Consider the following 54,044-nt stretch of genomic DNA (forward strand, 5'->3'; position numbering starts at 1 on the left):
AGCATGGAAATGTTGGGAAAAATCCGGCGGATGTACTTCCGCGACAAGCTCTCGCTGCATCAGATAGCCAAGCGTACCGGGCTGTCGAGAAACACCATCCGAAAATGGGTCAGAGCGCCCGAAGCCAATCAACCGGCGTACCAACGGTGCGCATCCTTCAATAAGCTCAACCCTTTTCACGAGACCTTAGAGCAGGCGCTCAAGGCTGATTCGTTCCGGCCAAAACACAACCGTAGGAGCGCCAAGGCACTTTTTGAGCAGATCAAGGCCGAGGGTTATGACGGCGGTTACAGCCAGCTCACGGCGTTTGTCCGCTCTTGGCGGTGCGAGCAAGGCAAGTCTGTACGCGCTTTTGTACCGCTGACTTTTGCCCTCGGTGAGGCCTTTCAGTTTGACTGGAGCGAAGAAGGCCTGCTGATCGGTGGCCTGTTTCGACGTATCCAGGTCTCCCATATGAAGCTGTGCGCAAGTCGCGCGTTCTGGTTGGTTGCGTACCCCAGTCAAGGCCACGAGATGCTGTTTGATGCCCATACACGTTCGTTTGGAGCGTTGGGTGGCGTGCCACGTCGCGGCATCTACGACAACATGAAAACGGCTGTCGACAAGGTTAACAAAGGCAAAGGCCGCACGGTCAATGCCCGGTTTTCCGTGATGTGCGCGCACTATCTGTTCGATCCGGACTTCTGCAACGTGGCCTCTGGCTGGGAGAAAGGCATCGTCGAAAAGAACGTGCAAGACAGCCGGAGGCGAATCTGGCTCGATGCTCAAAATTGCATGTTCCATACCTTCGAGGAGCTGAACGTCTGGCTCGGCCAACGCTGTCGTACGCTCTGGGCTGAACTTGTACATCCGCAGTACAACGGTTTGACGGTGGCAGAAGCCCTGGAGCTGGAGCAGGCTGAAATGATGCCGATGCCGACGGCCTTTGATGGCTACGTGGAACGCACCGTCCGTGTCTCTAGCACCTGCCTGATCAGCGTGGCGCGCAATCGTTATTCGGTGCCTTGCGAGCGTGTGGATCAATGGGTCAGCAGCCGTTTGTACCCTTCGCGAATCGTGGTCATTGCCGACGAAACGGTGATCGCCAGTCACGAGCGCCTCTTTGATCGAGATCAGATCGGTTTTGACTGGCAGCACTACATCCCACTCATCGAACGCAAGCCTGGTGCACTGCGCAATGGCGCTCCATTTGCTGATCTGCCAAAACCGTTACAGCTTCTTAAACGCGGACTGAGGCGTCACACCAACGGTGATCGAATCATGATGCAGGTACTGGCTGCTGTGCCCATCGCCGGTCTCGAACCAGTGCTGGTGGCGGTGGAGCTGGTACTTGAATCGGGAAGTCTGAGCGCCGATCACATCCTCAATGTCGTTGCCCGCCTGACCTCCACCGCACCACCTCCCTGTGTAGAAACCAGCCTGCAACTCAAAGTGGCGCCGGTTGCCAATACAGCACGCTACGACCGGCTCCGTACGACCGATGAGGAGAATCGCAATGCGTGACCTAATGACTGAACTCAAAGAACTGCGCCTGCACGGCATGGCCAGTGCTTGGGAAGAACTGGTCTCTCAAGGAACAGCGTCGACGGCTTCATCGAAATGGCTGCTGGAACATCTGCTTCAGCAGGAACATGCGGATCGCGCGGTGCGCTCGGTGAATCATCAGATGAACATGGCAAAACTCCCCATGCACCGTGACTTAGCTGGCTTTGACTTCAGCGCTTCCAGCGCTGATGCCCGGCTGGTCAGCGATCTATCCAGCTTGGCGTTCACTGAAACCGCGCAGAATGTCGTGTTCATCGGCGGCCCTGGCACCGGGAAAACACACCTGGCCAGTGCCTTGGCTGTATCCGGAATCACGGCCTACAACAAACGCGTGCGCTTCTTTTCCACGGTGGATCTGGTGAATCTGCTGGAGCGTGAGAAGTACGATGGCAAGGCAGGGCGAATCGCCCAGGCACTGCTGCGCACAGACCTGGTGATACTGGATGAACTCGGATATTTGCCCTTCAGCCAAAGCGGTGGCGCCCTGTTATTTCACCTGCTGTCCAAACTGTACGAACACACCAGCGTGGTCATCACCACCAACCTGAGCTTCTCGGAATGGTCGAGTGTGTTTGGCGACGCCAAGATGACCACCGCGTTGCTGGATCGGCTGACACACCACTGCCACATCGTCGAAACGGGCAACGAGTCCTACCGCCTACAACACAGCACATTGGCTGCCCAGACAAAGATCAAAACACGCGAACGAAAGCGAAAGGACGGAAATGATATCGAGGACGATGAGCCATTTTGATCCGCACCATAAATGCCCTGCTGCATGCGGTGGGGCTTGATGCGTCTTCAATCGGAACACTGCTGCTAAGCTTATCCACAATTGCTGGGGCAAAAATCAGCAATCCGTCCTGGGTCAATTTTCAATCGGCAGGGTGGGTCAGTTTTCAATCAGCGCCAACAGTGCCGGCACCAGGAGTCGAACCCGGGACCTACTGATTACAAGGAAGATGCTTTAAATATGTAAATCAACGGGTTAGAGGTTTTTGTATTACGTGGTGCCTCCCTGCATCCCGCCTAACGCTTGGCACATTCCCTCCTTGTTACGTGGGCTCCAAACTGAACCTGCGTGAACTGTTGAGCCAGTCCGCTTGGCTTTTGAGAACAAAACAAGCATGAAAATTCACTAAGCCGATATGCCATGCGCTAGGCTTATGCTGCCAATCCGACCTGCAAGGAATTACCTATGCAACTGCACGAAGTCGACGAAATCAAAGAGCTATTTATAGTGGACGAGGTAAATGAGGCTCTGCAGAAAGGCTGGAAGATTGTTGCTGTGGTGTCATCTGCGGAACCGCATGGTGGTGATTTACCTGTGGTCTGTTATGTCTTGGGTAAGAAGAAACTTACCGGGATAGCGGCCGCCATGGCAAACGCTCGTGGTGAGACCTCAAAGCCTAATCCCCGCCGGGAAGACGCTAAGGCACGCGCCAAGGAAGCTTTTATCGACCTCCCGTATTACTTCGCATAACGCGCCTTATGTTCAATCGTTCCCACAAAAAGCCTGCTCTTACGGGCTTTTTCGGCGTCTGCTGGACGCCAGAGGCACCGCTCGGCAAGTGATGGGCTGGGGCGCAAAAAATACTGCAGGTCCTAGGCTCTGTACGTAAAGTGGCTACGCATCGGTAATGCTGCGTTAAAAACAGGCTCGGAATGCTCATTTACAACCCGTAGACTTCGCTTCCTACCCCGTTTTTGCCTTGCCTGACCTTCGCCGGCGACTTTTCGTACAGAGCCTAGTTGCGTGGAAATATCGGGCATCACCCCTTTTTTGAAATACTGATTAGGGATCAATCGAAAGCGAAATAGCGGTATCTGATGCTTTTCAATTGTCGACTAAAAACGGTTGCACTTATCCGCGTAGCTATGTCCATAAATCAGGACGAAACCTACCGACTCAACACTAAGAAACTCTAAACTCGTTTACGCAGTATACGTCGTAATTCAAGTTGTTATAGTGATCGATCAAAGCTTTAAGCATCTGGGGGGCTTCACTACGGGATGATTGAAACTCACCAAGATTGGGATCGAACAATTTGAACCTAGTTCCTTCACAAGAACTAGCGATTGCGTGGCCTTGAACGCTTGCAAAGCGCAAGCTTAGCAAGTGCTTTCTACCTGCCTGAGCCAAATCGTTTGCCAATGTTTGGGCTAATTGCGTACTACCACCTGATGCATGAACAGTTTTAGGTTCTCTGCGTAATGAGAAACCTGCATTCTCGACGACAGCGGTGCTAGCAGTGAAAAACGGCGCTTCATCGTCATTTGAAAGTGCCGAGGATAAAGCATCGTCATAGACCTGATGCCTCTGTGCTCCGTTACTTTGCCCTTCTCCATTATAGTCAAGGTGGTCCATGCGCGACTCAGCGTCGCCGCTGTTGCTCATTACAAGCCACTCGGTGGAAAGACCTGCGCAGATGTTGTTTCGATTAACATCTCTTGACGCGACCGCAAAATCTTCTAAGTTAACTTGTGTAGTAGAATCATCTCCTAGACTTACACTTGAAGAAGATGCGCAGCCTTTGTCACCCAACATCAAGGCTAGAAACGGATGTATCCCGCGTGCCCTGGGCCTCAATGCTAAGTCCAGAGGCTGTTGCTCATTTGTTTGCCCATGCTCAGGTTGAGGCGCGCTTGCTGCCTGTGGAGCATGGTTTTCCTGATGATGCAAGATAGCTATCGATGGCGTTGCCATATTTATCTTCATACGTACCTCAGATTGTTTTCGACATGGCTCTTGGATCAAGGAGCTGGCTAGCTACCCTAAAATTGATAGGTGAGTGTCCAGATGAGCCATTCGGTTCCACGACATATGGGTGGGCGCTATTTCTCTCGACATTCCATCTTGCTCTGTCTCCACATATGCGTCAGCTGCTGATCACTCTCGCTCGATGCGAAGCAGGCGTGTGAGAAAATCCCTCTGTTACGTATCCATTAGATTTACGTCCGTGAGGCATTAACAAGTGGCAGGCTGAGATCGTAGACATCCATCATGGCCCCGTCCCGGTGACCGCTGGCCTCCTGTTTGTCCGCGCGGTTGCCGGCTGTGTCGGTAATCCCCCGCCGCTTGAGGTCATGCAGGCCAAACCGCTGCTCGACCGTTATGGTGGCCGTCCGCTACAAAGCGGTATTGGTCGTCGTACCAGTATTCATTGAGCCTCAGGCGATACTGTTCACGCAGTGCTTCAAGCAGTGCTTGAGCCTCTGCCTGGGGCAATTGAGCGGTGACGATCACGGCGTTGGCCATCGTTAAACCTCGAATTTAGGCGCAGCTCACCCATACCCACTGGAGTGGGGCAGGCAATGTTTGGGGGTGTTTAAGTGGCGGGGGAGACGGGTTTGCCGTGGCCGGCAGCGATCAGGTGTTCATAGATCAGATGAACAGGTACAGACCAAGCGAGTCCTCGAATGGGATCACTGATCACTACTGTCATTTCTGCGCTTGCCTGAAGGTCTATACGCTGGCGACCGATGACTGCCAGAACGTTGCTGTAGGCCTGGTGCACCAGATGGTTTGCAAAAGACTCTTTGACCTCAAAGCTTTCGACCAGGTGATCGGTCGTTCGACTGAGCAGTTGGCCCAGATCGCCCAAGTGCTCGCCCTGATGGCGCTCGATAAATGTCTGAGCTGCAGCGCGGATGGTCTCTTGATAATCCATATCAGCTGATACGTTGTTCATTTTTCAGTCCCTGATTTAGCGCGGTACAGATCGATAGCTGCCAACACTTCCGCATGACGTGCAGCCATGTGCAGGTTGTGTGCATTGAGAATGTGCTCGGCCTCGGCTGCGCTAATGCAGCCGTCGGCAAGAGCCTTAGGGAAGGTCTGAAGTAGGCAGACTTTTTAACCCTCCCGTTGCTTCAAAGTTTCAAAAAACGTCGTTTCAATCGAAAATCAGACCTTTGCCTCGCCCAACTCCTCTTTTTTCTTCGGACAAGCGCTTTTTAGCGTCAATTGTCCACATTACAGGCGCACCTCTCCTGTATTCAGCAGTCGTTTTCGCATCATCCACAGATTGGACAGAGCAAATAGCGTGGTCTGCTGCGCAGTGTTTTTCAGCAGGCCTCGGAAGCGTACTTTCGTATAACCAAACTGGCGTTTGATCACTCGAAACGGATGCTCAACCTTGGCGCGCAGTTGAGCTTTCGCGTATTCGATTTTGCGACGCATGCGCCCGATCAGACTTTCCTTTGCATGCTTTTTATAACTGCTGGGCCGCGCTGCAATCGACCATATCATTTGGCGATTTTGATGCTCGGGACGCTTTTCGACACCGGTGTAGCCCGCGTCGCCAGAGACGTAAGTTTCTTCTCCGTGCAGTAACTGGTCGACCTGAGTTACGTCAGCTACATTCGCCGCCGTGCCCACCACGCTATGCACCAAACCGGATTCGGCATCGACACCGATGTGCGCTTTCATCCCGAAGAAATATTGATTTCCTTTCTTCGTCTGGTGCATTTCAGGGTCACGTTTTCCGTCCTCGTTCTTGGTCGAACTCGCCGCATGGATGATCGTTGCATCGACCACGGTGCCCTGGCGCAGCAACAAACCACGGTCGCCCAAATAGCCATTGATGACCTGCAAAATCCCACCGGCCAGCTCATGTTTCTCCAGCAGTCGGCGGAAATTGAGGATCGTGGTTTCGTCCGGAATCCGATCCAGGTGCAGTCCTGCAAACTGTCGCAGAATTGTGGTTTCGTAGAGCGATTCTTCCATGGCCGGATCGCTGTAGCCGAACCAGTTTTGCATCAGATGAACCCGCAACATCGCCATCAACGGATAGGCAGGGCGACCACCTTCGCCCTTTGGATAGTGTGGCTCGATCAGTTTGACCAAGCCATTCCAGGGCACGACCTGATCCATCTCGATCAGGAAGCGTTCACGGCGGGTTTGTTTGCGTTTGCCAGCGTATTCGGCGTCAGCGAAGGACATCTGCTTCATCGGGACTCAACCGTTCAGTGCTTGGGACTGGCGTATTTCACCAGATTTGGAAGTCTTTTTCAGAGTTTCCTTAGAGATCTCCTGGTCGACGCATCCACGCTTTGCCGCCGCTTGAATGGAAAGGGCATACATCTCGACGTTGTCCAGCGAATCAGGATCAGCCACCGGAACGAAAAGACCTCCATACATGGACGCCACGTAGTTAGCCAAATACTGGGTACCGGCTTCTTGCTCCAGTTGGAACAGCTGCGCGTCACTGAGTGGCCTACTGTTGTTGTTCTCGTAAGCGTGGTTATCGAACTTCTTCAATGCCAAGCCGATACGAGCAGCTGCGCACTCCCGTCCACCTGGATAACTGCAGATGATCGCGCTGACTACTTCGCGGCGTGTCTTTAGAACTGGGCTTTTCATGTTCTGCTTTTCCCTGCTGCTGCGTGTCATTACTGTTCAATCACGCCGTCTTTAATCCCTAAAAGGACGGCGGCCCGATGTGCCTCCCCTCGGCGACCTTTTCTACGACCGTTTAGAAGGTCGCTGACCAAATTCTTGTTCAAGCTATGAAGACGACTAAATTGAGCGATGCTCATCCCCTGACGATCAAGCGCAGCGCGGGCTTGCTCAGGCGTAACTGGCGCGTGCATAGTGCGTTCACTCCTGTTTGTTTGGGTTGTTTCGTGTTCAGCGGTACTGATTATGCACGTTATTTTGGTCTTGTACAGAGGGATAGCTTGAAAATTTGTGCATCGAATTCAGGGAATGAAAAGTCTTCGGGTGAACGCCTGCGGGAGGAGCGCGAGCGTTTGGCGCTGAGCCAAGAGGATCTAGCCGAGGCGGGTGGCGTGAATCGTAATACGCAAGGAAGCTACGAGCGGGGCGCTCGAAACCCCGACACAGCTTATCTCGCAGCTGTTGCCACCCTTGGCGTCGATACGGTTTACGTACTCACGGGGGTTAAGCAGGTCCAAGGCCTCACAGCTGAAGAGGCTCAAATTGTTGAGCAGTACCGCCGAATCCCAGCGGGCGATCAGAAAGCGCTACGGCGATTTTTGAAAGCAATGGCGGATGACGTTGAATAAATTCGTTAGTAGCTCGGACACTATCTTTCCTTTGTCCCATAAAAAACATCAGCCTTAATCCGATAAAGCCTGCTCCTCAATGCATATCAAGGAGTTAAGGCATGTTGGATACAGCAGCTATGAGAAGTGAAATTTGCACTCTGATTGGGAGCCAGCGAGTTTCACTCTCCGACGCTGAGAATCAGCTGGTTGAGTATTTTCGCCAGATTACAGACCAAGAAAGAGGTCAGGTACTGCGCTTAATGGAAGCGTTGGCTCTGCATCCAGAGACTGAGTAAGCCGAAGTCTTGCCGCTGGTCAGTGATCGGCGGCCTCGCTCTTAGGCGACGGCCTGTCTACCCAGTTGCTCAAACAGTTCTTTTTGTTTGTCAGGTGTCAGATCCCGTAACCGATCAAAAAGCATCACGTCCAGCTGCTGCCCGGACGGTCTGAGCGTGTGCGAAAACGTCAGGTTTGCCACCCATGTATGGCCGCAACTGGCGTCCAAGCATTGGCAGTACAACTTCACATACGCCCTCGTCACTTCTTCCCGTGAGCTGATCCGTCCCTTGTGCCCGCATGTTGTGCAATAAATCCGCATGTTCCCTCCCCAGGGCCATCCCATGGCTACTATTTTGCCATATCTGTAATGGCATTATCTGTGCTTTCGGTCATATCAAGCCGTTACAGATATATCCGGCAATGGTTTCCAGGCGAACCGCCGCTCCTCTCGCAACGTCGCATTAGCCTGGTCAAACAGCTGACAGATCGGCCTGATCTCATTGCTGGTGTAAACGCGATCGATCTTCTCGATGTCACCGAATCCGCCACTGTTCTCCGGGATGATCCCGGCCAGCGCCGGGTTCATGCGCCAAGCCGCGATCACGTCATTGCGCGTGATGTTCTTCACTTTTTCCAGTTCGTCTTTGGCCTGGAAGTCACCCACCGGGATGATCTGAATGGCCTTCTCGGAACCGCCCGGAATGTTGACGAACATCGATCGGAAGTTGCCCACGCCCTTGCTGGCCGTGATCTGCGCACGTAGCTCGTTTTCGTCCTCTTCGGTCAGGTTCGGGTCGTTGGTGTAGAAGATGTATCCCGCATGCGCGCCGTTGCTGTAGTAACGCCGGCGAAACAGTGTTGCTGCCTCGTTGAGCAGCAGTGCCTGCAGACCGCCCAGGTACTCAGGCACGCCGTAAATGTTCTGTTCGACGTCGTAGTTGAGGACGTGCTCGATCTCTTCCGCGTCGAACTCCGTCTCTCGCCCGTTCTGCGCCAACTGGATGAACCCACCGTCGACCTTGACCCGCATGTTGATGGCCGGCAGGTGTCGCAGCTCCAGAGTCTGGCCCAGCAGGTTAGGCACCCGGTAGAAGTACGCTTCGCCAAACACCATGAAGTCCAGCGCAGCCCGACTCATATCGGCCACTGACAGGCCTGCTGAAGGTATGAACTCACGCAGCAGCAGATTGCGTTTGAACCCTGGTATCGCGCCGTGGTGTGCGTTGGCCTTGAGCAGCTTGGCCAGCCCCCTGCGTGATACTGGCGGCGTGAAGATGCGACCGTCGTCGCTGGCGAACACGCCCAGGTACTGCGCGATGTTGTCGGTCAGCACGGATTCCGGAGCACCGAACGTGAATGCATGCATGGGCCGTTGCGCCGGTTTTTCCTGCTGCAGGGTTTTGGGTTTTGCCATGGGAAGTTGATCCAGTGAGTGCGTAGCGACTGCGCCGCTTTTTGTCCGTGTTGAGGGGTTCGTACTGCAGGGCGTGCATGACCGCCCAGGCCACGTCCGCGTGACCGGTCGCGTCGGTTCGCGACGCGCTGTAGGTCACCTGGCCGCTGGCGGTTGTGCCGCGCTTGATTGTCAGGAAGGCCTGGGCGATATCGTTCCAGCCGGCGTCCCATTCGATGCGGCTGCCCTGGATGGTGTCCTGCGCCTTGAGTACCAATAGGTTCTTGGTTTCCAGGCTGTAGTGGATCGAGGTCGCACGCGGATAGAAGTCGCGCACCAGGTCGAAGACGCCGTAGCCGATGCCGGTCGTGTCGATCCCGATGTGCTGAACGTTGAAGCGCTCCGTCAGCTTCTTGACCTGCTCGGCCTGGTACTTGAATGACTGACCACGCCAGCCGACAAGGCCAAGCTGTACGCCAAGCAAGGCGACGTGCCGACCGAGAAAGAACGCATCGAAGACGCTCAGGTCATCGCGACCTACGGCGGTCTGCCAAGCTTCAGCGTGCCGTTCTTCCCGGTCAACGCCGTTGTGGTCACCAGCTTCGACAACCTGTCGATCTACTTCCAGGACTCCAGCTGGCGCAAGCAGACCGTTGATAACCCGAAGCGCTCCCGCGTCGAGGATTACAACAGCCGTAACGAAGGCTATGTGATCGAGCAGCTGGAAAAGTTCGCCATGACTGAAAACGTCGAATTGGTGAAGGCATGAGCCTGGCACTGGCGCACAAACGCCGCTTGATCGCAGAAGGCCCAGCGGCTGCGGTCGCCGGTGCACAGATGGCTTATTCGGCTGACACCGCGTTGTCCAGTCCTGCCAATGCACGCAAGCATTTGAAGCTGATGGAAGACGCCTTGGCGGGTGATCTGGAGCGCATCAGCGCGATCAACAGCCGCGAGCAGCGCCAGCTGCTCAAGCGTGACGAGCTGCTGCCCAAGTACCTGGATTACGTACAGCGGTACCGCGATTCGGAATTGAATTTCCAGAACTCGGTGCTGGTGTATGTCCTGATCTGGCTGTTCGACACCGAGCAGTTCACCCAGGGCCTGGAGCTGGCCGACTTCGCCATATCCCAGGGCCAGGCGCTGCCTGAGCGCTTCAACCGCGACATTCCGACCTTCGTTGCAGACGAGGTGATCGATTGGGCCGAGGCGGAATTCAAGGCCAGGCGCAGCCCTGAGCCCTACGTTTCCAACCTGCTGCCCCGTGTCGACGGCGAATGGCAGCTGTTCGAGCGGATCCCGGCTCGCTACCACAAGTTGCTGGGAATGATCGCGCTACACCGCAAGGACTGGCCTGTTGCAATTCACCACTTCGAACGGGCCGAACAGCTCTACGAAAGCATCGGCGTAGGGACACGCCTGTCTGACTGCCGCAAGGCGCTGGCCAAGGCGCAAGCCAAAGAAAACGCCGGCAACGGCACCGAATAACCGACTACCCCCCCGGCGAGAAACTGTGGATGTGAGCCAACCATTTATGGCCCTGACCCACTGAAACAGTTTTCCCGCCCCTATTTGAGCGGCCCGCAATGAGCTTTTCCGGGAAACCCACCACCTTTGTGGAACAGGCGATCGAGAACGACGGCTTTTGGCCTGATCTCTCTGTGACCGAGTTTCAGAAGGGTTACCGCCTGCCGGCGGAGTACCTGGTAGAGATGCTGGCCGCCGATCTGAACATGGCCATGGTCGAGGTCAATACCGACCTGGCCAAGTTAAAAGCGCGCTGGCAGGGCGCTGGCGTGTCCAACGTTGAATCCGCAGACACCACCATCCTGCCAGAGCGCACCTTTCAAGTGGCGACCTATAAGCGCGCCGTCTACAGCCGCGCCAAAGCCAGCCTGCTGACTCAGTTCGCCACGGTCAACCGCCGCGAAAGCGCCGAAAACGTAGGCAAGGAATTGCCAGAGCGGTCCGAAACCTTCCTCGCGTTCAGCCAGGCTGCTGTGCGGTCGCTGCAGGGCCGTGGTCGCATCACGGCGGCGCTGCTGTGATCAAGCTCAAGGCGTTGACCGCCTACCTGCTCGAGCGCCAATTGGTTGCACCTGAGCAGCTCGACAGCTGGACCGACCAGGTGCAGGTCGAGCTGGTCTGGAAACCTGACACCCAAGGCATGCACATGGGTGACATGAATTACGGTGCGACCATCTCGATCGAGCGTTTCGCGGATCACCCGGCGCGCCTGTTTGCGCTGGTAGGCAGCTGGCTGGAAACCCACGACCAGGACCGCGACGGTCTGCCAAACGTGGTGTTCGACGTGGTCATGCTCGACAACGACCTGGCCGACGTCGACATCAAGCTGATGTTCACCGAAGCGCAGTACCTGGCCGAGGATCCTGCCGGCGAGATCGAGGCGTTCGGCAATACCTGGTCGTTCGTGCCGTTCGAACTGTGGGTGGCTGAGAGCTGCGAGGTGACCGGGCATGGCCTTTGATCTGGACATTCGCGGCATGCTCGAAGCCCAGGACCTGCTCGCCTTGATGGAGCTTCCGACGCCCAAGCGCAGACGTCTGTTGAACAACGTTGCCAAGCGCGTGCGCAGTCTGAGCCGCCAGCGGATCCGCAATCAGCAGAACCTGAATGGAACGCCGTTCGCGGCCCGCAAGGACACGTCCAAGGGCAAGAAGAAGATGGAAACCGGCCTGGGCAAGCTGCTCGATGTCACTCGCCTGACCGGTACCGAAGCGGAGCTGGGCTGGCGTAACACGCTGACCCGTTGGGTTGCCTCGCAGCAGCACAACGGCGTGTCCGAACGGCGCACCGCCGCGCAGATGCGCCAGTGGAACAAGGTTCCGCCGGGCACCGCCGCTACCGAAAAACAGGCCAAGAGCCTGCGCCGTCTGGGTTTCAAGACCCGTCAGGAAGGCAAAAAGACCCTGACCCGCCCATCCGTGGCGTGGATCCAGCAACACCTGAACTACGCCAGAGCGGGATTGCTGATCCGCGTCCTGGACGACGAACGAGCCGAATCCACCGGTGCGCAAAGCTGGAACATCCAGCTGCCTGCGCGTCAGTTCCTCGGTGCCAGCGACAGCGAAACCAGCCAACTGGTGAACCTGGTGCTGCAACAAATCCTTAATTCACCCCGCTAACGAGGCACCGCTTTATGGCACTCGGCAAAGTCAGCGTTAACAATCTCAACCTCGGCCAGGGTGCCGTGAGCGAGATCGAACGCTATTTCCTATTCATCGGTCCCGCCGCCAAGAACGTCGGCAAGCTGGTCCCGTTGGACACCCAAAGTGATCTGGACGTCCAGCTGGGCGTTGCAGACAGCGACCTGAAAACCCAAATCCTGGCAGCACGCAGCAACGGCGGCGATCGCTGGGCATGCATCGCTGCTCCGATTGCAGGCGAAACCACTTGGCAACAGGCGCTTGAGAGCGCGACCCGCAGTTATTCCTTCGAAGCGGTGGTGATCGTCAACCCGGCAACCACTCAGGCCGAGCTGTCAGCGATGCACGTTGCAGCCAACGACCTGAGCAACAAGCTGGGCCGCCGCGTCTTCGTGATGGCCGCCACTGCCGGCATTGCACCGCAGCTGAGCTGGAGCGCTTACGTCGTCGAGCAGAAAGCCATCGTCGACGGCCTGGCTGCGCCTCGGGTTCTGCCGGTACCGCAACTGCACGGCAACAACCTGGGCGTGCTGGCCGGTCGGCTGGCCAATGCCGCCGTGAGCATTGCTGACACGCCGATGCGCGTGGCCAAGGGCGCAATCAATGGCCTGATCGAGATGGCCAACAAGATCCCCGGCATCAACATAGAAACCACGTTTGGTGATCTGCCAGAGCCGCCGAAGGTGCCAGATCTGCCCGGTCAGGTGGGAGCACCTGTACCGGGTCCACAACTGCCGGCAGCGGTCGCTCGATCTGCGCCGGCCCAGGGTGCTGCAGCGAGAGTCCAGGTGAAACCTGCACCGCCTATCCGCGACGGCGGCAACCATGGCCACGGCGACGATCTGCTGGCCATGGCCATGCCTGAAACTCTGCACGTGATCAGCGTCAAGGTCTGGCCGGTGGCGAACCTGACAGCGCTGCAGCTGCAGACGCTGCAGGCTGAGGTCGGGCTGTTCATCCGCGCCGCGTTCCGCGAAAGCACCCAGAGTGACTACGCGCCGACTCGGACATTTCCCCAGTCACGTTTCAGTTTCAGCCGCCTGACCGAAGAGCTGCACGTTCAGTTTCCGGATATCAGTTCGTTGCGGTTCGCCAACAGCGACATCGTCTCGGCCTTGGACATCCCGCGCATCAGCACCCTGGCGGTGGTCCTGCAATGATCAAGCTCAAGCTGCCGTTCTGGCTCGAAGGGCTGGAGCTGACCAAGCTGGTCACCACCGCCCAGCTCTGGTGGGAACAGGCCACCGAGTGGCTGCGCTGGCCGTACCTGCAGTTAGACGCGGACACGTGCCACCTGTCTATTTTGGAGCTGTGGGCCTGGCAGCGCGATGTCACGCGGTTTCCCGCCGAACCTGAAAGCCTGTTCCGTCTGCGGGTCAAGTACGCCTTTATCAACTCCGTGGACGCCGGCAGCACTGCCGGTTTGAAACGCATCCTGGAGCGCTTGGGCGTCGGCTATGTAGAGATTCAGGAACGCTTGCCCGAACGCGACTGGGACGTCGTGCTGCTCACCCTGAGCGATTCCCAATTGTCCGAGAACCCCGACCTGTTGCGCGTGCTGATCCGTCAGTACGGGCGCACCTGTCGCCGGTACGACTTCGTAACCATCACCCCGGTGCGGCTTGCTGTTGCCCTGGTGGATTTCAATGACGATCAGCAAACGTTGGTCGCCAGCCTTTAGGAGCCCTCATGGCTGCAAGTATCACCCTCGCCGGCGAGAAACTGATCGCCCAGAAACAAGCGGCCAACCTGCCGCTGACCGTGGCCCGCTTCGTGCTGGCCAACGTGCCCGGCCTCAATGTGAGCGGCCCGGTCAATCGCGCCGGCGTGAAGCCGCCAGCGGCCCAGATCGTCTACACCGCAAACATCACCCAGCAGGGCTATGTGAACCCTAATCAGGTGGTGTACAGCCTGCTGATGGGCACCGATATCGGTGACTTCGACTGGAACTGGATCGGCCTGGAGACCAGCGACGACGTGCTGCTGTCGGTCGCCTACGTGCCGTTGCAACAGAAGCGCAAGAACGTCCTGCCTGACCAGATCGGCAACAACGTGACGCGCAACTTCCTGGTGGTGTTCGACGGTGCCCAGCAGCTGACCGGCATCAAGATCGATGCAAGCACCTGGCAGCACGACTTCACTGTACGCCTCAAAGGCATCGACGAACGCGAGCGGCTGAGCAATCGCGATGTGTTTGGCCGTGCCTGCTTCTTTGATAGCGGTTTGAAGCTGGAGAAAGTCGGTAGCACTTACCAGCTCAAGGCGGGGGTGGCTTATGTCGAAGGAATTCGTCTGGAGTCGACAGCCGTCCTGCCGGTCGTCGTGCCGTCGGTGCCCAACAAGGCCTGGCTGGATGTGTCTCTGCAGCGCGATCACAGCGACGTGGTGGGTACGTTCCAAGTGGTGTTTGGCATGGACAAGGTGGATTACAACGACGGTGCCGGCGCACGCCATTACTTGGTGCCGTTGGCCGACTTGCCCACCTCATCGTTGATTACCGATCTGCGCAGCGTCGAGCCGATCATCACTGAACTGATCAAACACCTGGCCTCCCGGGTTGGCGACTATCCCAATCTGCGCGCCCGGGCCACCACTAAAGATGACGTGAAGCTGGACCAGATTCCCAATGCGATCAGCAGTGATCCAACCAGCAACAGTGATCAAGTGTTGGCCACCACCAAAATGGTCGTAGCGGTACGCCACCTGCTCGAGGCCCTAGTCGACACCAAGCTCAACAAAAACGGTGGGAATGTCACGGGTACGATCAACACTACGCAGTCCATCGTGCTCAATAACGGTAGCAATGACTCGCCAGAGGTGCGCTGGGCGACGACGTTACGTACCGTCTTTGCTGATGTGTATAACCATACGTTCCGAATCTTTTCGACAGGCGTACCGGATCCGCTGAACCTGGATCTGGCCAACCAGCGTGCTTATCTGTTTGGCCGCGAGCCGTGGGACACCGGTAACTTCAATCCGGCCCTTAAAGCTGATCTGGCGGGGGCAGCATTTACCGGCCCGGTCAGAGTGCCTTCGCTACCGGCCACGACCAAGGACCAGCAGGCCGCGAACACTGCCTTTGTGCATTCGGTGGTCGCCGCCCTGGTGGACTCGTCGCCGGCGGCGCTCGACACCCTCAAGGAGCTGGCGACGGCCCTGGGCAACGATCCCAACTTTGCCACAAGCATGACCAATGCCCTGGCGGGGAAACTGTCGACCAGCGGCGGCACGGTGACCGGCCGACTATACAGCCGCAAAGCAGATGCTCAACTCGGCGTTTGGGGATCTGCGGGCCTGGTTCTCGATTCGGATTTGCACCCAGCCATTACCTTTCATGCCTCTTCGCGTGGTGTGGCGCGGATGCTGGGGCTCCAAACTGACAATGAGCTGTATCTGGGCGGATCTGACCCTGGCCAGCCGCAGTACAAGCTGTACCACTCGGGCAACTTCAATCCTGCCGGCAAGGCCAACGTCGCCACCACCCTCGGTGGCTATGGCATCACCGACGCCTATACCGCCAGCCAGTCAGATGGGCGTTTTGTGCGGCTCGCGGGTGAAAACGGCTACACCGCATTCAGCCTCGGTCAGGTTCCTTCGCTGGCAGCGGCGGGTGCTCACAACCAAGGCCATGCCCCTCTGGCGATTGTGAACGGCAATAACCCGGCCGCTTCAGCAGTGATTACATTTCATCGGGGCGGGTCCTACGGCACGTTCTTTGGTCTGGACACGGACAACCAGTTTGCTTTCGGTGGCTGGTCAGCGGGAAACGCTCGGTACCGTTTTTGGACCGAAGCCAACCGGCCGAAAAACACTGCCTCGGTTGAGGTCAACGGCTGGCACAAAGATGCTGACACCGGTCGCATCGAGCAGTGGGGGCGAGTCACTCTGGTATCGCCGAATGCCGTCGGGGCAGTGGCGGAAGCGGGGATTTATTTTCCGATGTCTTTCCCGGCCGCGTTCCACTCTGTGACGTTCGGCATTGAGGCGGTCGGAGAGACCACTGAAATTGCCGAGAACCTGGTGGGGTTTCATAGCTCTGGCTTGGGCGCCATGACCGTACGCGTTCAACGCGTTGCCGGCAGTAACTCAAGCAACACCCCCATCACCATCCACTACCGCGTAACGGGGAAATAAATGGAGTTCTTTTACGGTCGCCCGTCGGGCGGGTTTTACAGCAGCGCGAGCCACGGCCCCCGATCCATCACCATCGATGACCCAACCTTCGAACGACCGAAGATCCTGGTCCCGGATCCCGCATACATCGCGGGCGACCACAGCCAGGAGGAGTCCGTGCCGATGATCGAGATCGATGACCTCGGCGTCCCGGTGCCGCAGATTACCGTCGACAATCCGGAATGCCTGCTGCCCCCGGCGAGCGATCTGATCGAGATCAGCATAGAGCACTACCAATCCTTACTGGAGGCACAAAGCAACGGCATGCGTATCGGCCTGGATGACAGTGGTCGACCTGCTGCTATTGCGCCGTTTGGTCCCAGCATCGAGACGCTGCGCGAGAATGATCGTTGCTGGCGGGACTATCAGCTCAAACAGACCGATGGGATGGTCAACCGTCACCGTGACGAGCTCGAAGCGGGGCAGGCAACGACGTTGTCGGTGGAACACTACATGGCGCTGCAGGCCTATCGTGGCGCGCTGCGTGATTGGCCGGAGCATTCGTCGTTCCCTGACATTTCAGCCCGCCCATCAGCCCCGACCTGGTTGGTGCTGCCATGAGTTGGACCAACATCAAGTTTCGCTGGCCGGCACAAGCCACTCAATGGATGGACCAGATGGCCGGCGCTCGCAATCTTATCCAGGGCGAAATGCTCAGCACTGGGGAACGAGTCTCCAAGCTAGCCGACATCGCGACCACCAGCCCGGGGCCGATCGGCGGCGCCGCACAAGCGGCGATCAGCGCCGGCCGTACCGCCTTGGCGGACCAGTTCGAGAATGTCCCGTCGTGTATCGTCGTGACGCCATTCCAGCACGGGGTTGGCCAGGGCAGCGGCGGCCACCAGCGCTTTTTGTCCGCGCCGAACCTGCTACAACTACTGGCTGACAAGCTGACGGACACCACTGACGCTGTCCGCCCTCAAGGTCAGCAAAGCGCCTTGGTGCTGATCTTCCTCGCCACGCGTCTGGACCAGCTTGCGGCGACGTTGGGTCGGTTCAACGTCGTGCTGCCTATGCCGGACCTGGTGCGCGCCGAACGTCGGGCCGAACACCTGGCCAAGCTGGAGGTGGAAAAGTGGGTCATGCCGATCGCCGGGCAAATGCCGCTCTGGAGCCAGTTGCCGCTGCAGCGGTGTCCGATCACCAAGCTGGCCAGCCAGTCCATGGCCGGCCAACTGGCTGTACTTGAGGGCTATGCTGCTGACAGCTCGCCCATGGCGGACCTCGCAGATCTGCAGGCACGAAAGAAGGCGCAGGCCCAGGAGCGCGATCAGCAGCTGGCCGACCTGAAAGCCCAGTTCACCAACAGTGCCGACGACGTGTCGATCCAGTCTAGGATGCTGGGACCGGGTGACCTGGGCCAGCTGCGCCGCGAACTACTCGAGGGCGAAGCACCGGGCCATGAATGGCCGCTGTGTGCCGGCGCGCTGCTAGTGGGATCTGCAGAGAGCCTGAGCTTTGTCCAGGAGCTGGTGGGCCTATGACGCTGCTACTCAACGGCGAGCAGATCATCGGCCACCGCATGAAGCTGACGGCCAACCTCAAGATTGAGGCCGACGAGCTGGGCGGCCAGACATCGGCAACCGACAAGTCGCACAAGGGTTTCAAACCCAAGACGCTGACCGTCGCGCTGACAATCCCCTACAAGGCCCTCGAGGACCTGCGCACGATCATGCGCCTGGCCGAGGCGACTGCAGGCGGTGGCCAGCTCCAGACCTACCGCATCGTGAATGACACGGCCAAGGCCTTTGGCATCCGACAGGTGACGTTCTCTGACGGGGTCAGTGCCCGTGAGGACGACACACTGGCCCAATGGATCGTCCAGTTCACCCTGAGCGAGAAGCTATCCAACCCGGAGAAGGTCGAGAACCGGCGCGCCGGCAACGGCGTAACGTCGCAGTCAGCACCAGGTGACGGTGTTGCAGGCAGCGGATCGGGCACGCCCGAAGAGCTGACAGGCTTTGAAGCGGTGCTCAAGAAGGTGGACACCTATCTGGGCGGCACGCCATGAGCATGAAGCTGCACAAGGTGCTGACGATCGGCGGCGTGACTATGCCGCTTATCAACGACGATGTTCGTCTGGACCTCAAGAGTCCGGGCCGTGCCGCGTTCACGATCAAGGCCGGCGTTACCGTCAAAGGTTTGGTCACGTTCGATATCGGCTACAACGAAGCGGTCCTGCAGCGTCATTTCATTGGCTACGTCGAACGCTGCACCGCCACCAACGGGATCGAGCAGGTGGTGCTGTGTCGTGAGTTAGCCGCGGTGCTGGCCAACCCGTTGCCCATGAACCTACGCCACGTGGATCTGCGCGCTGTGCTGGCTGATATCGATAGCAAGACCGGCCTGCGTTTCCGGGTTCCGGATCAAGCCTACACACGCGTCAAGACGCCGTTCTTCTACAACTTGGCCGCTGGTTATCAGGCGCTGGACAGCATGGCGCGGGTGTTCGGCATCAAGGACTTTATCTGGCAGCAACAGGGTGACGGCGAGATCTACGTCGGTGCCTGGGCTGACAGTTTCTACGGCGCTCGGTCGCCGTTGCAGTTGCCGGTTAACCTTTTCGACGGTTACCAGGGCAGCCAGAGTGCCATGATTGCGGCCTTGCCAGGCCTGCGTCCGGGCGTATCAATCAACCAGGGCGAGCGGATCACGAACGTGACGCTGGTCGGCACACAGATGGCTATCAAATGGACGACGCAATCAAGCGCAGCGTAGAACGACAATTTCCTGAACTCACTGGTAGCTATCACCTACCGCGTTTCGCCAAGGTTGTGGCGGTGGCGGATGCGCCGGCCAGCGCCGGGCTGTGTGACGACTTCCGCCCGCGCTTCTCGGTCGACCTGCAGGTGATGGGACCAGATGGCGAGATCGACACGACGTTGCCGGTGCTGGCCGGCGTGCCGCTGCCCATGCCGGTGGGTGGCGATGAGATGGGATTCTTTGCATTTCCGGAAGAGGGCACCAGCGTGGTGGTGTGCTTCGCTTATGGCCTGCCGCACAAGCCCTACATCCAGACCATCCTGCCGCACGGCCTGACACTGCCGAAGGTGCCCAAGGGCGACCAGGTGTGGCAGCACAGTGACGCCGTACAGCAGCGCGTCGACGCGGACGGTAACTGGCTGCGCAAGACTGACGGCAAGATCCAGGACCATGCGATTGAGCGCGAAGTCGACGCCATGACGAACACCGAAAGCTTCCAGAGTCACACCAGAACGGTGGACGACCATTCGACCGAGTCAGTGGGTGGCGTGAAGAAGATCGAGGCTCTGGGAGCGCTAAAGCTGCTGTCGGGCGGATCTGCGAGTCTTGCCGCAGTAGATGACCTGCAGCAGGCGACTGGCCGGGATCTGAACCTGGTGATCGGGCAGAAGCACAACACAACGGTGGGTGGCGACATGCACGAACGGATTCAGGGACTGCGTGAGAGCATCACCAGCAAAAGCCAGCGCCTGCAGGCTTCAAAAAGCTGGGTCGGCTCTGAGGCAGTGAACATCTTTCAGATTGTGTGTGATCTGCTTGATCTAGTCCAGGAGATGAATGCCCAGCTTGCTGCCCATACTCATGGAGTATCGCCAGTCCCAAACAACGAATCCACTTTTACAGTTGGCGCAACCAGGGCGACGCTGTTAGCAAATAAATTAAAGTTGGTTACAGCTCGAAGCTAAGTTGACTTTGTATTTGGGTTGTCAGTCCTCCTTTGTTATTGCTTAATAAGTAGGGCTAAGTACTAACTTGGGTGGTGTACCTTCGGGCCAGTCCACCGGAATGTATTCAAGGTTCGTGTAAGTATATCTTGAAGAGCTGCCATGGACTGAGGTGTGATAGAAACATCACCAAATGATCCATCGGCCATGGTATACCCATACGATGAATCAGTGAGGTTGTTTAACACTAACCCGTTACCAAGGCTCACTATCCCCCCTGGCCCAGTATCAAATGGCTTCAGATCCATAGTTTTATTGTTTCGTCCTAGTCCACGTAATCTGTCCTCCATATGATGCGCAGAATTCCGGACCTCTCGAAGGTGCGGAAATACTTCAGTAATTTCCTTATGAAAGTTGGAGATTTCTTCGGGAATTTTCTCGATTTTTGATATGACACCCAAAAGCTTTTCAAATGAATCAAGAGCGTAAACAAAGGTTTGTGCGTAGATGGAGGGTAATTGAGAGTCAAATTCTTTAGGTAACTCTCCAGAGGCCCAGTGCTCTCTCTTTACGATTGTTTGGGCCTGAAGGTAAATATCTTGATATTTATCGTGATCATAAGTGAATGTTCTGTCCTGAGTCGTCGAACTCACAAGATCGCTAACTCGAGTGCGGTCCGCTTGCCACCTAGCTTTTGCTGTCTCAAAATCCCATTCAGATTGTGTCGTTTGATCAAACAGAATAAGAGCGCAGTTCGCCTTAGAAAATTCTGAGCGAAGACCACGTAAAAGGTTTTCGACATTCCGACACCAGTCTCTGTCTTCATAATCCAAAGACATCCCCGGGACAGTTATCTCAAATATATTCATGTTTAGTACCTAAAAAAGAAGCCTTAAATTTATTGGGTGCCTAATTTTTATGTAGGAGCATGCGCATAGCCTGTTTGTGTCTATATTTCGCATCACTGATGCCTGCACCACCATGACTGAGCATAGGCACAGCCGTCGACGTATTCAATCCCACTCAAAACGAAGCCGTTGTGAGCCATCGTAGCCAGTGTGACGTCCAGCAGATCCGGTAACCGCTTGCCCTCTTTGTGCATACCTGCATCGAGCCAGGCAATATTGGAATACCTGCCGAGGTGTTCACAGTGGGCCGATCTGACGATGACGTTGCCCTTGATAGCCTGGTAGCAATCCCTTTCCTTTGGTTTCAGTGCCACACCTTCGCGCCTCATTGGAACGACCAGGACATGCATCACGAACCACCATCTAGTGCCGGAAGGTCCAACTGAGCCTCAATCGCATAGGCCAAAGCACCGTCAGCGAGCTCCAGCATGTCACTGAACTCTTCTGGACTGACGATCTGCAAGCTATGTAGCTCGCCCGCACGCTTGATCAAAATCTTGTGGTGGACGCCTGGAGTTGCAAGCAATGCTGTGCTGTCGTTGAGCAGCGAAGCCCATTTCGCCACTGCTGCTTGCTTCTCCGTGATCGAGGTGGTCATGGGGGGACACTCTCAAAGATACTGTATGTACAAACAGTATGTTCAGGTACGGTACTTTTCCAGCGCTTTCCGATGAAATGACTGAGTGCACTCAGAAAATCATGGACGACAAAATTTGCTCAGGAATAAAAAAGCTTCGGGAAAAGCACTTATCCCCCTCCCGCCGACGGGCTTCGCGTCCGTTTTTTTTGCAAATCTCGATGCGGTGCAATGGCCCTTCAAGCCCAAGCGGGCCGTGGGCCTTTGCGGCTGATCAGCCATTTCACAGAGTGCAAAGTTTTGCAGAGGAATGCAGTGGGATTGCACTGTGGACCTTGGAAAGGCATTCAGGAGCTCCGTGCAGAAGCCCCCGGTTTCGTTGGGTGAAAAACTAAAAAAGACCCTGAGGCCAGGGTTTTCGAAATCAGGGTGCGATCAAATTGCACACCGATTTCGGTCACAGCCCCGTTCGCAGTGGATGGGCTGGAAGCCCTGAGCGACAAGGCTTGTGAGTCAGTTTGGAGGTTTCACTGCGTTACACAGTTACTCACGGGCTTGAAAAACCATGCACCTGACTGTTTTCTTCAATAAAACGCTGGCCACGTTCTTGTTGGCCTCGACGAATTTCGGCTTAACGGACTCGGTTAGGAATCTGCGGAGAGATGAGTCGATCTGTAGCCCGCAACCATGCTTGTCCAGACGTGATTGCAGATCTTTGAAGTTGATCGCGAGCAACGACTCGGGTGCCGCCGAATGGTTGTACTGTTCGCCTTTGCCATCCAGCAGGTCGAGTGCTGACCAGAAGGGAATCAATGCGTCCTCAGCTGATTGTTCGGGCAAGCCAATGGTATCGAGGGCAGGTATCGGCATGCAGAGCAGCGCAGAAAAATGGGCGAGCTGGTCATAGATCGCCGAACGAAGCGCCATGCTCCTGGTTCGATTCAACTCCCTCAGGAGGAAAACTCGATGGCGGGACAACGCGATCTGGTCAGTGACTGTCACCGCCACTGTAAAAATGACCCCCTAACGCCAACCTAGAATTGACCCCCCTGGGTAAAACTGGCGGCTTTGAGCTGCCAATATGTTGACCCAGGAGCAGTCTGTGGAAATTAAAGTGTTGGCCCGTCAGGGCCATGGCATCAAATTCATCGCCCGTGAGCTGGGTATTTCGCGTAACACCGTGCGCAAGTACCTGCGAAAGGCCCGGTCGCTACCCAGTGACAAGGTGAGACCCGCACGTCCGTGCAAAATCGACCCCTTCAAGGACTACCTGCACGAGCGTATTGAGGCGGCGCGCCCACACTGGATTCCGGCGACCGTCCTGCTGCGTGAGATCACGGCATTGGGGTACAGCGGCGGCGTCAGTCGTCTGAAGGCTTATATTCGCCCCTTCAAACGTAAGGCAGAAGAGCCGGTGGTACGTTTCGAGACACTGCCCGGCAAGCAGATACAGGTGGACTTCACCACCATTCGACGAGGCCGTCAGCCGCTTAAGGCGTTCGTGGCGACACTTGGTTTTAGTCGAGCAAGCTTTGTCCGTTTCTCCGAGCGAGAGGACAGCGAAGCCTGGCTGACAGGGCTTCGGGAGGCGTTCGCTTACTTTGGCGGCGTGCCCGAGCAGGCATTGTTTGATAACGCCGGAACCATCATCACCGAGCGAGATGCTTTTGGGGAGGGCCAGCACCGTTGGCATCCCCGATTGGCTGCGCTGGCCGATGAGTTTGGTTTTATTCCCAAGGTCTGCCGCCCTTACCGTGCCCAGACCAAGGGCAAGGTTGAGCGCTTCAACGGGTATCTGAAGGGCAGTTTCATTACCCCGTTGGCCGCTACGCTCAAGAGTGCGGGTCTGACGCTGGATGTGGTGACGGCCAACGCACATATCGGCCAATGGCTCGACGAAGTCGCTCATCAGCGGATTCACGGCACGACGGGTGTTCAACCGGCGGTACGTCTGGCCCAAGAGCAGCAGGTACTATTACCACTGCCAACACAGAGCCTGCGCCCGCAACCCGCCCAAGGCCTACGCCTGGGACGGGTCCTGCCGTACGAGAGCTTGCAGCATCCGCTGTCGGTTTATGAGCAACTGCTGGAGGTGAGAGCATGAACCTTCAACATGCTCGCCTGACAGAACTATGCAAGGGGCTAAAGCTTGAGCGCGTCGGGGTGGACTGGCCGCACCTGGCCCAACAAGCAGCAAGCGGCGAAGACAGCTTTGCCGACTTCCTCGAAAAGCTGCTGGCTGCCGAGACCGATGCCCGAAGTGAACGCTCTCGACAGGCCCTGCTGAAAACTGCCGCGCTGCCCGCTGTGAAAACGCTGGAGCAATACGACTTCGCGTTTGCCACCGGCGTCCCCCGGGCACAGCTCCAGGAGCTGGCAGCACTGAGTTTTGTTGGACGTGCCGAGAACATCGTGTTCCTGGGGCCTAGTGGTGTAGGCAAGAGCCACCTGGCTATCGCCCTGGCCTACCGGGCAGTGATGGCCGGTATCAAAACCCGCTTCGTCACGGCGGCTGACTTGATGCTGCAACTGACCGCTGCGCACCGCCAGGAACGGCTCAAGGAATACTTCAGTCGTGTGGTGATGGCCCCTGGGTTGTTGGTCATCGATGAAATCGGCTACCTGCCGTTTGGTCGTGATGAAGCCAACCTGTTCTTCAATGTTGTCGCCAAGCGCTACGAGCAAGGCAGCCTGATCCTCACGAGTAACTTGCCGTTTACCCAGTGGGCCGGAACCTTTGCGGATGATCAAACACTGACAGCGGCCATGCTGGACAGGCTGTTACATCATGCCCATATCGTGCAGATGACAGGTGAAAGCTATCGACTCAAGGACAAGCGCAAAGCAGGAACCAAATCTTCTCGGGCCGAACCGGCTCGAAAATATGAACCCGAGGGGGGTCAAAACTAAGTTGGCGATTTAGCACGGAAGGGGGTCACTTTTTAGTTGGCGTTGACAAGTGACGCATAAATCCTCGGACATGTTGATCTCCTATGCACCGACCGGGTCGATGGCGCTAAAACGTGACCGGAACGTGTGATTTCGTTCTGAAAATAGGGGTGGGGTAAAAAAAATAGCGATATTAGCTAGATGTGAGGAAAAAGGGGTTGGAGGCCCCGGTTTTGCTGGGTCCTTCATATAGCAGGGGATAGCGATATGGTAGCTATATGAATAGCGATATTTTACCAAACCCCCGGAATCATTGGGTTTTAAGGAAGGTAAATATTACTGTTCATAAAGGTAATATTATCGCCTTCATATCGCTTCAATATCGCTATTTCCCGAAAACGCTGAGAGCCTTGATTTACAAGGGCTGTAGCCGTTTTCAGCAACGCATATTACTAATATCGCTATTTTTTTTTGCCCCAACAAATTTTGAGACGCTGCCCTTGGGTGGGCTGCTTGGGGAGGTGCGGACGTGTGTTGGCGTGTGCGCTTTTACCGGCGCGAGTAATCACGTCTAAGGCCTGGTCAGGCGCAGTGAAAGGATGGCTTGTTACGTGGCTTGTTACGTGTACCGCAAAAAACAAGGGCCTGCATCGCTGCAAGCCCTTGATTTATATGGTGCCGGCACCAGGAGTCGAACCCGGGACCTACTGATTACAAGTCAGTTGCTCTACCAACTGAGCTATACCGGCGTAATGGGCTGCGAGTATATAGAGTCTGATGCGCTTGTAAAGCCTAGCTGTCTGATTCAGTTGAAAAAAATCGACCATTGGCGCTTCAGGTCGGATGTGGGCAGGTGGTGGTGCAGGACGTTTCTGTTGGTTTGGACGGATTGGTCTGTGTGGCAGGGCGGATGGCGTTGAATTCGGGCGTTGATTTTGCCGCTGGCGCACACGGCTTGTGCATCACGGAACGCTGGATTTTTCACCTGGCCTTGCAAACCGATATGTCTAGCCTTGATAGCTATCTGGCGCTCAAGAAGGCACCCATCCGACCCCGCCATTTTTGAGCAGTTGCGGGGCAGGAGGGCTTTGCATAGGCTTGTTCTCAACGGTCCAGGCTACTGAGTCAGCAGCACGGGTCGTTGGCTTTTCAGCCATGCAGATAAAGGACTATCTGATGAGTGATGCGATGGATCGTAACCGGGTTTGGGGTGTTGTATGCCGCAGGCTGGTCATTCGCTGAGGAGTTGTTGAAGGATATTTGTAGTTGCGTCTGGCCTGTTGGGTCTTGCGCAAGGTGGGGCTGAGGATGGCTGTCTGAATCGCATGAATGTGCGTCTGGATACCGACGAAGGCTTCATCGATGTTTCAAGAAATGCCCGGATCCTCTGGATTCGGGCATTTTCTTGTGCGCTGGTTGCTGTTGCGTCGGATTTGCACTGGAGCTACCGGCTTTTTGGCCGATACAGCTGTATCGAAAATGGCAGTCAGCCATGGACAGCAAGTGCAATGCAGAGAACGCCTACGCATTACGAGCTGCTGAGTGTCGCTCGCGATGCCTCTCCTGAGCAGATCAAGAAGGCTTATCGCAAGCTGGCGCAGAAGCTGCACCCTGACAGGAATCCAGATCCTTACGCCTCGGAGATGATGGGCGTCGTCAACGCGTCTCACGATGTGCTGGCTGACCCTTCGCGGCGTGCGGCTTATGATGCGCAGCTCGCTGCCAACGAGCACAAGGCGCGTATGGACGCTGCGCGCCGCAAGCAGGCGCATGCAGCCCGTGGGCAGGCGGTGCATGTGTATGCGGCCACTTCTGCAGCCACTGCTGCTGCGCCGTCTCAGGCGGCTCGCTCGGGGCCGGCGCCCAAGTCTTCTGCCTATGCTTCTGCATCCCCTTCCCGTGACAAGCGTCGTCGCAGTGCGTGGCGTTGGGCGCTGTTGTTTGTGGTGTTCTGCGCGGGTGGCGCGTGGATGGGCTACGACCCGGGTGCAGGCAAGTCGTTTGTGCCGTCCGAGCCTGCGCCGGTAGCGCAGACGTGGGTCAAGCCCGCGCCTGTCACGCCGGTCGAGGAACCTGTAGCGAGTCCGGCTAAGCCGGTGGATGCGGCGGCATCCGAATGTGGCGTGCCGGCGCTTGATCCGATGGGCGCGCCGTGGCCGGACAAGGCGGGCTATGTGAAGGACATGCCGGTGCTCAAGGACAACGGCTGGTCGCAGATCACTGTGGATAATTCGGCGGGCGAGTCGGCGGTGTATGCCAAGGTTACGGATGCGGTGGGGCGCAGGGCGTTTCGGCATGCGTTTGTGCCGGCCGGGGCGGTGTTTGTGTTCGCCAAGATGGACCCGGGGCTGTACCTGCTCAAGTACAAGATGATGAGCACGGGCTGTGCTTTTGCGTCGGGCAGGATTTTGCTGGAGGAGACGCCGATGGGCAGTCAGATCAAGTCCAGTGCCTACAAGCTGACGTTGCGCAAGCTACAGAACCGCAGTGTGCCGTTTGCGCGGCTGAAGGATGATCAGTTTTAGTAGTGAGTCATGACAGGAATGCGGCGCTGCGTATTCAGTCTTCGCGAGCAAGCTCGCTCCCACGGGTTCTGCGCACGTGGGTTGAGATCATGTTTTGCAACGCTTTCAGGCCGGTTTTTGCAGGCACCGTCTCTTTCTTTTGAAGGACATTTCCGAGAGAATCCCCGACCGCTTGCGCCCCTCTGTCTGGGCTTCTAATCTCCGCCCCGTCGCTGCCCATCAGCGATCGGGTTTAGTAGCCCGCAGTGAGTTAAGGCGTAACACAGCCGTGTTTCATTAGGCTTCGTCCTGATGCTATGGCGACTGTGCGCTTGGCACCTTCGGGTGCGCCGGTTCTTAGCTCACCGGTCTACTAACTCGCGTACAGTTGCCGCCTTTTCGTTTAGTAGCGGAATGGCAGCGACTTCAATAGAAGGAGCTAAAGCATGGTCAAAGTAACCCCCGATCCGCCCAACAAACCGTCCAGCGCCGCACCGGTCTTCGACAAGGCTGTGGTCAAGCGCGCCATGGAGTGTTACCTGCCAATCTCCCGACCGGCCAAGGAACCCCACGACAGCAAGTTCGACTTCATCAGCCTGGAAGCCACCCTGGTGCACGCGCTGGATTTTCTGCGCTGCGCATCGGCCACCGCTCACGAACTCGGCGATGAACTGACCGGTTCGCAACGCGATCTGGCGTTCGCTTCCATGCACATGCTGGAAATGGCCAAGGTCATGGTCGAGCGCTCGCTGGAGTGTGTCGAAGAGGTCTGAAATCTTACGCCGGACAGCTCGTGCACAGGCGTCTACGTGTGCACGATTGGGCCGCGCAAAACGCTTGCGCCAGAGCCTTTACCAAATCTTTATGCACAATTTGCTGATAAAGATTTGCGCAGTCGGGTAATTGTGTGCAGTCGGGTGCATTGAGCCGCAAGGCGTTGTTTTTGCGGGTTACAGGAAGGATTGCGGAAAAAAATAAGGGGCTTCAGTAACTGGCGCGCCAAGCTTTAACGCACTCATCCACATTTTCATCAACAGACTTATCCACAGGTTGCTCAATCGATTTACGTCACGATTTTCGAGCCAGAATCAGCAGGTTGCGCGGTGTAATCCGGCTGTCACAGAAAGTGCCAACGCTCACTCTGTAACCCTGCTCACGCACATACATCGCTCTGTCCAGCACCAGCCACATCTCCAGCGGACGCCGAAACAGATCGCGGACCAGTTCCAGGTTGCGCACTTCGGCCAGTCTTTTCCAGCCAGCGGCCTCCAGCGCGGCCCAGTCCTGTTGACCCGGTGCAGGCAGATGCTTGAGTTTTGCCAGATGGTTGCAGTAGTCCGTGTAGGACGCATCCAGCCAGGACGTTGGCAGCGACGGTGTGGGCAAGTAGTCATCGATGCCGCGCAGGCGGCGCTGCAGCAGGTCGAAGCCCAGGCGACGGGCCATCGAGATGTCGCGTTGACGGCGTATGCGCGCGCCGGCTGTCACGGTTTCACTGAGTGGCAGACCCAGCTCGTCTCGCGACAGCTTCAGGCCGGACGCCTTGCCCTCGCTGGACAGCGCCTGATAAAGGTCGTGCCGGGTGCGGTTATAGCAGCACGGCGCAATCGCCATGTGCCGACAGCCGGTCTGGCTGGCCAGCTCCATCAACTGAATGTGCAGGTCGCCGCAGGCATGCAGCGCCACAGGCGTGTGTTCGGGTTGCAGGTAGCGCCACGTGTCGTCGGCCATGACATCCTGCTGCACATGCCTGGCATTGATGCCTTGCCGCGTGCTCAGGGCCAGGCCTGCTTCGATCAGCGCCGGGTCGTGCTCCAGACAGGTCAGACGCTGGCCGGGCCCGGTCAGGCGGCGCCCCAGATGGCCTTTGCCAGCGCACCAGTCCAGCCAGTGAGTTGTGCTGTCACGCATGTCCAGATGGCTGGCGAAGGCTTCGATCTGCTGCCACTTGCGCCCCGGCACATCGACGCTCATGCGCGCCTCGACCGGCTGCAGGGCATGCACGGGCAGTTCGGCGACGTGGCTCAGCGCGACGGCTTCGGCGGCCAGTTGCTTGAACGGAAAGGGCGCGTCGAGGTGTTCCGGGTGATTGTGCGCGGCCTCGGCCTGTTCCAGCGTGCGTTGCCGCAGCCAGTGCGCGAGGTCAGGGTATTTGTCTTCCCATGGCAGGGCCAGGTGCGTGAACGGCTTGGGTCGCCACAAGGCCTGATGCGCGAACAGGAAGCTGTCCAGCGCACCAAAGTGGCTGCTGAGGTGTTCATCCTGCAAGCGAGGTTCAGAGGGCATGGTGGCGGCCTCGTGTGGCAAGGTGCTGACTGGATCGACGCCAGCACCTTTCATATCAGCGACCCTGGCTTGCGTCTACACGCAATAGTTTTTCCAGCAGCCGGAAGCCCTGCACCAGCACGAAGGTCATGACCAGGTAGAACATGCCGGCGGCGAAGAAGATTTCCACCGGCAGATAGGTGCGGGCGATGATCGTGCGCGCCATGCCGGTCAGTTCCAGCAGGGTGACGGTGCTGGCCAGCGCACTGGCCTTGAGCATCAGGATCACTTCGTTGCTGTAGGCCGGCAGGCCGATGCGTGCTGCGCGAGGCAGGACGATGTAGAACAGCGCCTTCCATTTCGACATGCCCAGCGCCCGTGCCGCTTCGATTTCACCTGGCGGCACCGCCTGCATGGCGCCACGCAGGATTTCGGCGATTTAGGCGGCGGTGTGCAGGGTCATGGTCACCACGGCACACCAGAACGGGTCGCGCAGGTACGGCCACAACGCACTCTGGCGCACCGACTCAAACTGCGCCAGCCCGTAATAGACCAGAAACAGTTGCACCAGCAGCGGCGTGCCGCGGAAGAAAAAGATGTAGGCGTAGGGCAGGGCGCGCACCGGCCAGTGACGCGATGCACGGGCAATGCCCATCGGGATGGCGAGGATCAGCCCGGCGATGACGGCAATCGCCACCAGCTCCAAGGTCAAGGTTGCGCCCTGTGCCAGGCGTGGCAGCCACTTGATGATGACTTCCCAGTTCATGACGCGCTCCTCAGAAAGCCGCGACTGGCGCGCTTCTCAAGGAAGTACATGCCGGCCATGGCCAGCACGGTCAGGCCCAGGTACATGAAGGCCGCGACCATGTAGAAGGTGAACGCTTGCTTGGTGAAGCCCACGGCGATCTGCGCGTGGCGCATGATTTCTTCCAGGCCGATCACCGAGACCAGCGCGGTGTCTTTCATCAGAATCATGAACAGGTTGCCCAGACCGGGCAGGGCGATGCGCCACATCTGCGGCAGGACCAGTTTGAAGAGGATGCGCGAGCGTGACATGCCCAGCGCCAGCCCGGCTTCACGATGACCTTTGGGGATGGCCAGAATCGCGCCGCGAAACACTTCGGTCGCGTAGGCACCAAAGCAAATGCCCAGGGCAATGACCCCGGCAGCGAAGGCGCTCAGGGCCAGGTCAGGAATGTCGAACAGTTTGCCCAGAGCGCGCATGCCGTTGACGGTGCCGAAGTAAATCAGCAACACCCAAAGCAGTTCGGGAATGCCGCGTACCAGGGTCGAGTAGGTACTGCCCAGCCATTGCAGCGGCTTGTAGGGCGAGGTCTTGGCCAAGGCGCCGAGCAGTCCGAGTATCAGCCCCAGGCACAGGGCCGAGAGTGCAAGCTGGACCGTCATCAGCGCGCCAGCCGCAAGGGCCGGGCCGAATCCGTGGAGATCAATGTTCATGGGCAGGCTTTGTCAGGGCCGGTCGCCGCGCTTCGACAGGAAGCGGCGGCGACGCGGTCAGGTGAATCAGAGGATGCTGAAAGGGAAATACTTGTCGTTGATCTTCTTGTAGGTGCCGTCAGCGATGATTTCTTTCAGGGCCGCGTTCAAGCGCTCGCGCAGGGCGTCGTCACCCTTGCGCACGGCGATGCCGATCTTGTCGTCTTCAACGACAGGCTCGCCCTTGAATTCGAAGTTCTGACCCGCTTCGCTTTTCAGCCACTCGAAGCTGACGTATTTGTCGGCCAGCATGGCGTCGACGCGACCGGAGGACAGGTCGAGGAAGGCGTTTTCCTGAGTGTCATAGAGCTTGGCGTCCATGATCCCGAGCTTGTCTTCCAGCCAGGTGGCGGCCAGTGTCGAGCGCTGTGCACCCACTGACTTGCCGGCAAGGCTTTCTTTGGCTTTTTCAGTGCTCGATACGTCGATCGAGGAGGTTTTCGGCGCGATGAATTGCAGCTTGTTCGAGTAATACGGGTTGGTGAAATCGACCACCTGCTTGCGTTCTTCGGTGATCGACAGCGACGAGATCAGGAAGTCGAACTTGTTGGCCATCAACGCCGGGATGATGCCGTCCCAGTCTGACGTCACCGCTTCGCACTCGACCTTCATCCTGGCGCAGAGGGCCTGGCCGATTTCATAGTCGAAGCCCACCACCTGGCCACTCGCGTCCTTGTTGTTGAACGGCGGGTAGGCACCTTCGATGCCCATTTTCATTGTTTCAGCAAAGGCACTGCCGCTGAAGGCAAGGGTGGCCGCTGCGATCAGCAAGATCTTTTTGTACGACTGCATGGGTGTTGCTCCGTTAGCGGTGACTCGACATGAATTGTTTGCACCTTGCCGACAGCGGGTTTTCGAACACTTGCTGCGGTGTGCCCTGTTCTTCGACCATTCCCTGATGCAAAAACACCACTTCACTTGATACCTGACGTGCAAAATTCATTTCGTGGGTCACCAGCAGCATGGTCCGGCCTTCTTCAGCCAGTGCGCGGATGACGCCGAGTACTTCCTGAACCATCTCCGGGTCGAGGGCCGAGGTCGGCTCGTCGAACAGGATAACCTTTGGTTGCATGGCCAGCGTACGCGCAATGGCGGCGCGTTGCTGCTGTCCGCCGGAAAGTTGCGCGGGGTAGGCATGGCGCTTGTCGGCGATACCGACCTTGGCCAGCAACTCTTCAGCCACCGCAATGGCCTCGGCCTTGCTCTGACCGAGCACGCGACGCGGGGCTTCGATGATGTTATCGAGCACGCTCATGTGCGGCCACAGGTTGAAATTCTGGAACACGAAGCCGATCTGGCTGCGCAAGCGATTGATCTGCCGGTTATCAGCGGCAATCAGGTCGCCGTTGCGCGCGGCCTTGAGCTTCAATTCTTCGCCGGCCACCAGAATCTGGCCCTGATGCGGGTTTTCCAGCAGGTTGATGCAGCGCAGCAACGTGGACTTGCCGGAACCGGAGGAGCCGAGGATCGATATGACGTCGCCGTCGCGAGCCGTCAGCGAGATGCCTTTGAGCACCTCAAGCTGATCGTAGCGCTTGTGCAGGTTGCGGATTTCCAGGGCGGGCGTGGCCTCGGCCATGTGGGGTCCTCATTGAAGTGTGCGCGCTGGCTGCCAGCGAACGCCAAGCTAGCACAGCGTTTAAAGGACAACCATCGACGTCTGGCGTCCAGCGTGGAGGCGCTCGACGGGTTGTCTCATCCGGGCAGCGGACGGTCGCAAGAAGGCAAGCATGATGCCCTGTAAAACAGGGGCGTGCGCGAAAAAGGCGCGATGTTGCCAGCTTTGGCCTGGTGTTGGAAGTAGCATTTGCTGAGCGGCGGTCTGATTTCTGCACCATGTTTGCGCTTGGAAGAAGCTTTGGGGCATTTTTGGTGCGTGCATGTAGACGAATCTGAGGCGTTTGGTAACAAATCCTACAGACAGCTAAGAAAAGCCATCGTCTTGCATGCTTCACGGGTCAAGCCACAGGCCTCGTATTCTCTAAGCGACGTCGTTTTCGAAATATTTTGGCGCAATTCTTGCGTCAAATATAAAGAACGGCACCGTAGGTTTCTTTTTACGTAACGCTCCGGTGTGCCTCGCTCGTCTTGCACAGGTGGTTTTATGAGCAGTACCGCTAACTCTTCCGAGCTCGAACAAGGGCTGAAACCTCGACACATTACGATGCTGTCGATTGCTGGCGTGATTGGCGCCGGTTTGTTCGTCGGCTCCGGCCACGCGATTGCCGAAGCCGGCCCTGCCGTGCTGCTGGCGTATGCCGCTGCGGGTACGCTGGTGGTGCTGGTGATGCGCATGCTGGCCGAAATGGCCGTTGCCTCGCCTGACACCGGTTCGTTTTCAACCTATGCCGACCGCGCTATCGGTCACTGGGCCGGTTTCACTATCGGCTGGTTGTACTGGTGGTTCTGGGTGCTGGTGATTCCACTGGAGGCCAACGCTGCTGCAACCATCCTGCACGCCTGGTTCCCCAACATCGCGATCTGGATGTTCACGCTGGTCATCACGCTGGTGTTGACGGCGACCAACCTGTTCAGCGTGAAGAACTACGGAGAGTTCGAGTTCTGGTTCGCGCTGATCAAGGTCGTGGCGATCATCGCGTTCGTGGTGCTGGGTGTTGCGGCGATCTTCGGTCTGCTGCCCACCAGCAACGTCAGCGGTGTCAGCCATCTGTTCGACACCGGCGGCTTCCTGCCCAACGGTATGGGCGCAGTGCTGGCAGCGATGCTGACCACCATGTTCTCGTTCATGGGCACCGAGATCGTGACCATCGCAGCGGCCGAGTCCAAGAACCCTGGCAAGCAGATCACCAAGGCCACCAACTCGGTGATTTGGCGGATCTTCCTGTTCTATCTGGTTTCGATCTTCATCGTGGTGTCGCTGGTGCCGTGGAACGACCCGCGCCTGGCCGAGGTGGGTTCTTATCAGACCGTGCTCGATGCAATGGGCATTCCGAACGCCAAGTTGATTGTTGACCTGGTGGTATTGGTTGCTGTGACCAGCTGCCTGAACTCGGCCCTGTACACCGCTTCGCGCATGCTGTTCTCGCTGGGCAAGCGCGGCGATGCACCTGCCGTGTCGAAGCGCACCAGCAAGGGCGGTACGCCTCACTGGGCGGTGCTCATGTCGACTGCGGCGGCTTTCCTGACCGTGTTCGCCAACTACATCGCGCCTGCGGCCGTATTCGATTTCCTGCTCGCCAGCTCCGGTGCCATCGCACTGCTGGTGTATCTGGTGATCGCGGTGTCGCAGCTGCGTATGCGCCAGAAGCGCATTGCTGCAGGCGAGGCCATCGACTTCAAAATGTGGCTGTTCCCATGGCTGACCTGGGCTGTGATCGCGTTCATCGTCGCGGTGCTGACCATCATGCTGCTGCAGGAAGAGCATCGCCTCGAAATCGTCGCCACCGGCGTACTCAGCCTGTTGGTGATCGGCGCTGGCCTGATCGTATCGCGTCGCCGCAAGGCCGGTCGCGTGGGCGCTGCTGCGCTGGGTTGATCGCGCCCTTGGGCGGATGACGCTCGTGCCAATGCCGCGCATTGGCACGATCTTGCATCAGCGTGCGGCTCTGGTGTCTCTCTTCATCAGCAGGTCGGACGCCAGCGTGTAATCCTTCTGGAAGGCAGGGCTTTCGATCCACTCGATTGCACTGTCTTCGTCCTCATCGTGGTACATCGCGCGGTACACGATAAGCAGGCCCATCATAAAGTCCGTGGCCGGGTCCTCGTCCTCTTCGGAAATCACCAGTGCCAGCACCGGGTATTGCAGGAAGACGACGCACAGCGCGAGCTGGCTGATGGCCTCCGCTTGCTTCATGGCCGTGAACAGGTCGTCGTAGTCAGCCGGGTCAAAACCGTTTTCGACAATGTCGCTGAAGTCGAAGGTATTGAGGTCGAGTTCGACGTCATCGAACGGCTGGTTGACCAGTGCCGAGGCAAACACCGGATGAACCAGGCTGGTTGCAGCCTTGCCCGAGCGGTTCTGCTTGGCCTTGATCTTTGCGCGCTTGGCACGTTTTTGCTGCTTGTCTGGCGAGGCCATGAGCGGTCCTTTGGCTGGCGTGAGGTGCAATGGCCGCTATTGAAGCGCAGACGAGCCCGATAACCAAGGTTTGTGCAGTAATTGGTGGGCGATAAAAAACCCGCAGCGCGCGGGTTTTTGATTTGCGGGGTGTTACCGACGCGTCACCGTTTACCCGGCTTTGCGAACGCTTCGGCTTCATCCATGCGGTTGGCGAACATGCTGACGGCTTCGACCGCATCGCTTGCGCCATCGCGGATCTGCACGATGACCTGCCCGGCCTGGTCTGCCAGTATCACACCGCGAATGGCTCCTTCCTGAGTAGCGCCCATGCTTGCCACGGCTTCGCGTGTTTCGGCGAGGATCTTGCCAATCATTTCGGCAATCTCGGTGGTCGAGCCGCTGGTACGTCCCGCCAGTTGCCTGACTTCGTCGGCCACCACGGCAAACCCGCGGCCCTGGTCACCCGCCCGAGCCGCCTCGATGGCTGCGTTGAGCGCCAACAGGTTGGTCTGATCGGCAATGCCGCGAATGGTGTTGACGATGGCGGTGATCTGCTCGGAGCGATCACCCAGCTGACTCACCAGCTTCGCTGATGCACCGATGTTTTCGGAGATCTGGCGCATCTCCCGCGCCGTGTCCTGAATGACCAGGGTTCCCTGTTCGGCCACTTTCTCGGTTTCTGCCGAGATATGGTAAGCGCGCGATGCACCGTGTGCGTCCGCTTCCTGTTTTTCAACGCGGTGGGTGATGTCGCTGGCGAACTTGACGATTTTGTAGAGTTTGCCGTCGACATCAAAAACCGGGTTGTACGTCGCTTCCAGCCAGACAACCCGACCCTGTTTGCCGATGCGTTTGAACTGGTCGCCGATGAACTCGCCGTGGTTCAGCTTGCGCCAGAACTCGGCGTACTCCGGGCTGTTGACCAGTGCCGGCTCGCAGAAGGTTCGGTGGTGTTTACCCTTGATCTCGTTCAGCGCATAACCCATGACGTTCAGGAAGTTGTTGTTGGCCGTAATCACATTGCCGTTGGGCTCGAATTCGCAGATAGCCATCGCGCGGTCTACCGCAGCCAGCTTGCTGTTGGTTTCGTTCTCCAGCATCACGCGTGCGGTGACATCCAGGGCGTACTTGACCACCTTGACGACGTTGCCCTGCGCATCAACGACCGGGTTGTAGCTGGCTTCAAGCCAGACGCTGTGACCGTTCTTGCCAACGCGTTTGAAGGTGCCGGAGATAAATTTCCCGGCCTTCAGGGATGCCCAGAGGTCAGCATACTCGCGGCTGCGGAGCATCTCCGGTTCGCAGAAGTCGCGATGCGTCTTGCTTGCCAGCTCTTCGGCGCGATAGCCCATCGCCGCGAGGAAGTTATCGTTGGCCCGTAGGATCTTGCCATCGAGGCTCAGCTCGACCACCGCCATCGACTTTTCCAGCGCGCTTGTCAGTCCGTTGAGTCCATCTACCTGGGCCTTCATGGCCGTCAGCTCAGCTTTGTTCTTATTTCCGAACATAACGTGCCCCTCGGTGTGTTTGCGGACCTACTGTGATGAGGCTATCGACTCGAAAGGCTGCAGCATGAATGCGAATTGCAACAATTGAAAAAATAAATCAAGTATTTTTTGGCGCCAGAGACGCGCGCGGAGCTGATTTGTCGACAAAAGCATGCGGCAATGAGTGCGGGGCTGGCGCGCAGAGGGGCTGCTCGCCAAATTCCGGACAAAGAAAAGCCCGCGATGGGGGAGCGGTCTTAAGGATTCACACTTGGGAGCAGCTCTACAATGACGCGGCCGCTGTGAAAACTTTGTGAAGAGTTTTCACTGTTTTACTTTTTTTCAGGCTGAATGGTGTTGGTCACTTCGGAGGTCGGCACGAAGGTCTTCGACTCTTCGGCAGCCGCTTCCTTGGACTCGGCTTTATCCTTGGCCGCTTCGGTGTTCTCTTTGGCCGCTTCGTTCACTTTGTCCTGAGCAGACTCCATCTTCTCCTGGGATTTCTCCTGATGCGCCTGAGCGTCCTGTGCCTTCTGTTCGGATTTGCTGTCGCAGGCAGCCAGACCCAGAGTGGCGGCGAGGATGAGGGCGGAGGCGGTTAACTTGAGCACGGAATTTTCCTTGTGGAAGCAAATGTATGGCTTCGAGGGTGGGCGGGGAAAATTAGTTCAATGGGATGGGGGTGGCAGGGCTCTGGATGGCTGGTATGAGTAGCAGAAGGCTGTTGTGATCTTCTGAAGTGTTGCCTTGAACGGCATCTTTACATGCCGCCAGACTAATCACCCTGTGAGTCAAGCGACTTTCAGCTCGGACTCTTTCCACTGTGTTCCGTCCAATTCGAACGCGGCTCCTTCGTGGGGTTGTGCATTTCGTTCGAAGATGATCGGACCAAAATTGGCGTGGATATAGGCAGCGTAAAAAGCCCTCATGGCAACGTCAGCTGGTCCCGGTATTTCTTGAGATTCGCGCTTTTCCCAGTTGGCAATGGTCTGCACATCGACCCGGAAAATGGCTGCAGCCTCCTCCTGAATGAGGTCCTGCTCCTTTCTCAAAAAGCGAAACTGACGCCCGGTCATTGGCGTTTTCTGGCCAATGATATCCACAGCTATCGCTCGATGAAGTCCGTCGATATCTTCGATCTTCACACCTTCGCCGTATGGCGTTTCGAGGATCGTATAACCATTTTTCAAGAAGATGCCGTCCAGTCCACTGCCTTTATATTTGTACATTTTCATACCTCCCACACCGTAATTGCGAAAAGCTCGTCAGGCTCAGGACTTGGATTGACGGCTACTACCATGCAGACAACATCTCTCGGCGCGAGCTCGCTCATCCGGAACTCGAAGTTGCCATGCTTCTCGCTGTACGTAGGCCCTCGGATGATTGCTCCTCGACGCAGGCATCTCAGGGCCTCCGTGGCGGTTATGCCGCGCTCATAGAGGCGCTCCAGGCAATGCTCGCGAAAAACGACTTTGGAGGAGTCTCTTGCCAGGACATGAACAAGATCCTCAAGTTGCTGCTTGCTCCACAAGGGCTGCCTGTTTTTCATGCTGCCTATAATCCTTATAGGTGACACCATAGTAGGGTGTCGTCCTTGCGTCGTAAATAATGATTATTTTCCGCTTGAGGCGTCGCGCTTGGAGCCTTTGGAATTAGCGGGTTTTGGTTTGCCGAGGCTTGGCTACCTTGTCACGCGCCGCGAAATGCGGGCAAGCGAATAAGCCGGATGGCGGCCGACGTGCGGCGCAGGAAGAGTCGACACGTGCAGTAGTCTGATTCTACTGGTCTCTTCTGCGCGCGCAGGGTGCAGACACGTCTGTCATTCAAAAAAACCAGACAACAAAAAGCCCGCACGAGGCGGGCTTCTTGTGTGTTTTCAGGTGTGCTTGGCATCACCTGAAAACGAAAGGTGGTGCCCAGAGACGGAATCGAACCGCCGACACGGGGATTTTCAATCCCCTGCTCTACCGACTGAGCTATCTGGGCAACGGGGCGCATTAGACGTGTTTTTCAGGAGGTCGTCAAGCGTGTTTTTTAAAAAATTTGAATTATTACCGACGCTTACGACCTTCACTGAGTGAAACGCTTTATTTTTCGGGGGGAACGTAGCCTTCGGCCTGGGCGTATTCTTCGCCGGAGAGAAACTTGTCCATCTCGGTCTGGAGGAATTTACGGTCTTCGGCGTTCATCATGTTCAGGCGACGCTCGTTGATCAGCAGGGTCTGGTGTTTCTGCCAGTCGGCCCAGGCTTTCTGCGAGACGTGGTTGAAGATGTCCTCGCCCTTGGCGCCCGGATACGGGGCGCGTTCCAGGCCGGGCAGTTCTTCTTTGTATTTGCGGCACATTACGGTGCGGGTCATGACGACTCTCCTGCATTCAATACGTCGGCTGCGCGTTTGAGCAGCTTTTTCACCGGGGCGGCAAGGCCCAGGCGTGGCGGGGTGGCGAGGTTATACCAGAGCCAGTCAGCCTCGGCCACGTGATCGGTGGACTCCTGGACCTTGACCAGCCAGGGTTCGATGCTCAACTGGAAGTGGCTGAAAGTGTGGATCAGCCCCGGCAGTTCATGGTGCTCGCCCAGTTGCAGCGCGTGTTGGGTGGCCAGGTGCTGAAGGTCATCGAAGTCATCCAGTTCCGGCAGGCTCCACAGGCCGCCCCATAAGCCGCTGGAAGGGCGACGATAAAGCAGGATCGCGCCGTCTTCGTTGGCGAGCATCGGCATGAGCGTGCGTTTCTGCGGCACGGTCTTGCGCGGCTTGGGGATCGGGTAGCGCGTTTCCAGGCCCAGCATGTGCGCCTCACAACTGCGCTCCAGCGGGCAGAGCAGGCAGCTCGGTTTGCTGCGGGTGCAGAGCGTGGCCCCCAGGTCCATCATCGCCTGGGTGTAGTTGTTGACCCGGCGGTGCGGCGTGAAGCATTCAGCGGTGGCCCACAGCTGTTTGGCCACCTTCGGTTCGCCAGGGTAGCCCTCTTGCGCGGTGAAGCGCGCCAGCACGCGCTTGACGTTGCCATCGAGGATCGGCGCGCGAATGCCCATGCTCAGGCTGGCAATCGCGCCAGCGGTAGACAGGCCGATGCCGGGCAGCAGAATGAGTTTTTCAACATCGCGGGGAAACTCGCCGCCATGGTCGGCGACCACGATTTTTGCCGTTTTCTGCAGGTTGCGGGCGCGGGTGTAGTAACCCAGCCCGGTCCACAGGTGCAGCACTTCGTCCTCGGGCGCGTCGGCCAGCGCCTGCACGGTTGGCAGGGCCTCCATGAAGCGGTCGAAGTAGTTCAGAACGGTGCTGACCTGGGTCTGCTGCAGCATGATTTCCGACACCCAGACCCGGTACGGCGTGATGTCTTGTTGCCAGGGCAGGTCATGTCGGCCATGACGGTCGTACCAGTCCAGCACGGCGCTGGAGAATTGTTCGGGTTGCATGGCCTGGAGGGCTCTCGTCTGGATATGGGTGGTGATATGAACGGTCGTGCCAGCGGAGCGCCGCGAGGGCGCTCCTGAGCAGTTCACGTTGCCCTAGCGCTTGAACAGTCCCTTGAGGGCGTCCTTGAGCTCGGGGCTGACCTTGTCACCGAGTTTGTCGTTCAGCTTGTCCTCGAGCTTCTCGCTGATCCGGTCGCCCGCCAGTTTCGCAGCGATCTGGCCGACACCTTCCTTGTCCAGACGGCAAGCCTTGGCGCCCAGTTCCAGCGGGCCGCGGCACTGCACCGGCCACTCGATGCCGACAAAGCGCGGATTGATCTCGCAGGCCGGGTCCGGCATATCGCTCTTGTCGCCTTCGACGATGATGCCGACGCGGTAATTCATGCCCAGTACGCGCAGGTCGACGTCGCCGTTACCGTTGACGGCCATGCCCGGTGTACGAACCTTGAGGTCCGGATTGCTGGCCACGCCGTTGCGTACCACCAGATTGCCGTTGAGCTGCTGGAAAGGGGTGTCCTTGGCGCGCGGTTCGCCGCTAAGCGTCTTGCGGTTGAGGATCGAAATACCCTTGCACAGCTGCTGCTCCAGGTTGGCATTGACCAGTACGCCGTTATTGAGCGCAAAGCTGGCGGTGCCGTTCAGGCTGTCGATCAGGGCTTTTTCGCTGTTGCCTGTGCCGGTCAGGTTGCTGTCGAGGTTCAGCAGACCACGCACTGGCGGCGTCTGGCCCTGGCTTTCCAGAATGCGTTCGACCGGTACTTTGGCAATGCGCGTCTGCACCGTGGCCACAGGCGTGTCCGGACGCGCGTCCAGATTGCCCTTGACCTCGAAGTTGCCGTTGTACAGGTCGCCACTCAGCGTATCGACCTTGATAAGGCCACCGTTGGCCTGGGTCTTGAACGCTGCGTTGTCGATGGGCAGTTTGTTCAGGGTCAGTTTGCCGAAGCTCAGGTCAGCCTCGACATCCAGCGTACGCAAGCGCTCCAGCGGCAGCAGCCTGGCAGTGCTCCAGGCGGCCTTGGTCGGTTGTTCGGGCAGCGGTGAATCACCCGCAGCAGCGGCGGCTTCACCGGACTGAACCTCGGATTTGCGCGCGGCCTTGGCACCTTTGCTTTCTTCGCTCTCAGCCGGACGATAGCGGTCGGCGTCGAAGGTATCGCCCTTGAGCTGGACACGCAGCGCCTGTTTGGCGAAGTCGTCCACGGCGATGCGACCCGTGAAGGTGCTGTCGTCGACTTTCAGGTTTAGGTTTTCCAGCGCAAGGCTGGTAGGCGTACCCGCCAGGCGCGTGACCATTTCAACCTTGCTCAGCGCACCCTCGGACATGGCTGGCAACGGCTGACCGATGTTCTCGAAGAACGCGCGCAGATCGAGCTGGGCAATGGACAGGCCGCCGCTGATCTGTGGCGTTTTGTCCAGATCGCGGGCACGCAGTTCGCCGAGTGCACGCAACTGGTTGGCCGAGACTTTGAGGCTGTTCCATTCAGCGATATTGGCGGCCAGGTCAACGAGCAACTGGCCCTGCGCCGAAAAGGTCACGGTCTTGCCTTGCAGCGGCTCGCCGGCGACTTCACCGGACAGGCGCATGTCTTCGAATTGATAACGCTTGAGCACGCGGTCCATGCGCAGCTCGCCGACCAGCTCGGTCTTGGCGCGCACGACGGGCTGGTTGGTGCTTAGAAAGGCCGTCAGTTTGATCGAGATATCGGACGCCTCACGAATCGGCCCGGTACTCAGCTGAATGCTCTCGGCCATGAAGGTCCTGCCTTTTCGGGCATCGCTGTAATCCACGCGGGCGTTGTTGACGGTCAGGCTGTCGATATCCAGGCGGATCGGCTGGGAAGGGCGATCCGTTTTGGGCGCGTCCGGAGCCGGGGCAGGTGTTGTCTCGCCAGATGTTTCAGTGCTTGCCACGGCAGGCTTGCCGATGTCTTCCCAGTTGCCATGACCGTTTTCATCGCGATGCAGGTTCAGGTTCAGGCCTTCGACGCGAATGTCGCTCATCTGTACCTGGCGACGAAGCAATGGCAGGACGCGTACGGACAGGCCGAGCATCTGCACATCGGCGAACGGCTGATCGGGAGCGTTCAGGGTGGCGACATGGGCGTCGTGCAACTCCAGGCCGAGCCAGGGAAACAGGCTCCAGCCGATATCGCCGTTGAGCGTCAGCTCGACGTTGGCCTTGTCCCGTGCCAGCTGGCGAATCTCGTCTTTGTAGTCGTTGGGATCAAACAGGTGGGTCAGGGCGAAGCCGAGAGCCACGATGATCAGCAACAACCCGAGAATAAACAGCCCCAGGATTTTGCCGAACGCTTTCATGGGCGAGTCCTTGTGTCGATGTTCAAAAATAGCCCACGAGTATACCGCTCTGACGAGCCTGTCGGGCTGCGGATACCGTTATTGCTGTCCGGCCTCCGGCTCAAGACGCTGGCACCGTGCGCCACTACGCCTGAGAGCAGATGAAAAATGTGCCTCGCCTCGTCTCGATATATCTTCCGAATCTTCGCGCACCGGCCGAACAGCCACACAGGTGCGCGCCCAACTAAGCCCAAAGCAGCTTTTCGATAATGCTTAATTGGTTGCATCTATGGCTCGATAGAGCACGTGGATTAACGTGTGAAAATAGATAATAAAAAGCATGTAGCGAGATGCTTATTTGCCATCAGACAGTGATAGTCTCCGTTTTTGCTGGCTAGGGTGCGTCTTTTTGTCACGTATCCGGATAACCTGCCGATAAAACAGACATGGCCGCTCGGCACTGAGTCTGTGGCGGACCAGCGGACCATCTGCGAGCTTCACACATTGGGGTAATTATAATGAGCACAAGCACAGCCTTGGGCGGCGCAGCCGTTCAACCTGCGTTCTTGTCCAAAGAGCGCATTATCGCCAAGCCAGGTTTCAACCGTTGGCTTGTTCCACCTGCAGCACTGGCCATCCATCTTTGTATCGGTATGGCTTACGGCTTCTCGGTATTCTGGTTGCCGCTGTCGAAGGCTATCGGTGTTACGGCACCTGTCGCTTGCGCACCGGACATGGGTTTTTTCGCGCAGATGTTCGCGTCGACCTGTGACTGGCAGATCTCCATGCTGGGCTGGATCTACACACTGTTTTTCATCTTCCTGGGTTGCTCGGCTGCCATTTGGGGTGGCTGGCTGGAGCACGCAGGTCCACGCAAGGCGGGTGTGGTTTCGGCACTTTGCTGGTGTGGTGGCTTGCTGATTTCCGCACTGGGCATTTATACGCATCAGATCTGGCTGATGTGGCTGGGCTCGGGCGTGATCGGCGGTATCGGTCTGGGGTTGGGCTATATCTCCCCGGTGTCGACCCTGATCAAGTGGTTCCCGGACAAGCGCGGCATGGCGACCGGCATGGCGATCATGGGCTTTGGCGGCGGCGCGATGGTGGGTGCACCGCTGGCTACGGCTCTGATGGGTCACTTCGCTTCGGCTGAAAGCGTGGGCGTATGGCAGAGCTTCGTGGTGATGGCGGTGATTTACTTCATCTTCATGATCGGCGGTGCACTGGGCTACCGCGTTCCGCCAACCGGCTGGAAGCCTGAGGGCTGGACCGCTCCGGCTGCCAAGGCCAAGAACTCGATGATCACCAACCGTCACGTGCACGTCAGCGTGGCCTGGAAGACACCGCAGTTCCGTCTGGTCTGGCTGGTGCTGTGCCTGAACGTATCGGCCGGTATCGGCATCCTGGGCATGGCTTCGCCGCTGCTGCAGGAAGTCTTCGCTGGCAAACTGCTGGGCGTCGACCTGACCTTCAGCCAGCTCAATGCCGACCAGCTGAAAGCCATTGCTGCGATCGCAGCCGGCTTCACGGGTCTGTTGAGTCTGTTCAACATCGGCGGTCGTTTCTTCTGGGCTTCGTGCTCGGACTTCATCGGTCGCAAGGCAACCTACTTCGTATTCTTCGCACTGGGCTTCCTGCTTTATGCGTCGGTTCCAACCCTGAGCCATATGGGTAGCATCGCGCTGTTCGTGGCAGCGTTCTGCATCGTGCTGTCGATGTACGGTGGCGGTTTTGCGACAGTTCCGGCTTATCTGGCTGACCTGTTCGGTACGCAGATGGTCGGCGCGATCCACGGTCGTCTGCTGACTGCCTGGGCTGCGGCCGGTGTGCTCGGCCCGGTATTGGTCAACTACCTGCGTGAGTACCAACTCGCCCACGGTGTTGCACGTGCCGATGCCTATGACATCACCTTGTACATCCTCTCGGGTCTGCTGGTGCTGGGCTTTATCTGCAACCTGCTGATTCGTCCGGTTGCCGACAAGTACTTCATGACCGACGCCGAGCTGGCGGCTGAACAAGCCATCGGTCACGACAAGGGTGCCAACGCCACTACTTCGCTGGAGTGGAAAGCATCCGCAGGCAGCAAGCCGCTGGTCATCGCCGCCTGGCTGGCCGTAGGCATCCCGCTGGCGTGGGGCGTCTGGATTACCCTGCAAAAAACCGCAGTGCTGTTCCACTAAAAGCCTGCCAGTAATAGAAAAGCGCTTGCACCTCGGTGCAGGCGCTTTTTTTTGCCTGGGTTTTTGGTGCGCTGCGCTTTTGATCATCGCGTCCGGATTTTATTCGTCGCGATAGTCATATTCAGTTGACCCTATGTACTCGATGCACTGCCCGTTCCGGTGCATACGCTGCTACATTAGTCAGCCCTGATTTTATTGCCCGAAGGAGTTGTTTGCATGCTAGCCCACGTGGAGTCATACGCCGGTGATCCGATCCTTTCGCTGATGGAGACCTTTGGCAAGGACTCGCGTGCGGACAAGGTCAATCTGAGCATCGGTCTGTATTACGACGCACAGGGCCGCATTCCGCAATTGGCCTGTGTAGCAACGGCGCAACAGCAACTGGCCGAAGGCGAGCAGGCAGCGTCCGTGTACCTGCCGATGGAAGGCCTGGCGGCGTATCGGCAGGCGGTGCAAACCCTGTTGTTCGGTGCCGATCATCCGCTGGTTCAGGCAGGCCGTGTGGCCACCATTCAAACCGTGGGCGGCTCGGGGGCACTCAAGATAGGTGCCGATTTCCTCAAGTATGCGTTTCCGGACTCGCAGGTGTGGGTCAGCGACCCGACCTGGGAAAACCATAACGCGCTGTTCGGCGGAGCGGGCTTCAAGGTCAACGCGTACCCGTACTTCGATGCCCAGACGGGTGGCGTGAGGTTCGAGGCCATGCTCGACACGGTGCAGGGGCTGCCGGCGCAGAGCATCCTCCTGCTGCACCCGTGCTGCCATAACCCGACCGGTGCCGATCTGACGGTGGCGCAATGGGACCGCCTGATCGAAGTGATCAAGGATCGTCAGCTCATTGCGTTCCTGGATATCGCCTATCAGGGTTTCGGCAAAGGCATGGACGAAGACGCCTATGCCATCCGGGCGATGGCCAACGCAGGTATCACAACGCTGGTCAGTAACTCGTTCTCGAAAATCTTCTCGCTGTATGGCGAGCGGGTAGGCGGGCTGTCGGTGGTCTGTGAAGACGCGGCCTCCGCTGCCAACGTATTCGGCCAGCTCAAGGCGACCGTGCGCCGCAACTACTCCAGCCCGCCTGCACATGGCGCGTTTCTGGTGTCGAAAGTGCTCAACACACCGCACTTGCGCGAGCAGTGGCTGGGCGAAGTGGAGGCCATGCGCCTGCGTATCATCGACATGCGCACGCGTCTGGTCGAGGTGCTGGCGCAGAAGGTCTCCGGCCACGATTTCAGCTTTATCCTCAGGCAGAACGGGATGTTCAGCTACACCGGTCTGACCCCGCAGCAAGTCGATGAACTGAAAGATGTTCACGGCATTTACATGCTGCGCAGTGGTCGGGTATGCATGGCCGGTTTGAATGAAGGGAATATCGACAAGGTATGTAACGCAATCGCGAGCCTCTTCGCCCGTTAAATACCCTGCTGGTCGTCTGTTTGCTTCATGGCGGGCGCTTCTGGGCCTATAATGCTCGCCTTTTTTTCGCCCAATGATTTTGCGGAGCTGGTGATGGCCGAACGTAAGGCGTACGTCGAGCGCAATACTCTGGAAACCCAGATCAAAGCCTCGATCAACCTGGATGGTACCGGAAAGGCCCGATTCGATATCGGCGTGCCTTTTCTTGAGCACATGCTCGACCAGATCGCCCGGCACGGGCTGATCGATCTGGACATCGAATGCAAGGGTGACCTGGCAATCGACGACCACCACACGGTGGAAGACGTCGGCATCACCGTGGGCCAGGCGTTCAGCCAGGCGATCGGCGACAAGAAGGGCATTCGTCGTTACGGCCACGCCTACGTGCCGCTCGACGAAGCGCTGTCGCGCGTGGTCATCGATTTCTCCGGGCGTCCGGGCCTGCAGATGCATGTGCCGTACACCCGCGCCACTGTAGGCGGCTTCGACGTGGACCTGTTTCAGGAGTTCTTCCAGGGCTTCGTTAACCACGCGAACGTGACGCTGCACATCGACAACCTGCGTGGCACCAACACTCACCACCAGATCGAGACCGTGTTCAAGGCTTTCGGTCGTGCGCTGCGCATGGCGGTCGAGCTTGATGAGCGTATGGCCGGACAGATGCCATCGACCAAGGGTGTGCTCTGATGCAGACAGTTGCGGTCATCGATTACGGCATGGGCAACCTGCACTCTGTCGCCAAGGCGCTGGAGCATGTGGGCGCAGGCCGTGTGCTGATTACCAGTGACGCCAAGGTGATTCGCGAAGCCGACCGCATCGTTTTTCCGGGTGTGGGCGCGATTCGCGACTGCATGGCCGAGATTCGCCGTCTGGGCTTTGATTCGCTGGTCAGGGAAGTCAGCCAGGACCGTCCGTTTCTGGGGATCTGCGTCGGTATGCAGGCGTTGCTCGACAGCAGCGAGGAGAACGGCGGTGTGGACTGCATCGGCATGTTTCCCGGCCAGGTAAAGTTTTTCGGCAAGGACCTGCACGAAGAGGGCGAGCACCTGAAAGTGCCGCACATGGGCTGGAACCAGGTCGCTCAGGCGGTGGATCACCCGCTGTGGCATGACATTCCTGATCAGGCGCGTTTCTACTTCGTGCACAGTTTCTATATCGATGCCGCCAATCGGCGTCAGGTGGTCGGACGTGGTCACTACGGCCTCGATTTCGCCGCTGCGCTGGCCGACGGTTCGCGTTTTGCGGTGCAATTCCACCCTGAAAAGAGCCACACCCACGGCCTGCAGTTGCTGCAGAACTTCGCCGCCTGGGATGGTCGCTGGTAAGCGCATGAGCAAAGCCAAGGGCAAGCCACCGATTCTGACCCTCTCGCCCGAGCACGAGCAACAGGCGATCGACAAGCTCAAGCGCCTGTTCGCAGAGCGCTTCGAGCTGGACCTGGGCTCGTTCGAAGTGGCTGAAGTCCTCGAGCTGTTCACGCGCGAGATTGCCCCGCACTACTACAATCGCGCCATTTTCGATGTTCAGCAGCAGCTCAAGGAGCGCTTCGAGAGCATCGAAAGTGACTTGTGGGCACTCGAAAAAAATTAGCTAGAAAGCAGCTGCACGCATCAAGCAGCAAGAATGGGTGAGTGCGCATCGTTGCAGCTTGCCGCTCTTTTTGACCAAGGAAAAAGCATGCTGATTATCCCCGCTATCGATCTCAAGGACGGCGCCTGCGTCCGTCTGCGTCAGGGCCGGATGGAAGATTCCACGGTGTTCTCCGATGACCCGGTGGCCATGGCCGCCAAATGGGTCGAGGGTGGTTGCCGCCGTCTGCATCTGGTCGATCTGAACGGTGCGTTCGAAGGTCAGCCGGTCAATGGTGATGTGGTCACGGCCATCGCCCGACGCTACCCGAACCTGCCGATCCAGATCGGTGGTGGCATCCGTTCGCTGGAAACCATCGAGCATTACGTCAAGGCGGGCGTGAGCTACGTCATCATCGGCACCAAGGCCGTCAAAGAGCCCGAGTTCGTGGCCGAAGCCTGCCGTGCGTTCCCCGGCAAGGTGATTGTCGGTCTGGATGCCAAGGACGGTTTCGTCGCCACCGACGGCTGGGCTGAAGTCAGCTCGGTGCAGGTCATTGATCTGGCCAAGCGTTTCGAAGCCGATGGCGTGTCGGCCATTGTCTACACCGACATCGCCAAAGACGGCATGATGCAGGGCTGTAACATCCCGTTCACCGCGGCATTGGCGGCTGCCACGCGGATCCCGGTGATCGCCTCGGGTGGTATCCATAACCTGGGCGACATCCAGGCGCTGCTGAATGCGAAGGCTCCGGGCATCATCGGCGCGATCACCGGCCGTGCGATTTACGAAGGCACGCTGGATGTGGCCGAAGCTCAGGCGCTCTGCGACCGCGAACAACGCTGAACAGCTGGAGATTGACCCTGTGGCCCTAGCCAAACGCATCATCCCTTGCCTGGACGTCGACAACGGTCGAGTGGTCAAGGGCGTCAAGTTCGAGAACATCCGGGACGCAGGCGATCCGGTGGAAATCGCTCGTCGTTACGATGAGCAGGGCGCCGACGAAATCACCTTCCTCGACATCACCGCCAGCGTCGATGGCCGCGACACTACGCTGCGTACCGTCGAGCGCATGGCCAGTCAGGTGTTCATCCCGCTGACCGTTGGTGGCGGCGTGCGCACCGTGCAGGACATCCGCAACCTGCTCAACGCCGGTGCCGACAAGGTCTCGATCAACACGGCCGCGGTGTTCAACCCCGAGTTCGTCGGTGAGGCCGCCGCGCGTTTCGGGTCGCAGTGCATCGTGGTCGCTATCGACGCCAAGAAGGTCTCCGGTCCGGGCGAAACCCCGCGCTGGGAAATCTTCACCCACGGCGGGCGCAAACCCACCGGGCTGGACGCGGTACTCTGGGCGAAAAAGATGGAAGACCTGGGCGCTGGCGAGATCCTGCTGACCAGCATGGACCAGGACGGCATGAAAAACGGCTTCGACCTGGGCGTCACGCGCGCCATCAGCGATGCGCTGGGTATTCCGGTGATTGCTTCGGGTGGCGTCGGCAACCTCGAGCACCTGGCTGCTGGTGTCATCGAGGGCCACGCCAGCGCTGTGCTGGCGGCGAGTATCTTCCACTTTGGCGAATACACGGTCCCTGAAGCCAAGGCCTACATGGCCAGCCGCGGGATTGTCGTGCGCTGAGTCACGGCGCATGAAAGCGGGCGCCGCTTGTTTCAGGCCAAGGGTTTGAAACAGCCGGCGCTCGCTTTGTTTCAGCCCTGTGGCATTCGAATATTGCCTGTACGCGACATCGCCGGACAGCGCGCTAGACAGTGCGCCGGGTTCACGGCACTCTGCATGCGTCGTTCACGATCGAGTGCCGGAACATGTTCAAACGCCTATTGCTTGCACTGATCGGGATCGGTGTCTTGTCGAGTGAAGGTGTCCGGGCCAGCGAGTCGACGCCTTATTCCATGGTGTTGCTGACCGAGAACTTTCCGCCGTTCAACATGGCGGTCGACGGCAAGAATTTCGCCCAGGAAAACAACATTGACGGTATCGCCGCCGAAGTGGTGCGCGAGATGTTCAAGCGCGCCAATATCGGCTACAGCATGACGCTGCGCTTTCCGTGGGACCGAGTCTACAAACTGGCCCTGGAAAAGCCCGGTTACGGCGTGTTTTCCACCACCCGCCTGCCCGAACGTGAAAACCTCTTCAAATGGGTCGGCCCGGTAGGTTCCTACGACTGGATCATGTTGGCGCGCGGCGACAGCCCGATCACCTTGACGTCGCTGGAGCAGGCCAGGGATTACCGCATCGGGGCCTACAAGGGCGATGCCATTGGCGAGCGCCTTAGAACCATGGGCTTGAACCCGATCCTGATGTTGCGTGACCGCGACAACGTGAAAAAACTCGCCAACGGCCAGATCGACCTGTGGGCGGTAGGCGATCCGGTTGGCCGCTATCTGGCGAAGCTGGAAGGCGTCACCGGCTTCAAGACAGCGCTGCGGTTCAACAGCGCCGAACTTTACCTGGCGGTCAACAAGAGCACGCCTGACGAGGTCGTCAGACGCCTGCAAAAGGCCCTCGATCAGATGCGCGCTGAAGGCTGGGTCGAGGCCGTCAAGGCGCGCTATCAGTAACCGCTCAGCCCGCTGCGGGCGCGTCAGGCGGGCTGTCGACGCTTCGGCTATCGATCAGCGTTTCCGTGCAGTTTGACCCTGACCTGCTGTTGATATGGCCGACGCCGTTCCAGTGGTCGTGCGGGCCGTCGGCGTTGAGCAGGGCTATCGAAGGTGCGAGAGCCATCAGCTCTTCGCCCGGGTCTGCAGGTGTGGCGTGGATGGAAAAAGGCGCCAGTGCTGCAACGCAGCACGCTCCCGTCATCATGGTCGGTTTCATCATCAATCCCTGATAAATGTGTCTTGGCCTCCTTCATTGAGGCACCTTCCTTTAAGTCGGAATTGACACGTTCATCAAGGCTGAGACGCTGGTGGACACGGAAAGCAGATTTGCCGGACCTGGCGTATGGAAAGTGCTGACGTTAAGAGGTGCGATCAGCGATAAATCCCATTCTTGCCATGCGCCGCACTCGCCTGATTGCCGCGTTCGCCGATCATGCTGCGCAGGTCGATCCATTCGACGCCTTGTGCCTTGAGGTTGGGCAGTTCGCGCTCCAGTACATCCAGCGTGACAGGGTAGGGGTGGCCGATAACCACGGCCGAGCCATATTTGCGGGCGATTTTTATCGCGGTCTGCAATTGGCGGGTGATGGCTTCTGCGGTGCGTTCGTCGTCCAGGAATACGTCACGCGAGACGCTGGCCAGCCCGATACGCTGCGCTTCGGCGGCGGCCACGGTTTTCGCGCTGGTGCGGCTGTCGACGAAAAACAGGTGACGACGCTGTAGCTCGGCCATCAGCCAGGTCATGGCGACCGGCTCGGCGGTCATCCGGCTGCCCATGTGGTTGTTGATACCGGCTGCATACGGCACCTTCAGCAGGGCAGCATTGAGACGGCTTTCCAGCTCAGGCAGTGGCAGCTCGGGATGCCAGGCGTAAGGGCCGGTCGCGGGGTCCATGGGCATGTGCAGCATGACCGTTTTGCCTGCGCGATGGGCTTGGCGGGCAAACTCGGTGGCGTGCGGGGTGTCGGGCATGATCGCCAGGGTAACCGGGCCGGGAAGCGCCAGTGTGCGGCTGTCGCGCTGCGGATTCTGGCCCAGGTCGTCGATGATCAGGCTCAGGTAGGCCTTGGGCGGTTTGCCGCTGCTCTCTGCCGGCGCTGCATGGGCAGCGCCAGTGATCGAGAGGGTCAGCAGCAACAGAGCGAGAAAGCGCATCCGTCAATTGCCGCGGGTGATACTCAGCCCCTTCAGCAGGCTGAGCGCCTGGCTGAGCTGGAAGTCGTCATCCTGCGGACGCGCCTTGGCAGCTGCGCCACCCTTGACGGTCGGTTTGTCCGCGCCGCCGTTGCCATTGCCGAGGTGACCCAGCAGATCGGCTTCCTTGTAGTTCTCGCCGTCTGCTTCGCTGGTGACCTTGGCCCGACGTACCACGATGTCCGGGTTGATGCCCTGGGCCTGGATCGAGCGGCCGTTCGGCGTGTAGTACAACGCGGTGGTGATCTTCAGGGCGCGATCGTTGTTCAGCGGCAGAACGGTCTGCACCGAGCCTTTGCCGAAGGTGTCAGTGCCCATCAGGATGCCGCGTTTCTGGTCTTGCAGGGCGCCGGCAACGATTTCCGATGCCGAGGCGCTGCCGCCGTTGATCAGTACTACCAGAGGCACGCCTTCGCTGGCGTCTGCCGGGTCTGCCGAGAAGCGCAATTCGGAGTTGGCGATGCGGCCTTTGGTGTAGACGATCAGGCCCTTCGTGAGGAAGTGATCCGCCACCTGCACCGCCGATTGCAGCACGCCGCCCGGGTTGTTGCGCAGGTCGAGAATCAGGCCGCTCATCTTCTTGCCGTTGTCCTTGCGGAATTTGGCCAGTGCCTTGCCGACTTCGTCACCAGTCTTGACCTGGAACTGGGTGATGCGGATGTAGCCGTAGCCATTTTCCAGCATCTGCGCCTTGACGCTCTTGACCTGAATGGTCGCCCGCGCCAGGGTCACGTCAAACGGCGTACCGCCATCGCGGACCAGCGTCAGGGTGATCTTTTCACCGATCTTGCCGCGCATCTTGTCGACCGCTTCCTGCATGTTCTGGCCCTGGGTCGGCGTACCGTTGATCTTCACGATCAGGTCGCCTGCCTCGATGCCAGCCTTGGAAGCCGGTGTGTCGTCGATGGGCGAAACCACCTTGACGAAACCGTCCTCGACGCCGACTTCGATGCCCAGCCCACCGAACTCGCCGCTGGTGCTTTCCTGCAGCTCCTGGAAATCTTCCGGGCCAAGATAGGCGGAGTGCGGATCAAGATTGCTGAGCATGCCCTTGATGGCGTTCTCCAGCAGAGTCTTGTCGTCGACCGGCTCCACGTAGGCCGCCTTGACCCGGTCCATGACCTCGGCAAAGGTGCGCAACTCGTCGAGCGGCAGCGGTGGCTTTGCGGTGGTATTGGTTTTGGCGGGCGAGACTGCTGCAGGCGTGGCTGGCGCGGTCTTTTCGGCAGCTTGCGCCAGCGGCGCTCCGATAACGATGGCAATTGCCAGGGCCAGCGAGGTGAGGCGGGACAAATGCAGCATGTCTAACGAACTCCTACAGATATTGACGCCGACTTATCCTTGAGTGCGGCACCATTGGGCCGGATCGCTGGGGCGACCCTGCTGACGAATAGCAAAGTACAACGCTGCCGTGTCCTGACCGCCACTATTGCCGACCGTGGAAATCGCTTCACCGGCTTTTACAATGTCACCTGCCGACTTGAGTAGGCTCTGGTTGTGCCCGTAAAGGGTCAGATAACCGTTGCCATGGTCGAGAATGACCAGAAGCCCGGCACCGCGCAACCAGTCGGCGAACACCACTCGTCCGCCATGCACGGCACGTACCTGGCTTCCGGCTGCGGCGCTGATCATGACGCCGTCCCATTTGGTCCGTTCGTCATCACCGCGGGCTTCACCGAAACGCGCAAGCAGTCGACCATCGATAGGCCATGGAAGTTTTCCCCTGGCCTCTGCAAAAGGTCCGCCGTAGGAAACTCCGGCACTGGAAACGACTGCGCCGGGGGCTTTGACCGGGCGACGCGGTGCCGGTTCATCATCGCTTTTACTGCTGCTGTTATTGCTGTTATTGCGGGCGACGGCTTCAGCTTCGCGCTGACGCTTCTCCTCCGCCTCGCGGGCTGCAACCAGCGCCTTCTGGCGAGCTTCTTCGGCTTCACGTGCCTGGCGAGCCAGGGTTTCTTCGATGGTCTTGAGGACTTTGGCAAGGTCGGCCTGATCCTGCTGACGGGCCTGCAGTTTCTGATCGCGGGCCTTGTAGTCCTGATTCAACTTGGCCAGCGCCTGTTGACGTTCCTGGCGAACCTTGGCCAGCTCTTCGCTCTGGCTGTCCAGGTTGCTTTTCTGCACCAGCAGTTGGGCCTGTTGCAGGTCGATGTCTTTTTCGACATTGGCCAGCTGGCGCAGGGTTTCATTGAAATTGCGTAGCTGCTCCAGGCGCGCCTGGCTCAGGTAATCGTAATACGTGAGGGTTCGGGCGAACTTCTCGGGGTGTTGCTGGTTGAGCAGTAGCTTGAGGTACTCCTGGCGGCCACTCTGGTAGGCGGCGCGGGCCTGGATGGCAATCAGGCGTTGCTGTTCAACACGGGCGCTGTTCAGTTTCTTTTTTTCACTGTCGAGCTTTTGCAGCTCGGTTTCCGTCTTTTTTAGTTCCTTTTGCAGGACCTCGACCTGCTTTTCCAACTTGCCCATTTCGGTTTCAGTGGTGCGCAGGTCCTTCTGGACGCCTGCACGTTCTTCCTGAAGCTTGCCCAGGACTTTTTGCAGCTCCGCCACATCCTGACGCGCAGCATCTATCTGTTTTTGGGTTTGCACACGCTCGTCTTCGGCAAACGCCGGATTGAGCAGGCAGATCAGAGCAAGGGCAATCAAGGCGCGAAGCATGTGGGTGGGCGATACCGAGGAATTGTGAGAAAAAATGTCAGGCCTAGTATGCCCGCCATGCGCTGCAAAAAAAACGCCTCGCAACCACTGCTTTGAGGCCTGAAACATAAAAAACCGGCCTTGCCTGATGGCTAAAGGCCGGTTTTGACCGGGTTACTCGTTCACAAGAATCGAGTGACCGGTCATTTCCTGCGGTTTCTCCATGCCCAGCAGATGCAGCATGGTCGGCGCGACATCGGCCAGAACGCCGCCTTGGCGAACTTTCAGCTGACGTTTGCCCACATAAACGAACGGTACCGGCTCGGAGGTGTGTGCGGTG

60 protein-coding genes, 2 tRNA genes and 5 pseudogenes (1 of these 67 only partly in view) are annotated in these 54,044 nt (G+C 58.2%); 32 read left to right on the forward strand and 35 right to left on the reverse strand.

The genetic code is table 11. The features are described from left to right. Window positions 1-3 precede the first annotated feature (3 nt). The 3 genes from istA (PCPL58_RS03475) (at window position 4) to PCPL58_RS03485 (ending at window position 3,028) form a co-directional block, all read left to right on the forward strand. Window positions 4-1,503 carry an IS21-like element ISPsy20 family transposase gene (istA, locus tag PCPL58_RS03475; RefSeq protein WP_104685638.1) on the forward strand — a complete coding sequence of 500 codons (1,500 nt, stop codon included), beginning with the start codon at window positions 4-6 and terminating at the stop codon, window positions 1,501-1,503. Beyond that, on the forward strand, window positions 1,496-2,299 hold the full coding sequence (gene istB, locus PCPL58_RS03480) for an IS21-like element ISPsy20 family helper ATPase IstB (RefSeq protein ID WP_031598096.1): 804 nt from the start codon (window positions 1,496-1,498) through the stop codon (window positions 2,297-2,299). Before istA (PCPL58_RS03475) ends, istB (PCPL58_RS03480) begins: the two co-directional genes overlap by 8 nt. A 444-nt stretch (window positions 2,300-2,743) precedes the next feature. Then, the gene (locus PCPL58_RS03485; RefSeq protein WP_065348828.1) at window positions 2,744-3,028 is read left to right on the forward strand and encodes a hypothetical protein; all 285 of its coding nucleotides are present in this window, start codon (window positions 2,744-2,746) and stop codon (window positions 3,026-3,028) included. Between the two features lie 432 nt (window positions 3,029-3,460). Here the strand turns inward: PCPL58_RS03485 and PCPL58_RS28960 are convergent, their stop codons facing one another. The 7 genes and pseudogenes from PCPL58_RS28960 to PCPL58_RS03510 form a co-directional block, all read right to left on the reverse strand. After that, window positions 3,461-4,264 (reverse strand): YopT-type cysteine protease domain-containing protein, encoded by an 804-nt coding sequence (locus PCPL58_RS28960; RefSeq protein WP_083188311.1) that lies wholly within the window; start codon window positions 4,262-4,264, stop codon window positions 3,461-3,463. A 233-nt stretch (window positions 4,265-4,497) separates the two neighbouring features. Then, window positions 4,498-4,665: pseudogene (locus PCPL58_RS28965) on the reverse strand (site-specific integrase); the annotation flags it as partial. Next, a complete protein-coding gene (locus tag PCPL58_RS31470) occupies window positions 4,631-4,804 on the reverse strand; it encodes a hypothetical protein (RefSeq protein ID WP_167355209.1) in 174 nt (57 codons plus the stop codon). The pseudogene PCPL58_RS28965 and the gene PCPL58_RS31470, both read right to left, overlap by 35 nt. 70 nt (window positions 4,805-4,874) lie before the next feature. Continuing rightward, window positions 4,875-5,237, reverse strand: coding sequence for a hypothetical protein (locus PCPL58_RS03495; protein WP_065348829.1), 363 nt, complete (start codon window positions 5,235-5,237; stop codon window positions 4,875-4,877). A 284-nt stretch (window positions 5,238-5,521) separates the two neighbouring features. Beyond that, window positions 5,522-6,499 (reverse strand): IS5 family transposase, encoded by a 978-nt coding sequence (locus PCPL58_RS03500; RefSeq protein WP_065348561.1) that lies wholly within the window; start codon window positions 6,497-6,499, stop codon window positions 5,522-5,524. 6 nt (window positions 6,500-6,505) lie between these two features. Beyond that, entirely contained in the window at window positions 6,506-6,910 is a 405-nt protein-coding gene (locus PCPL58_RS03505) for a YmfL family putative regulatory protein (protein ID WP_331716556.1), read from the reverse strand. 29 nt (window positions 6,911-6,939) lie between these two features. Next, complete coding sequence (locus tag PCPL58_RS03510) at window positions 6,940-7,140, reverse strand: DNA-binding protein (protein WP_032655901.1); 201 nt, start codon at window positions 7,138-7,140, stop codon at window positions 6,940-6,942. Between PCPL58_RS03510 and PCPL58_RS03515 the strand changes: the two genes are divergently transcribed. Then, complete coding sequence (locus PCPL58_RS03515) at window positions 7,057-7,575, forward strand: helix-turn-helix domain-containing protein (RefSeq protein WP_083188312.1); 519 nt, start codon at window positions 7,057-7,059, stop codon at window positions 7,573-7,575. The two genes, PCPL58_RS03510 and PCPL58_RS03515, sit on opposite strands and share 84 nt — an antisense overlap. A gap of 101 nt (window positions 7,576-7,676) precedes the next feature. Continuing rightward, on the forward strand, window positions 7,677-7,853 hold the full coding sequence (locus PCPL58_RS30600) for a hypothetical protein (RefSeq protein ID WP_157893885.1): 177 nt from the start codon (window positions 7,677-7,679) through the stop codon (window positions 7,851-7,853). Between the two features lie 41 nt (window positions 7,854-7,894). Here the strand turns inward: PCPL58_RS30600 and PCPL58_RS03520 are convergent, their stop codons facing one another. The 3 genes from PCPL58_RS03520 to PCPL58_RS30605 form a co-directional block, all read right to left on the reverse strand. Beyond that, window positions 7,895-8,155: an ogr/Delta-like zinc finger family protein gene (locus PCPL58_RS03520; protein ID WP_010204973.1), complete on the reverse strand. Its 261-nt coding sequence runs from the start codon at window positions 8,153-8,155 to the stop codon at window positions 7,895-7,897. Between the two features lie 75 nt (window positions 8,156-8,230). After that, the gene (locus PCPL58_RS03525; RefSeq protein WP_232002972.1) at window positions 8,231-9,082 is read right to left on the reverse strand and encodes a phage portal protein; all 852 of its coding nucleotides are present in this window, start codon (window positions 9,080-9,082) and stop codon (window positions 8,231-8,233) included. Beyond that, on the reverse strand, window positions 9,009-9,713 hold the full coding sequence (locus PCPL58_RS30605) for a phage terminase large subunit family protein (protein WP_232002882.1): 705 nt from the start codon (window positions 9,711-9,713) through the stop codon (window positions 9,009-9,011). The genes PCPL58_RS03525 and PCPL58_RS30605 overlap by 74 nt, the downstream gene beginning before the upstream one ends. Between PCPL58_RS30605 and PCPL58_RS03530 the strand changes: the two are divergent. From PCPL58_RS03530 to PCPL58_RS30610, 13 genes and pseudogenes are all read left to right on the forward strand, one after another. Continuing rightward, window positions 9,684-9,998, forward strand: a pseudogene (locus PCPL58_RS03530) (P2 family phage major capsid protein); the annotation flags it as partial. The gene PCPL58_RS30605 and the pseudogene PCPL58_RS03530 sit on opposite strands and share 30 nt — an antisense overlap. Further along, window positions 9,995-10,717: a phage terminase small subunit gene (gene gpM / locus PCPL58_RS03535; protein ID WP_065348830.1), complete on the forward strand. Its 723-nt coding sequence runs from the start codon at window positions 9,995-9,997 to the stop codon at window positions 10,715-10,717. The pseudogene PCPL58_RS03530 and the gene gpM, both read left to right, overlap by 4 nt. Window positions 10,718-10,815: 98 nt before the next feature. Further along, window positions 10,816-11,277: a head completion/stabilization protein gene (locus PCPL58_RS03540; protein WP_065348831.1), complete on the forward strand. Its 462-nt coding sequence runs from the start codon at window positions 10,816-10,818 to the stop codon at window positions 11,275-11,277. Continuing rightward, window positions 11,274-11,717, forward strand: coding sequence for a phage tail protein (locus PCPL58_RS03545; protein ID WP_065348832.1), 444 nt, complete (start codon window positions 11,274-11,276; stop codon window positions 11,715-11,717). The genes PCPL58_RS03540 and PCPL58_RS03545 overlap by 4 nt, the downstream gene beginning before the upstream one ends. After that, window positions 11,707-12,375 (forward strand): phage virion morphogenesis family protein, encoded by a 669-nt coding sequence (locus PCPL58_RS03550; RefSeq protein WP_011169820.1) that lies wholly within the window; start codon window positions 11,707-11,709, stop codon window positions 12,373-12,375. Before PCPL58_RS03545 ends, PCPL58_RS03550 begins: the two co-directional genes overlap by 11 nt. Window positions 12,376-12,389: 14 nt before the next feature. Further along, window positions 12,390-13,556 (forward strand): DUF2586 family protein, encoded by a 1,167-nt coding sequence (locus tag PCPL58_RS31980; protein ID WP_167355210.1) that lies wholly within the window; start codon window positions 12,390-12,392, stop codon window positions 13,554-13,556. Further along, on the forward strand, window positions 13,553-14,077 hold the full coding sequence (locus tag PCPL58_RS03560) for a phage tail protein (protein WP_003420266.1): 525 nt from the start codon (window positions 13,553-13,555) through the stop codon (window positions 14,075-14,077). Before PCPL58_RS31980 ends, PCPL58_RS03560 begins: the two co-directional genes overlap by 4 nt. Window positions 14,078-14,085: 8 nt before the next feature. Further along, entirely contained in the window at window positions 14,086-16,530 is a 2,445-nt protein-coding gene (locus PCPL58_RS03565; RefSeq protein ID WP_065348833.1) for a phage tail protein, read from the forward strand. Next, on the forward strand, window positions 16,531-17,130 hold the full coding sequence (locus PCPL58_RS03570) for a phage tail assembly chaperone (RefSeq protein ID WP_065348834.1): 600 nt from the start codon (window positions 16,531-16,533) through the stop codon (window positions 17,128-17,130). Then, window positions 17,127-18,053, forward strand: coding sequence for a hypothetical protein (locus PCPL58_RS03575; protein ID WP_065348835.1), 927 nt, complete (start codon window positions 17,127-17,129; stop codon window positions 18,051-18,053). The genes PCPL58_RS03570 and PCPL58_RS03575 overlap by 4 nt, the downstream gene beginning before the upstream one ends. After that, window positions 18,050-18,580, forward strand: coding sequence for a baseplate complex protein (locus PCPL58_RS03580; protein ID WP_065348836.1), 531 nt, complete (start codon window positions 18,050-18,052; stop codon window positions 18,578-18,580). The genes PCPL58_RS03575 and PCPL58_RS03580 overlap by 4 nt, the downstream gene beginning before the upstream one ends. Beyond that, window positions 18,577-19,287, forward strand: coding sequence for a hypothetical protein (locus PCPL58_RS03585; RefSeq protein ID WP_065348837.1), 711 nt, complete (start codon window positions 18,577-18,579; stop codon window positions 19,285-19,287). Before PCPL58_RS03580 ends, PCPL58_RS03585 begins: the two co-directional genes overlap by 4 nt. Further along, window positions 19,260-20,237 (forward strand): hypothetical protein, encoded by a 978-nt coding sequence (locus PCPL58_RS30610; RefSeq protein WP_016567688.1) that lies wholly within the window; start codon window positions 19,260-19,262, stop codon window positions 20,235-20,237. Before PCPL58_RS03585 ends, PCPL58_RS30610 begins: the two co-directional genes overlap by 28 nt. A gap of 62 nt (window positions 20,238-20,299) precedes the next feature. Here PCPL58_RS30610 and PCPL58_RS28985 read toward each other — a convergent pair whose 3' ends face one another. The 4 genes from PCPL58_RS28985 to PCPL58_RS03605 all read right to left on the reverse strand — a co-directional run bounded on the left by PCPL58_RS28985 (window position 20,300) and on the right by PCPL58_RS03605 (window position 22,628). Beyond that, window positions 20,300-21,085, reverse strand: a complete 786-nt coding sequence (locus PCPL58_RS28985) for a hypothetical protein (protein WP_083188313.1) — start codon at window positions 21,083-21,085, stop codon at window positions 20,300-20,302. 92 nt (window positions 21,086-21,177) lie between these two features. After that, entirely contained in the window at window positions 21,178-21,474 is a 297-nt protein-coding gene (locus PCPL58_RS03595; protein WP_016567686.1) for a hypothetical protein, read from the reverse strand. After that, complete coding sequence (locus tag PCPL58_RS03600) at window positions 21,474-21,722, reverse strand: hypothetical protein (RefSeq protein ID WP_016567685.1); 249 nt, start codon at window positions 21,720-21,722, stop codon at window positions 21,474-21,476. Before PCPL58_RS03600 ends, PCPL58_RS03595 begins: the two co-directional genes overlap by 1 nt. 522 nt (window positions 21,723-22,244) lie before the next feature. Then, a complete protein-coding gene (locus PCPL58_RS03605) occupies window positions 22,245-22,628 on the reverse strand; it encodes a hypothetical protein (protein ID WP_197676930.1) in 384 nt (127 codons plus the stop codon). A gap of 154 nt (window positions 22,629-22,782) precedes the next feature. Between PCPL58_RS03605 and istA (PCPL58_RS03610) the strand changes: the two genes are divergently transcribed. Together istA (PCPL58_RS03610) and istB (PCPL58_RS03615) are read left to right on the forward strand one after the other, a co-directional pair. Further along, window positions 22,783-23,805: an IS21-like element ISPsy4 family transposase gene (istA, locus tag PCPL58_RS03610; protein WP_002551322.1), complete on the forward strand. Its 1,023-nt coding sequence runs from the start codon at window positions 22,783-22,785 to the stop codon at window positions 23,803-23,805. After that, complete coding sequence (gene istB / locus PCPL58_RS03615; RefSeq protein ID WP_005741073.1) at window positions 23,802-24,611, forward strand: IS21-like element ISPsy4 family helper ATPase IstB; 810 nt, start codon at window positions 23,802-23,804, stop codon at window positions 24,609-24,611. Before istA (PCPL58_RS03610) ends, istB (PCPL58_RS03615) begins: the two co-directional genes overlap by 4 nt. Window positions 24,612-25,263: 652 nt before the next feature. Here istB (PCPL58_RS03615) and PCPL58_RS03620 read toward each other — a convergent pair. Then, window positions 25,264-25,339 (reverse strand) — tRNA-Thr (locus PCPL58_RS03620). Window positions 25,340-25,416: 77 nt separating this feature from the next. Here PCPL58_RS03620 and PCPL58_RS03625 point away from each other — a divergent pair. The 3 genes from PCPL58_RS03625 (at window position 25,417) to PCPL58_RS03635 (ending at window position 27,867) form a co-directional block, all read left to right on the forward strand. Further along, window positions 25,417-25,656, forward strand: coding sequence for a hypothetical protein (locus PCPL58_RS03625; protein WP_404944170.1), 240 nt, complete (start codon window positions 25,417-25,419; stop codon window positions 25,654-25,656). Window positions 25,657-26,098: 442 nt separating this feature from the next. Beyond that, window positions 26,099-27,115, forward strand: coding sequence for a J domain-containing protein (locus PCPL58_RS03630; RefSeq protein ID WP_003434746.1), 1,017 nt, complete (start codon window positions 26,099-26,101; stop codon window positions 27,113-27,115). Between the two features lie 425 nt (window positions 27,116-27,540). Then, entirely contained in the window at window positions 27,541-27,867 is a 327-nt protein-coding gene (locus tag PCPL58_RS03635) for a DUF6124 family protein (protein WP_003434742.1), read from the forward strand. A 295-nt stretch (window positions 27,868-28,162) separates the two neighbouring features. On the opposite strand, the gene PCPL58_RS03640 is transcribed toward PCPL58_RS03635, so the two are convergent. From PCPL58_RS03640 to PCPL58_RS03660, 5 genes and pseudogenes are all read right to left on the reverse strand, one after another. Continuing rightward, window positions 28,163-29,434, reverse strand: coding sequence for a methyltransferase (locus PCPL58_RS03640; protein WP_065348839.1), 1,272 nt, complete (start codon window positions 29,432-29,434; stop codon window positions 28,163-28,165). Between the two features lies 1 nt (window position 29,435). Next, window positions 29,436-30,125, reverse strand: a pseudogene (locus tag PCPL58_RS03645) (ABC transporter permease). Then, window positions 30,122-30,817, reverse strand: a complete 696-nt coding sequence (locus PCPL58_RS03650) for an ABC transporter permease (RefSeq protein WP_003318319.1) — start codon at window positions 30,815-30,817, stop codon at window positions 30,122-30,124. Before PCPL58_RS03650 ends, PCPL58_RS03645 begins: the two are co-directional and overlap by 4 nt. Before the next feature lie 66 nt (window positions 30,818-30,883). Next, window positions 30,884-31,648, reverse strand: a complete 765-nt coding sequence (locus tag PCPL58_RS03655; RefSeq protein WP_002555783.1) for an ABC transporter substrate-binding protein — start codon at window positions 31,646-31,648, stop codon at window positions 30,884-30,886. A gap of 13 nt (window positions 31,649-31,661) precedes the next feature. Further along, entirely contained in the window at window positions 31,662-32,435 is a 774-nt protein-coding gene (locus PCPL58_RS03660; RefSeq protein WP_003318317.1) for an ABC transporter ATP-binding protein, read from the reverse strand. Window positions 32,436-32,960: 525 nt separating this feature from the next. Here PCPL58_RS03660 and gabP point away from each other — a divergent pair. After that, window positions 32,961-34,352, forward strand: coding sequence for a GABA permease (gene gabP, locus PCPL58_RS03665; protein WP_065348840.1), 1,392 nt, complete (start codon window positions 32,961-32,963; stop codon window positions 34,350-34,352). Between the two features lie 57 nt (window positions 34,353-34,409). On the opposite strand, the gene PCPL58_RS03670 is transcribed toward gabP, so the two are convergent. The 10 genes and pseudogenes from PCPL58_RS03670 to PCPL58_RS03710 form a co-directional block, all read right to left on the reverse strand. Further along, window positions 34,410-34,895: a hypothetical protein gene (locus PCPL58_RS03670; RefSeq protein WP_003342242.1), complete on the reverse strand. Its 486-nt coding sequence runs from the start codon at window positions 34,893-34,895 to the stop codon at window positions 34,410-34,412. Between the two features lie 143 nt (window positions 34,896-35,038). Next, window positions 35,039-35,545, reverse strand: a complete 507-nt coding sequence (locus PCPL58_RS32535; RefSeq protein WP_230081986.1) for a methyl-accepting chemotaxis protein — start codon at window positions 35,543-35,545, stop codon at window positions 35,039-35,041. Window positions 35,546-35,608: 63 nt separating this feature from the next. Continuing rightward, window positions 35,609-36,385 (reverse strand): annotated as a pseudogene (locus PCPL58_RS32540) (PAS domain-containing protein); the annotation flags it as partial. A gap of 311 nt (window positions 36,386-36,696) precedes the next feature. Next, a complete protein-coding gene (locus PCPL58_RS03680; RefSeq protein WP_003318312.1) occupies window positions 36,697-36,975 on the reverse strand; it encodes a lipoprotein in 279 nt (92 codons plus the stop codon). Between the two features lie 180 nt (window positions 36,976-37,155). After that, window positions 37,156-37,599: a helix-turn-helix domain-containing protein gene (locus tag PCPL58_RS03685; protein ID WP_003372222.1), complete on the reverse strand. Its 444-nt coding sequence runs from the start codon at window positions 37,597-37,599 to the stop codon at window positions 37,156-37,158. Further along, window positions 37,596-37,913 (reverse strand): DUF4258 domain-containing protein, encoded by a 318-nt coding sequence (locus PCPL58_RS32405; protein WP_058400059.1) that lies wholly within the window; start codon window positions 37,911-37,913, stop codon window positions 37,596-37,598. Before PCPL58_RS32405 ends, PCPL58_RS03685 begins: the two co-directional genes overlap by 4 nt. A gap of 361 nt (window positions 37,914-38,274) precedes the next feature. Beyond that, window positions 38,275-38,350: transfer RNA gene (locus PCPL58_RS03695), tRNA-Phe, on the reverse strand. 101 nt (window positions 38,351-38,451) lie between these two features. Then, window positions 38,452-38,724 (reverse strand): oxidative damage protection protein, encoded by a 273-nt coding sequence (locus PCPL58_RS03700; RefSeq protein WP_002555777.1) that lies wholly within the window; start codon window positions 38,722-38,724, stop codon window positions 38,452-38,454. Beyond that, entirely contained in the window at window positions 38,721-39,788 is a 1,068-nt protein-coding gene (mutY, locus tag PCPL58_RS03705; protein WP_065348841.1) for an A/G-specific adenine glycosylase, read from the reverse strand. Before mutY ends, PCPL58_RS03700 begins: the two co-directional genes overlap by 4 nt. Before the next feature lie 93 nt (window positions 39,789-39,881). Next, window positions 39,882-42,107 carry an AsmA family protein gene (locus tag PCPL58_RS03710; RefSeq protein WP_065348842.1) on the reverse strand — a complete coding sequence of 742 codons (2,226 nt, stop codon included), beginning with the start codon at window positions 42,105-42,107 and terminating at the stop codon, window positions 39,882-39,884. Window positions 42,108-42,604: 497 nt separating this feature from the next. On the opposite strand from PCPL58_RS03710, the gene PCPL58_RS03715 reads away from it, so the two are divergent. From PCPL58_RS03715 to PCPL58_RS03750, 8 genes are all read left to right on the forward strand, one after another. Continuing rightward, a complete protein-coding gene (locus PCPL58_RS03715) occupies window positions 42,605-44,266 on the forward strand; it encodes an OFA family MFS transporter (RefSeq protein WP_032609691.1) in 1,662 nt (553 codons plus the stop codon). Window positions 44,267-44,482: 216 nt separating this feature from the next. Continuing rightward, window positions 44,483-45,682, forward strand: a complete 1,200-nt coding sequence (locus PCPL58_RS03720) for an amino acid aminotransferase (protein ID WP_003434710.1) — start codon at window positions 44,483-44,485, stop codon at window positions 45,680-45,682. Window positions 45,683-45,775: 93 nt separating this feature from the next. Further along, a complete protein-coding gene (hisB, locus tag PCPL58_RS03725) occupies window positions 45,776-46,369 on the forward strand; it encodes an imidazoleglycerol-phosphate dehydratase HisB (protein ID WP_002551454.1) in 594 nt (197 codons plus the stop codon). After that, window positions 46,369-47,007 (forward strand): imidazole glycerol phosphate synthase subunit HisH, encoded by a 639-nt coding sequence (hisH, locus tag PCPL58_RS03730; RefSeq protein WP_065348843.1) that lies wholly within the window; start codon window positions 46,369-46,371, stop codon window positions 47,005-47,007. The genes hisB and hisH overlap by 1 nt, the downstream gene beginning before the upstream one ends. A 4-nt stretch (window positions 47,008-47,011) precedes the next feature. Continuing rightward, window positions 47,012-47,272: a DUF2164 domain-containing protein gene (locus PCPL58_RS03735; RefSeq protein WP_003342219.1), complete on the forward strand. Its 261-nt coding sequence runs from the start codon at window positions 47,012-47,014 to the stop codon at window positions 47,270-47,272. Between the two features lie 87 nt (window positions 47,273-47,359). Continuing rightward, window positions 47,360-48,097 (forward strand): 1-(5-phosphoribosyl)-5-[(5-phosphoribosylamino)methylideneamino]imidazole-4-carboxamide isomerase, encoded by a 738-nt coding sequence (hisA, locus tag PCPL58_RS03740; protein ID WP_003372206.1) that lies wholly within the window; start codon window positions 47,360-47,362, stop codon window positions 48,095-48,097. Between the two features lie 19 nt (window positions 48,098-48,116). Further along, a complete protein-coding gene (hisF, locus tag PCPL58_RS03745) occupies window positions 48,117-48,887 on the forward strand; it encodes an imidazole glycerol phosphate synthase subunit HisF (protein ID WP_065350994.1) in 771 nt (256 codons plus the stop codon). A 185-nt stretch (window positions 48,888-49,072) separates the two neighbouring features. Then, window positions 49,073-49,828 (forward strand): substrate-binding periplasmic protein, encoded by a 756-nt coding sequence (locus PCPL58_RS03750; RefSeq protein ID WP_065348844.1) that lies wholly within the window; start codon window positions 49,073-49,075, stop codon window positions 49,826-49,828. Between the two features lie 13 nt (window positions 49,829-49,841). On the opposite strand, the pseudogene PCPL58_RS03755 reads toward PCPL58_RS03750, so the two are convergent. From PCPL58_RS03755 to gpmI, 5 genes and pseudogenes are all read right to left on the reverse strand, one after another. Continuing rightward, window positions 49,842-50,087: pseudogene (locus PCPL58_RS03755) on the reverse strand (serine protease); the annotation flags it as partial. A gap of 155 nt (window positions 50,088-50,242) precedes the next feature. Next, window positions 50,243-51,025 (reverse strand): divergent polysaccharide deacetylase family protein, encoded by a 783-nt coding sequence (locus tag PCPL58_RS03760; protein ID WP_003434694.1) that lies wholly within the window; start codon window positions 51,023-51,025, stop codon window positions 50,243-50,245. A 3-nt stretch (window positions 51,026-51,028) separates the two neighbouring features. Next, window positions 51,029-52,366, reverse strand: a complete 1,338-nt coding sequence (locus PCPL58_RS03765; RefSeq protein WP_003372196.1) for a S41 family peptidase — start codon at window positions 52,364-52,366, stop codon at window positions 51,029-51,031. Between the two features lie 33 nt (window positions 52,367-52,399). Further along, on the reverse strand, window positions 52,400-53,725 hold the full coding sequence (locus PCPL58_RS03770; protein ID WP_065348846.1) for a murein hydrolase activator EnvC family protein: 1,326 nt from the start codon (window positions 53,723-53,725) through the stop codon (window positions 52,400-52,402). A gap of 153 nt (window positions 53,726-53,878) precedes the next feature. Beyond that, window positions 53,879-54,044: the final stretch of a 2,3-bisphosphoglycerate-independent phosphoglycerate mutase gene (gene gpmI / locus PCPL58_RS03775; RefSeq protein WP_065348847.1), read on the reverse strand. The gene runs 1,367 nt beyond the window's last position; the window shows 166 of its 1,533 coding nt (coding positions 1,368-1,533); its start codon lies beyond the right edge, outside the window; its stop codon occupies window positions 53,879-53,881.

This window comes from Pseudomonas cerasi (assembly GCF_900074915.1).
Classification (GTDB): Bacteria; Pseudomonadota; Gammaproteobacteria; order Pseudomonadales; family Pseudomonadaceae; genus Aquipseudomonas; species Aquipseudomonas cerasi.

Excerpts from the sequence above, each read along its gene's own strand:
- PCPL58_RS28960 (WP_083188311.1), bottom strand. The coding sequence starts at position 4,264 with ATGAAGATAAATATGGCAACGCCATCGATAGCTATCTTGCATCATCAG.
- PCPL58_RS03500 (WP_065348561.1), bottom strand. The coding sequence starts at position 6,499 with ATGAAGCAGATGTCCTTCGCTGACGCCGAATACGCTGGCAAACGCAAA.
- gpM (WP_065348830.1), top strand. The coding sequence starts at position 9,995 with ATGAGCCTGGCACTGGCGCACAAACGCCGCTTGATCGCAGAAGGCCCA.
- PCPL58_RS03640 (WP_065348839.1), bottom strand. The coding sequence starts at position 29,434 with ATGAAAGGTGCTGGCGTCGATCCAGTCAGCACCTTGCCACACGAGGCC.
- PCPL58_RS03760 (WP_003434694.1), bottom strand. The coding sequence starts at position 51,025 with ATGCGCTTTCTCGCTCTGTTGCTGCTGACCCTCTCGATCACTGGCGCT.
- PCPL58_RS03670 (WP_003342242.1), bottom strand. The coding sequence starts at position 34,895 with ATGGCCTCGCCAGACAAGCAGCAAAAACGTGCCAAGCGCGCAAAGATC.
- PCPL58_RS03505 (WP_331716556.1), bottom strand. The coding sequence starts at position 6,910 with ATGAAAAGCCCAGTTCTAAAGACACGCCGCGAAGTAGTCAGCGCGATC.
- PCPL58_RS03510 (WP_032655901.1), bottom strand. The coding sequence starts at position 7,140 with ATGCACGCGCCAGTTACGCCTGAGCAAGCCCGCGCTGCGCTTGATCGT.
- PCPL58_RS03660 (WP_003318317.1), bottom strand. The coding sequence starts at position 32,435 with ATGGCCGAGGCCACGCCCGCCCTGGAAATCCGCAACCTGCACAAGCGC.
- PCPL58_RS31980 (WP_167355210.1), top strand. The coding sequence starts at position 12,390 with ATGGCACTCGGCAAAGTCAGCGTTAACAATCTCAACCTCGGCCAGGGT.
- PCPL58_RS03605 (WP_197676930.1), bottom strand. The coding sequence starts at position 22,628 with ATGGCGCTTCGTTCGGCGATCTATGACCAGCTCGCCCATTTTTCTGCG.
- PCPL58_RS03595 (WP_016567686.1), bottom strand. The coding sequence starts at position 21,474 with ATGCATGTCCTGGTCGTTCCAATGAGGCGCGAAGGTGTGGCACTGAAA.
- mutY (WP_065348841.1), bottom strand. The coding sequence starts at position 39,788 with ATGCAACCCGAACAATTCTCCAGCGCCGTGCTGGACTGGTACGACCGT.
- hisB (WP_002551454.1), top strand. The coding sequence starts at position 45,776 with ATGGCCGAACGTAAGGCGTACGTCGAGCGCAATACTCTGGAAACCCAG.
- PCPL58_RS03600 (WP_016567685.1), bottom strand. The coding sequence starts at position 21,722 with ATGACCACCTCGATCACGGAGAAGCAAGCAGCAGTGGCGAAATGGGCT.
- PCPL58_RS03520 (WP_010204973.1), bottom strand. The coding sequence starts at position 8,155 with ATGCGGATTTATTGCACAACATGCGGGCACAAGGGACGGATCAGCTCA.
- PCPL58_RS03575 (WP_065348835.1), top strand. The coding sequence starts at position 17,127 with ATGAGTTGGACCAACATCAAGTTTCGCTGGCCGGCACAAGCCACTCAA.
- PCPL58_RS03655 (WP_002555783.1), bottom strand. The coding sequence starts at position 31,648 with ATGCAGTCGTACAAAAAGATCTTGCTGATCGCAGCGGCCACCCTTGCC.
- PCPL58_RS03485 (WP_065348828.1), top strand. The coding sequence starts at position 2,744 with ATGCAACTGCACGAAGTCGACGAAATCAAAGAGCTATTTATAGTGGAC.
- PCPL58_RS03750 (WP_065348844.1), top strand. The coding sequence starts at position 49,073 with ATGTTCAAACGCCTATTGCTTGCACTGATCGGGATCGGTGTCTTGTCG.
- gabP (WP_065348840.1), top strand. The coding sequence starts at position 32,961 with ATGAGCAGTACCGCTAACTCTTCCGAGCTCGAACAAGGGCTGAAACCT.
- PCPL58_RS03700 (WP_002555777.1), bottom strand. The coding sequence starts at position 38,724 with ATGACCCGCACCGTAATGTGCCGCAAATACAAAGAAGAACTGCCCGGC.
- istB (WP_005741073.1), top strand. The coding sequence starts at position 23,802 with ATGAACCTTCAACATGCTCGCCTGACAGAACTATGCAAGGGGCTAAAG.
- PCPL58_RS03550 (WP_011169820.1), top strand. The coding sequence starts at position 11,707 with ATGGCCTTTGATCTGGACATTCGCGGCATGCTCGAAGCCCAGGACCTG.
- PCPL58_RS03515 (WP_083188312.1), top strand. The coding sequence starts at position 7,057 with ATGAAGACGACTAAATTGAGCGATGCTCATCCCCTGACGATCAAGCGC.
- istB (WP_031598096.1), top strand. The coding sequence starts at position 1,496 with ATGCGTGACCTAATGACTGAACTCAAAGAACTGCGCCTGCACGGCATG.
- PCPL58_RS03710 (WP_065348842.1), bottom strand. The coding sequence starts at position 42,107 with ATGAAAGCGTTCGGCAAAATCCTGGGGCTGTTTATTCTCGGGTTGTTG.
- PCPL58_RS03540 (WP_065348831.1), top strand. The coding sequence starts at position 10,816 with ATGAGCTTTTCCGGGAAACCCACCACCTTTGTGGAACAGGCGATCGAG.
- istA (WP_002551322.1), top strand. The coding sequence starts at position 22,783 with ATGTTGACCCAGGAGCAGTCTGTGGAAATTAAAGTGTTGGCCCGTCAG.
- PCPL58_RS03685 (WP_003372222.1), bottom strand. The coding sequence starts at position 37,599 with ATGAAAATGTACAAATATAAAGGCAGTGGACTGGACGGCATCTTCTTG.
- PCPL58_RS03720 (WP_003434710.1), top strand. The coding sequence starts at position 44,483 with ATGCTAGCCCACGTGGAGTCATACGCCGGTGATCCGATCCTTTCGCTG.
- PCPL58_RS03565 (WP_065348833.1), top strand. The coding sequence starts at position 14,086 with ATGGCTGCAAGTATCACCCTCGCCGGCGAGAAACTGATCGCCCAGAAA.
- PCPL58_RS03560 (WP_003420266.1), top strand. The coding sequence starts at position 13,553 with ATGATCAAGCTCAAGCTGCCGTTCTGGCTCGAAGGGCTGGAGCTGACC.
- PCPL58_RS03715 (WP_032609691.1), top strand. The coding sequence starts at position 42,605 with ATGAGCACAAGCACAGCCTTGGGCGGCGCAGCCGTTCAACCTGCGTTC.
- istA (WP_104685638.1), top strand. The coding sequence starts at position 4 with ATGGAAATGTTGGGAAAAATCCGGCGGATGTACTTCCGCGACAAGCTC.
- PCPL58_RS03585 (WP_065348837.1), top strand. The coding sequence starts at position 18,577 with ATGAGCATGAAGCTGCACAAGGTGCTGACGATCGGCGGCGTGACTATG.
- PCPL58_RS32405 (WP_058400059.1), bottom strand. The coding sequence starts at position 37,913 with ATGAAAAACAGGCAGCCCTTGTGGAGCAAGCAGCAACTTGAGGATCTT.
- PCPL58_RS03570 (WP_065348834.1), top strand. The coding sequence starts at position 16,531 with ATGGAGTTCTTTTACGGTCGCCCGTCGGGCGGGTTTTACAGCAGCGCG.
- PCPL58_RS30600 (WP_157893885.1), top strand. The coding sequence starts at position 7,677 with ATGTTGGATACAGCAGCTATGAGAAGTGAAATTTGCACTCTGATTGGG.
- PCPL58_RS31470 (WP_167355209.1), bottom strand. The coding sequence starts at position 4,804 with ATGGCCAACGCCGTGATCGTCACCGCTCAATTGCCCCAGGCAGAGGCT.
- hisA (WP_003372206.1), top strand. The coding sequence starts at position 47,360 with ATGCTGATTATCCCCGCTATCGATCTCAAGGACGGCGCCTGCGTCCGT.
- PCPL58_RS03765 (WP_003372196.1), bottom strand. The coding sequence starts at position 52,366 with ATGCTGCATTTGTCCCGCCTCACCTCGCTGGCCCTGGCAATTGCCATC.
- PCPL58_RS28985 (WP_083188313.1), bottom strand. The coding sequence starts at position 21,085 with ATGAATATATTTGAGATAACTGTCCCGGGGATGTCTTTGGATTATGAA.
- PCPL58_RS03495 (WP_065348829.1), bottom strand. The coding sequence starts at position 5,237 with ATGAACAACGTATCAGCTGATATGGATTATCAAGAGACCATCCGCGCT.
- PCPL58_RS03580 (WP_065348836.1), top strand. The coding sequence starts at position 18,050 with ATGACGCTGCTACTCAACGGCGAGCAGATCATCGGCCACCGCATGAAG.
- PCPL58_RS03650 (WP_003318319.1), bottom strand. The coding sequence starts at position 30,817 with ATGAACATTGATCTCCACGGATTCGGCCCGGCCCTTGCGGCTGGCGCG.
- PCPL58_RS03770 (WP_065348846.1), bottom strand. The coding sequence starts at position 53,725 with ATGCTTCGCGCCTTGATTGCCCTTGCTCTGATCTGCCTGCTCAATCCG.
- hisH (WP_065348843.1), top strand. The coding sequence starts at position 46,369 with ATGCAGACAGTTGCGGTCATCGATTACGGCATGGGCAACCTGCACTCT.
- PCPL58_RS03635 (WP_003434742.1), top strand. The coding sequence starts at position 27,541 with ATGGTCAAAGTAACCCCCGATCCGCCCAACAAACCGTCCAGCGCCGCA.
- PCPL58_RS03735 (WP_003342219.1), top strand. The coding sequence starts at position 47,012 with ATGAGCAAAGCCAAGGGCAAGCCACCGATTCTGACCCTCTCGCCCGAG.
- PCPL58_RS30610 (WP_016567688.1), top strand. The coding sequence starts at position 19,260 with ATGGACGACGCAATCAAGCGCAGCGTAGAACGACAATTTCCTGAACTC.
- PCPL58_RS03630 (WP_003434746.1), top strand. The coding sequence starts at position 26,099 with ATGCAGAGAACGCCTACGCATTACGAGCTGCTGAGTGTCGCTCGCGAT.